A 56,592-nucleotide genomic window follows, 5' to 3' on the forward strand; every position below is an offset into this window, starting at 1 on the left:
GCGGGAATGCCCAGTTTCGTGATTAGCATGCTCAGAAAAATTAACTGACTGTTGCACTTGTTCCTTGAGACCGCCATTTCCAGAGATGTGTAGGCACCTATTTCATGCAAGTTTTTGCGTTTGTCCTGAAACATCCTTTTGCGTGCCATGTCTTTGGCGTCCAGCACGCAACGTTTGGCCGTGCCGTGCATGTGTTCGACCAGATCCCCTGGCAATGAGCCTGCCAGCAGCGCCTCCTGTTGTGCGACAAAAGCCCGGGCGGCGGTATTGGTCAGATGCTCAATGGCCTTGCCACGCAGTATTGCCCATTTGCGTCGTCGCGAGTTGTTGGAGCCAAGCAGGTGATAGGTTTCAGGCAAATCATCGCCCACCAAATTTAGCAGCAGGGATTCGACTTCACTGTATTGCAGCAGATCCATCTCCAGGCAGTCCTCAAGATCGATCAGCGCATTGCAAATATCATCTAAGTGGGTTTTTACGTGCGGTGAACTACATTTATTTCCTGTTGACTGACGATAGGCCGCAAAATACCCGGTTTCTATTGGGTAGTAAAGTTGGGCTGTCAGGAGCGGTGTTTCACCTTTGCTTTTATGAAGTGAGTTGCTATGGCTTATGAGTTTGCTGTCGTCACTGTTTGTGTGCGAATCATTCTTTTGGCTTATATTTTTATTCTTTAAAAGTTAAGAGGTTCTTCGGTTATATTGTCTCGCTCGATGGGAGGTATTTATAAGTCGTGATTTTTCTCTACCTATTATAGCTTGTCGGGTGAGCTGGGGTGTTTGTAATCTGCACTTCAATCAGAAATGATGCTGGCTGTAAGGGGGTGTTAAATGTTCTGTTGCTGATTAACTGTTGAATATAGCAGTGGAGAAGTTATTAAAAGGTTGTGAGTTTATTCATGTGTAGGGGTAGTGGCATTTTACAATCAGTCGTTTTGTGGTAGGATTTGTCCGTTTTAGCGTTGATTGGCTTATGCAATTTATAAAATGGAAAAGGAAAAAATGGATAAAATTATAAGTGTTGTATTTGCGTCGCTAATTGCGGCTTCGTCGTTCGCAGCATCAGCAGAAACCTTTGAGCGAGTGGAGCTTGATAAAGATAGAACCAGTGTTCAGTATGCTGGTCCTATCAAGTCAATCACCAAGAGTCTTGAAGGTTACAGATGGCTTGGTCAAACAAAAGACATGAATGGTGGTGTGGTTTTTGAACCCCATGTAAATAATAGTTTTGGTAAAAATGACACTGAAACGGGTGGGGCTATAATGGTAAAAGCTACTTACTACCTATATGACAAGCCAGTTAAAGAGGCTCTGATGATTGCACGTCAAAGCGAAATTCCGGGTTTTGTCGAATTTTACGGGTATGAATCGAGAGAGCTTCAATTGCACATAAGGATGGTCAGCAATGATACTTTTCAAGCATTTGGAAGTGTCGACCAATATCGTACACCAGAAAAGATAATGACTTACAAAAAAGTTGAGAAATTTAATGAAAGTAATTATAAGGATCAGTTAGAGTCAGTAGAGGAAAGTGGGATGTGGTTTTAGTTTGCGTTGTATGGTAGGGGTAATATAGATAGCATTTTTTGAAATCGTATTGGTTTAGTGTTTTGTTAAGTTTAGTAATGAAATGGAAAAGGGAAAATGGATAAAGTTATTAGTTTTGTATTTGCGTCGTTGATTGCGGTTTCGTCGTTTGCAGCATCAGCGGAAACCTTTGAGCGAGTAGAGCTTGATATAGATAGAACCAGCGTTCAGTATGCTGGTCCTATCAAGTCAATCACCAAGAGTCTTGAAGGTTACAGATGGCTTGGTCAAACAAAAGACATGAATGGTGGTGTGGTTTTTGAACCCCATGTAAATAATAGTTTTGGTAAAAATGACACTGAAACGGGTGGGGCTATAATGGTAAAAGCTACATACTACCTATATGACAAGCCAGTTAAAGAAGCTTTAATGGTTGCCCGTCAAAGCCAAGTTGCGGGGTTTGTTGAGTTTTATAGTTTGGACTCAAGAGAGCTTCAACTTCACATAAGAATGGTGGGCGCTGACACCTTTCAAGCTTTTTCTAGCGATGACCAATATCAAAATCCAGCGAAAAACCTAATGACTTATAAAAAAGTTGAAGAGTTTAATAAAGGCAATTATAAAGACAAGCTTAAATCCGCGAGAGATAGTGGTATGATTTTCTAGTAAAGAGACATAAAAAAACTAATCAAGCAGTCTTCTTTGTTGTTTAAGGCTTTGTTGAGCTGTGTAACCGATTAACTAAAAAGGAGAGGTAAATGAAGATAATTGGATTGTGTTTCGCAGCAGTATTATCTACTTCATCTTTTGTTGCTAGTGCAGAAACATTTGAGCGTGTAGAACTTGATAAAGATAGAACCAGTGTTCAGTATGCTGGTCCTATCAAGTCAATCACTAAGGCTCTTGAAGGTTACAGATGGCTTGGTCAAACAGCCGATATGAATGGTGGGGTGGTTTTTGAACCTTATGAAAATACTCGTTTCGGTAAAAATGACACTGAAACGGGTGGGGCTATAATGGTAAAAGCTACTTACTACCTTTATGATAAGCCGGTTAAAGAAGCTTTGATGATTGCCCGCCAAAGTCAAATACCGGGTTTTGTTGAGTTTTATGGTTACGAATCGAGAGAGCTTCAACTGCATATTCGGATGGTTGATGACAGCACCTTCCAAGCATTTGCAAGCGATGACGAATATCGTAAGCCAGAAAAGTTAATGACTTACAATAAAGTTGAGAAATTCAATGAGAGTCATTACAACGATCAGTTAGAGTCGGCAATGGATGATGGTACATTTTACTAATAAATAAGTATAAAAAAAGACTATTTAGATAGTCTTTTTTTGCATTCGTATTTAAATTGGTAGCATTGTTGGTGTCATAAGTGAATGGCTGTTGTTCGGGTTGAGGTTCGGGCTTTGCGATTATATAAGTTGATAAGGGTTAAAGTGTGTTTTGAAATATTGTTTAAGTAAGCTATGCTGGATGTTGTATAAATGGTTTGAGAGGTAAGCATGGGAAGCATGAGTTGGGATAAGTTGCTGAATAACACCCGTCTTGGCGGTCGTCCTCCTAAATCTGAGCTAGGCCGTTCACCTTTCCACTCAGACCATGACAAGGTTATTTTCTCCGGGGCTTTCAGACGCCTTGCAAGAAAGACTCAGGTTCATCCTCTCGCCACGAATGACCATGTTCATAATCGTCTCACACATAGCTTGGAAGTGGCTTGTGTTGGTCGTACTCTGGGGGTGAGAGTAGGCCAAGAACTTCTGAATGAAAGACTTATCCCTGAGCAACATTCAGCTTCTGATATTGGTGATATTGTCCAGACTGCTTGTCTCGCTCATGATATTGGCAACCCTCCCTTTGGGCATACAGGTGAAGAAGCTATTCGTCACTGGTTCTCCAATGATGTTGGAGCCAAGCTGATTGAGCAATTGCCATTCAATGAAGCTACTGACTTGCGTAGATTTGAAGGTAATGCCCAAGGGTTCAGGGTTTTAACGACCTCGGAATATCATCCCTATGAAGGGGGGATGCGTCTAACCTATGCTTCATTAGGTGCTTTCATCAAATACCCTTGGCTTGCTGGTGATGCTGTTAATGGGCAAAGACCTATTCAGAACAAATATGGTATTTACTGCTCTGAATTGAGTTTGTTCAATGAAGTGGCGGATGCGACGGGTTTGTTAAAACTGGGTGATGGTTGGCGGTGCCGCCATCCATTGGCTAATCTGATGGAAGTGTCTGATGACTTCTGCTACGCCATTCTTGATTTAGAAGATGGTGTAGAGATGGGCATCCTTGAGTGGGATAAGGTCTTTGAAATACTGTGCCTTGTCCTTGATGATCACCAGAAGAATCAGTTAGTCAAAGAAATACAAGGCATGAAGGTTGGTCGCAGGCTTTCTATGGTTCGTGGAAAAGTTATTTCAGCTTTTGTAGATGCTGGAGCGACTGCTTTCATGAATAACCATAATGAAATCATGACTGGCAAGGTTCTAGGTATTTTAGAGCTTTGTGATAAGAACGTCCGTGAATGTGTAGCAGCCGCCAAAGGTCTTGCTCGTGATGAAATCTTCCAGCATCCAAGGAAGGTTGAGTTAGAAATAGGGGCTTATAGCACTCTATCTACGCTGCTTAACGTTAGCTGCTCTGCTGCTTTGGAATATGTCAGAAAGGGCGGTGTAGCTGATTCGAAGACTAGAAGGGTGGTTGAGCTTCTTGGTCTGGACTTGAAGAATTTAGACGCCAGTGGGGGCGTTTCCAAGGAATACGGTGCAATGATGCAGGTTTTGGATTACGTGAGTGGTATGACAGATAACTATGCCATGCACTTGGCTCGACAGTTTAATGGTTTGGGCGGGGAGCGAACCTAGGTGGCTTGGATCACGGGGTCAGTGGTAGAGTAGAGCTATAGCAAAGCCCTTCATATTCTTTTTTTTGAAAGCTAAATCTTCTTGATATTGCCAAATAGTTGTACTTATAAATTTTTGGCTGTTGCTTTTCAAAATATGTCATTTTTGGCTGCAAGGCCTAAGTACAGCTCGCTCTGGTAACAGCCGCGCTTGGCCGCTTGCTCGAACCAGTTGCGAATGGCGTCTTCACCTGAGTGGCCAAAAGGCGGGATCACACCATTGCGGCAAGGCGCTGCGGATCGTCTCGCCTACGCGCATGCCCAGGGAACGGCCGACGCAACTGGCTTCGAGCGAATGGGTGAGCCGGGTGTGGATATGATCATTGCTGTTCACCGGATGGACCTGGGTCTTGCGTCCCAGACGGCGAAATGCCCCTGAAAAGATGATCCGGTCGTGGTCTTTGTGAATTACGCAGCTTCTCGCTTCAGAACGGATGACGCAAGTGTGGGGAGTAATCAGAAGCCCCTCTGTGGGAGCGAACCCGTTCGCGAAGCAAAGATTGCGATTTTTCGGGCAAACCGCGGTGATGCTTTCGCGAGCGGGCTCGCTCCCACAGAGGGAGGGTGGATCCTTCAGTTCAGGGCTTGCGCGTGGCCTGGATCACCATCTTGATCAGCGGTATCAAACCGGTGGTCAGCCCGATCCAGCGGGACGTACCCTCGGTGTTTTTGCTTTTGGCGCCTCTGCCCGTCAGGAACCCGAGCAGGGTGACAATCCCCACGCCCCATAAAGGCGCGTGCTTGATCCCCAGGGTTTCTTGCCAGTTGCTGGTCATCCCGCGCATTTTTTGCAGGGGTTGCAGCAACTGTTGCGATTCATGACGAATCTCCTGGCGGTGCATTTCCATGCGCAAGCGAATCAGGGTTTTGCGCAACTCCTGGCGTGATGCGTTTTGCGGCAGTTCAGGCAGGCTCATGGCAGCAAACGCTCGCGGTCTTTGGCCAGCTCTTCAAGCGTGGCGTGGAAAGGAGAGGACTCATCGAAGATCGCGGCCTTGAGACGCAGCCCGCAGAACACGGCTGCCAGCGTATAAAACACACACAGCCCGATAAGGCCCGGGATGCGGTAGCTGTCCCAGAGCAGGATCATCACCAGCGCCGACAGGCCGATCAGCAGCAACAGGGCGAACACCAGTGCCAGCCCGGCAAACAACAACAGGCTGACGGTGCGTGCCTTCTGCTCTTGCAGTTCGATGCCCAGCAATTCGACATGGCTGTGCAACAGACCCAGGAACGCGGCACCCAGGCGCCGCGGTGAGGAACGGGGGGAGCCGGATTCGTCTGTCATATCAGCGCCGTGTTGCCAGCAGGCCCAGAACAAAGCCGACACCCGCCGCGATGCCCACGGACTGCCAAGGATTTGCCTGCACATAATCTTCGGTAGCGACTACGGCGGCCTGGCTGCGGTCTTTCAGCGATTCCTTGGTTTCTTCCAGGGTTTCGCGGGCTTTAAACAGGCTGTCCTTGATCTGGGCGCGCAGCTCTTCAGCCTGGTCACCGGCTAGGGAGGCGGTGTGTTCCAGCAGTTTTTCGGCGTCGTAGACCAGAGTCTGGAAATCGGCCATCAAAATTTCTTGAGCATTCTTTGCTGTTTTACGGGCCATGATTCACTCCATTAGTGGCTTGATGATCGTTCGAGTGTAGGCCTTCGGCGAAGGTTCACTCGTTTCCTTGGCATTGCTTACGCTTTTGGGTAGGCCGTGCCAGAGATATCTCTTGTGTACAGAAGCAAAACCTTACCTTAAATCAGTCGTTTTCGCGGGGGATTACAGCATCCTGCGATTCTTCGCTTTCAAAACAGCCTTCGAGCAAGTGATAGCGGTCATGGCGTACCTGATCAACGCGGCGTTGCACGGTTTTTTCTGACAGGCCCAGCAATATCAGTGCATGGGAAGCGAGCATAAGGCTCGACTCGAGCAATTCCGGCACCACCTCGGTGGCCCCGGCGGCCTTGAGCTCGGTGAGCTGGCTGTCGTCGCGGGTCCTGACCAGAATGGGCACTTCGAGGGTAATCAGGCGGGCTTCCTTGAGCACGCTCATGGCCACCTCGGTGTTGTCCACGGCGATCACCAATAGTTGTGCACGATCCAGGCCTACAGCGCGCAGCAGATCACCCCGGCGGGCGTCGCCGTAGTGTACGCAGCCGTCTGCTTTTGCGGCTTCCTCAATGCGGTCGGGGTCGTAGTCCAGCGCGACAAAGTCCTTGTGTTCACTGCGCAGGAAGCGGCCGATGGACTGGCCCACGCGGCCATAGCCGCACATCACCACATGCCCCTGGAGTTCAGCGTTTTGTGTTGCGATTTCTTCCAGCTCCGCCTCTTCATAGGATTGGCGGTGCAGGCTGGCTGCGATAAGTGGCGCGGCGCGCAGCAGCAGGGGCGTGAGCAGCATCGAGCAGAACGTGGCGGCCAGCAGGTAGGCAGCCATATCCGCCGGGATCAGCGAGTTGCTCTGCATCTGCGCCATCAGGGCAAAACAGAACTCACCGCCCTGGGCCAGTGCCAGGCCACTGCGCCAGGCGGTTTCGCCGTCGCTGCCACGCAACTTGACCAGAATCGCGACCACGGCACCCTTGATCAGCATCAGGGCCAGGGTCAGGCCCAAAATCAGGAAGCCGTGGTGAATGAAAAGCTGCAGGTCGATCAGCATGCCGATACTGACGAAAAACAGGCCCAGCAGAATGTCCCGGAAAGGTCGGATATCGGCTTCAATCTGATGTCGATAGTGGCTTTCGCCCAGCAGCATACCGGCCAGGAAGGCGCCCAGCGCGGGGGACAGGCCCAGCAGGTGGGTGAGCCAGGCGGTGAGCAGTACGATCACCAGCGCCAGCAACACAAACAGCTCGGCCGAGCGCGACGCGGCCACCTCGTGGAACAGGCGCGGCAGCAGGAAGCGGCTGGCAAACAGCAGCCCCAAAAACAGGATTACAGTCTTGCCCAAGGTAACCGGCAAGGCCCAATACCAGGCCTGGTCACTGCTGCCGGCGAACACTGGCACCAGCGTCAGTAGCAGTACCGCGACCACATCCTGAAACAGCAGTACGCCAATTGCGTTCTGACCGTGACGACTGAAGATTTCCCCCAGACTTGTCAGCTCTTTACTGACGATCGCCGTGGATGACAGGGCAAGTCCGGCACCGAGCAGGAATGCGCCGTTAAGGCTCATGCCAAAGGCATACAGCAGGCCGCCGAGTGCCACGGCTGAACACAGCACTTGCAGGCTGCCCAGGCCAAACACCACCCGACGCAGCTTGAGCATTTTGGGTAGCGAGAATTCCAGGCCCAGGGAAAACAGCAAAAATACCACCCCAAGTTCTGCCAGATCCGGTAGATCGGGGCTGTCGTTGATCCAGTCCAGGGCGGTCGGGCCAACGAACAGGCCGACACACAGATAACCCAGCACTGGCGGCAGTTTCAGACGCCGAAACAGGGCGATGACCACCAGTGACGAAGCTAGGATGATTAACAAATTGGCAAACACAAAGTCTTCCTTGGCAGGTCGCTAAAAAGGTCGCGAGCATCCGGCAATTGCGCAGAGCTGTCGCTGATGTGGGTCAAGCGTAGTCGCAAGGAGCGTATTAGAGCTATTGATTGTCAATTCGCGTAACTGGTTACAGGTGGTTGCTGCGGGTCGACGTCGTCGGGCAAGGCTCCTAAAATGCACGCTTTACTATTCAGGTCATTACTTATGCCTCCCGAATGTCAATTGTTCGGTACCTTGGGCTGTCACCTGTGTGAACTGGCCGAGGCGATTCTGATGCCTCTGGTTGAACACGGGCTGATGGTTGAGCTGGTCGATATTGCTGACAGCGACTCATTGTTTGAAACCTACGGATTGCAGATTCCGGTACTGCGCCGGGTAGATACGGGTCAGGAGCTGGGCTGGCCGTTTGATACTGCGCAGGTGGTCAATTTTCTCGGATAAACCTGCATAATCGCCGGCTGCACTTATCGTTCGAGTTTCTCTATGTCGCCCCAGCCTTTTATCGCCGCCGAGCATCAAGCCAGCACCTTGCACCTGCCGCCGGGCAAATGGCTGACGGTGCTCGACTGTCTGAGTGACCACTTTAGTGCCATCAGCCGCGAACAGTGGCTTGACCGTATCGCCCGTGGCCGGGTGCTGGACGCCGACGGCGCGCCGATCAGCCCGCAACTGGCGTACAGGGAAGGCCTGCGCATTCATTACTTTCGCGAAGTGCCCAACGAAACACCCATCCCGGTGCAGGAAACCATCCTGTATGCCGATGAACATCTGGTGGTGGCTGACAAACCGCATTTTCTGCCGGTGACGCCGGGCGGTGAGTATGTCGAGCAAACACTGCTGCGGCGCTTGATCCGAACCCTGGATAACCCGCATCTGGTACCACTGCACCGCATCGATCGGCATACGGCGGGGCTGGTACTGTTTTCAGCCAACCCGCAAAGTCGCTCGGCTTATCAGTCGCTGTTTCCCACGCGCAAGATCGACAAGCGCTACGAGGCTATTGCCCGGGCACTACCTGAGCTTGAACTGCCGCTGGTGCATAAAACTCGTCTGGTGGAGGGCGAGCCGTTTTTCCGTATGAAAGAAGGGCCGGGCGCCAGCAATACTGAAACCCTGGTCGATGTTTGTGAGAAAAACGGTGAGCTGTGGCGTTATGCGCTGTACCCCGTAACCGGGAAAAAGCATCAGTTGCGGGTACATATGGCGGCATTGGGCGCTGGAATCTGCAACGACCCGTTCTACCCGCACGTGATCAAGGACGCCGTGGATGACTATGCCAAGCCGCTTAAGCTGCTGGCCCAGAGTTTGCGCTTTATTGATCCGGTCACGGGAGAAGCGCGCTTTTTCGAGAGCCGGATTCATCTGGACTGGTAAAAACAAAACCCGCACAAGGCGGGTTTTGTTTTAAGACCAGAGAGCGGTATTACAGCTCTTTAACGGTACGAATCTGGTCTTTGTTGATGCGGGTTTCTTTACCGTCCAGTTGCTTGAACTGGTAGAAGCCTGAGTCGTCATCGTATTTTGGCGCGTCGACAGTCTGGATTTCGCGACCGTCGTTCAGGGTGATCACCGAAGGCGAGGAGCAGCCGGCAAGGGCGGCCATGCCAGCAGCGAGCATCAGGGCGGCGAGAGTCCGGTGAGTCATGGTGTATCTCCAACAAGTGAATGTGCTGTTAATGATTACTGTCCTTGAGACGTATACATCGTCTGCAAGTTCCATTGCTAGCCCCGGGCAGACACTGGCGCGGATTATTTCAGCAAGTCCGGGGTATTGAGATTGGCCAGCCGCGGGTCATTTTCGGCGCATTGCCAGGCCCGTGCATTGAGCTGGAGCATGATTTTGCGCGGGCTGCGTTCGCCTGCCTGCCAGGCGTTCTCGAACGCATCGTTCAGGGCTGAGGGAATCACGCACAACAGCGGTTCCCAGTGCTCGCCATTGCGAACCATCAGCGGCTGATCGGGATGTTGCGCGGCGGCGCCCAGCATGGCTTGGAGCAAGTCACGGTCAATGTTCGGTACATCGCAGGGCAGCACCAGCAAATGCGCGTGTCGGGCAGCGGCCAGCCCCGCGCGGATCCCCGCCAGAGGGCCGTCAAAATCAGTATTGCCATCGCTGACCAGATGGTCGGCGAAGCGCGCGTATTGATCGTGGTTGCGATTGCAGGAAATGATCAGGTCATCGGTCAGCGGGCGGGCTACTCGCTGTGCATACGCTATCAGCGGCTGGCCCTGCCAGGTAACCAGCCCCTTGTCCTGACCGCCCATGCGCTGGCCGCGGCCGCCCGCCAGCAACAAGATGGAGCATTCAAACTGGCTCATGAGGAACTCCGCGCAACCAGGCAAAAGAAGGGCTGTGATATAACACCGGGCTGTTTCTCCTACAACTGGACCTCGTCTATGAAAGCCAAGGTTGATGCACCTTTCGTACCTTTGAATATCGCTGTTCTGACCGTCAGTGACACCCGAACCTTGGAAACCGACACCTCGGGTCAGGTCTTTGTTGATCGCCTGCGTGATGCCGGGCACAACCTGGCGGCACGGGTGTTGCTCAAGGATGACCTGTATAAAATCCGCGCCCAGGTCGCCACCTGGATTGCCGACGATAGGGTGCAAGTGGTGTTGATTACCGGCGGCACCGGTTTTACCGCACGCGACAGCACGCCAGAGGCCGTAAGTTGCTTGCTGGACAAGCAGGTTGATGGCTTTGGAGAACTGTTCCGCCAGATATCCGTGGCGGACATTGGCACTTCGACCGTGCAGTCCCGGGCTCTGGCTGGTTTGGCCAACGGTACGCTGGTGTGCTGCCTGCCGGGTTCGACCAACGCGGTACGCACCGGTTGGGACGGGATATTGGCCGAGCAACTGGATTCCCGTCATCGCCCCTGCAACTTCGTCGCCCACTTGAAGCAGGTAGCGGCCTGTGAAACCCGTGGATAAGCCGGGTCGAACTGGCGAGCTGATGCCCGTCGAGGTGGCGCTTGAGCGTTTGCTGGCCCTGGCTGACGCGGCGCCGATCCTTGACACCGAATCGGTGCTGGTGGGGGCAAGTGATGGCCGTGTACTGGCCCACGATCTGGTTTCCAGCCTTGATCTGCCGCCGTGGCCCAACAGTGCCATGGACGGTTATGCGCTGAATATGGCCGATTGGTCGGGGGAACCGCTAACGGTCAGCCAGCGTATTTTCGCCGGTACTGCTCCCGAGCCTCTGGCGCCTGGTACCTGCGCCCGTATCTTTACCGGCGCCCCGGTACCGGCGGGCGCAGACTGCGTTGAAATGCAGGAAAACGCCCAGTTGCAGGCCGACGGACGTGTGGTCTTCACCCAGGCGTTACATGCAGGTCAGAACATTCGTCCCCAGGGGCAGGAAACTACGGTGGGTGAGGTTGTCCTTACGGCAGGTACGCGCCTGGGGCCGATTGAGCAGGGGCTGGCGGCATCTTTGGGTTGTGCCGCGCTGCTGGTGATCCGAAGGGTCAAGGTTGCAGTGTTGTCCACTGGCGATGAATTGGTCGAGCCGGGCCAGCCGTTGGGGCCGGGGCAAATCTACAACAGCAACCGTGTCGTGTTGTGCAGCTGGCTGACACGCATGGGCTGTGAGGTGGTCGACGCGGGGATCTTGCCTGATGATCTGCCGGCCACCCGTCAACGTCTGGGTGAGTTGGGGGCGGTTGACCTGATTTTGTCCACCGGTGGCGTGTCGGTGGGCGAGGCGGACTTTTTGGGCATAGCGTTGCGCGAAGAGGGCGAGCTGGCGCTATGGAAACTGGCAATCAAGCCGGGCAAGCCGCTGACCTGCGGGCACTTTCGCGGTGTGCCGGTGATCGGTTTGCCGGGTAACCCGGCGTCGACGCTGGTGACGTTCGCGCTGCTTGCGCGGCCTTATCTCCTGCGTTTGCAAGGCGTGCAGGCGGTCGAGCCGCTGAAGTTTCAGGTGCCTGCCGGTTTTGTCTGGCCCAAGCCGGGCAATCGCCGCGAGTACCTGCGCGGGCGTCTGGAGCAGGGGCGTGTGGTGATCTACCGCAACCAGAGCTCGGGAGTGTTGCGCAGCGCAGCATGGGCCGAAGGGCTGGTAGAGGTTCTTGAAGGGCGCACGGTGGCGCAAGGCGACTCCGTGGGTTTTATCCCTTTGAGTGAAGTGCTGGGTTGAGTCAGTCAGCGATCGGCACTCGCCCATAGATATCGGTCAGGCGCACGATATCGTCTTCGCCCACGTACTCACCGCTTTGCACTTCGATCATGATCAGGTCAGCGTCACCGGCGTTGCTCAGCCGGTGCGGGCTGCCGGATTTGATAAAGGTCGATGCATTGGTGTCGAGCTGGAAATCAAGGTCGCCATTGGTCACCTGTGCAACGCCGCTGACCACGATCCAGTGCTCGCTGCGCCGCTGGTGCACTTGCAATGACAGTGCAGCGCGGGGCTTGACCACAATGCGCTTGATCTTGAACCCCGGGCCTTCCTCCAGCACGGTGTAGGTCCCCCAGGGGCGGGTGACGGTGCGGTGCAGGCGGTAAGCATCGTGGCCCTGGAGCTTGAGCGCTTGCGCGATATGCCTGACGTCCTGGCTGCGCCGCGCATCGGCGACCAGCAGTGCATCGGGGGTGTCGACAATGATCAGGTCGTTTAGCCCGATCCCGCCTACCAGCCGTTTCGGCGAGTCGATGTAGCAGTTATGCACATCGTGCAGCACGTTTTCGCCATTGCACTGGTTGCCATTGGCGTCTGCCGGGCTCAGTTCGCGCACCGCCTGCCATGAGCCGATATCGCTCCAGCCCAACTGGCAGGGCACCACTGCGACTTTCTGTGAACGTTCCATCACTGCGTAGTCGATGGAAATATCGGGTACCTGGGCGAAATACTGGCTGTCCAGTTCGAGATGACGCTGCTGTTTGCCCGCAAACACCTGACTGTGCCCAAGGCAATCGATGACGGCACTCAGTACCTGCGGAGCATGGGTTTCAAACTCGTTCAGGACGCTATCGGCGCGCATGCAAAACATCCCGCTGTTCCATAGATGCAAGCCGCCGTCGAGGTAGCCTTGGGCCGTCAGGGCGTCAGGTTTTTCTACAAATTGCGCCACTTTAAAGCTGTCAGCGTTAAGTGCCGGGCCTTTTTCGATATAGCCAAAGCCGGTTTCGGCGCGGGTCGGCAAAATGCCGAAGGTCACCAGCCAGCCCTGGTCTGCCAATTGCCGGGCGCGCTCGACAGCATGGCTGAAGGCGTCAAGATCGGTTATCAGGTGATCGGCAGGCAATACCAGCAATTGCGCATCGCCCCCGTAGTGTTGCGCGACTTGCAGGGCCGCTGCCGCAATCGCTGCGCCCGTGTTACGGCCAAAGGGTTCGAGGATGAAGTCCAGTTCGATGCCGGCGCTGTTCAGTGCGCGGTAATCATCCAGGGCACGGAAAAATACGTCGCGGTTGGTCACGGTCAGCAACTGGCTGACGTCACGCAGGCCGATGGCGCGGGCGAAGGTCTTTTGCAGCAGGCTCTGGCCATCGGGCAGGCACATGAAGGGCTTGGGCAGGGTCTCGCGCGACACCGGCCACAGCCGGGTGCCAGCGCCACCGGCGATGATGCAGGGGACCAGTGTGCTCATTGAAAACGCCTCTAGAATCATGGGACTGCTGTCAGGTGTTGAAGTCTGACGGGTTCTGCGGTTTTGATCGACCCGAGAAGGTTAAATCATCCGTGCATGGGTCTTTCTGATCTGGCTGTTGTCCAAGCAGTCAGACCGATTATGTTGAGGGATGGAACATGAGTGCAGGTAAGGCTTTTTTGATATTGCATGGCAAGCAGGCGCTCAACGAAGACGTACGCGCCGCCGTTGAACAACAGCGTGCGGCAGGCTGGGAGCTGGCGGTACGCCTGACCTGGGAGGCCGGGGACGCGCAGCGTCTGGTGCGCGAAGCGTTGGACGACGGCTACACGCGTCTGATTGCGGGCGGTGGCGATGGCACGTTGCGCGATATTTGCGAGGCGATGGCTCTGGCCGATACCGAGGCCAGCCTGGTGCTGTTGCCGCTGGGCACGGCCAATGACTTTGCGCGCGCCGCCGGTGTTTCCCTGGAACCCGCTCAAGCCCTGGCTTTGCTGGATGCGCCTGCGCGGCCCATCGACCTGGGTGAGGTTGACGGTCAATTGTTCCTGAACATGGCCACCGGCGGCTTTGGTAGCCAGGTCACGGCCAATACCTCCGAGGACTTGAAAAAGGTGCTGGGTGGCGCGGCCTACCTGTTTACCGGGCTGTCTCGCTTCAGCGAGCTGCATGCGGCCTATGCCGAGTTGCAGGGGCCGGATTTTCACTGGCAAGGCGAGCTGCTGGCGCTGGGCATTGGCAACGGTCGTCAGGCCGGGGGCGGGCAAGTCCTGTGCCCTGACGCTCTGGTGGATGATGGCTTGCTGGATGTCAGTATTTTGCCTGCACCACAGGACATAGTCGGCACCCTCAAGAACCTGGTGGCCGAGGGGTGGGGGCTGGATAACCTGTTCGTCCGGGCACGTTTGCCCTGGGTCGAAATCAAGGCTGCGCAGGGGCTTGCAATCAACCTGGATGGCGAGCCGCTGCAGGGCGAGGCCATGCGCTTCACCGTGCGCAAGGGTGCCTTGAACGTGCATTTGCCACAGGGCTCGCCTTTGCTGGGCCAGTAAGCTTGTATGGGCAGTAGATGGCTAACCGATATCAAGCTCCGGGAAAACCGGCCGATAAGGTCAGGCATCAAGCACCCACGCTCAGGAGTTATTCATGGCCGGCATTCTCGACACGGTAGACCAGCGCACGCAACTGGTCGGTGAAAACCGACTGGAACTTCTCATGTTTCGCCTGGCCGGTCGGCAATTGTTCGCGATCAACGTGTTCAAGGTGCAAGAAGTCCTGCAGTTGCCCAAGCTGACCCTAATGCCGCACCGTCATCCCCATGTGTGCGGTGTGGTCAACTTGCGCGGCAAAACCCTGCCGGTGATCGACCTGTCCCAGGCTATCGGCATGCGTGCGCTGGTGCCGGGCCCGGACAGCACCATTATCGTCACCGAGTACAATCGCTCGGTGCAGGCCTTTTTGGTGGGCGGGGTCGATCGCATCGTCAATATGAACTGGGAGGCCATCCTGCCTCCGCCCGCCAGTGCCGGGCGCAGCCATTACCTGACTGCCATCAGCAAGGTCGAAGAACAACTGGTCGAGATCATCGACGTCGAAAAAGTCCTGGCCGAAATTGTGCCGTATAACGCCAAGGTCTCGCGCGAAAAGCTGGCCGATCCGATCTTCGAGCAGGTGCGCGGGCGGGAAGTGCTGCTGGTCGACGATTCCAGCGTGGCCCTGGCACAACTGCGCGAAACCCTTTCGCAGTTGGGGGTCAAAATGCATATCGCCAGTGATGGCCTCAAGGCACTGAACATGCTCAAGGCCTGGGCTGACACTGGCCAGGTCATGACTGACAAGCTGCTGATGATCTTTACCGATGCCGAAATGCCGGAAATGGACGGCTACCGGCTGACCACCGAAATCCGCAACGACCCGCGCTTGCGTGCGTTGTACGTGGTACTGCACACCTCGTTATCGGGCAGCTTCAACGAATCGATGGTGAAGAAGGTGGGTTGCGACAATTTCCTGTCCAAGTTTCAGCCGGACAAACTGGTTGATGTCGTACGTCAGCGATTGATACTTGACCAGGTGCCTGCCTGAAGCCTCACATCTTTGCATCCGTGATGGGCTCGTATACTGTGGCTTTTTTACCTCGCAGGGAGCCTGAGTCATGCTGCGTCTAAGCGCGCTTTATCGTTTTCCACTCAAATCCGGCAAGGGTGAAAGCTTGCCTCAGGCCCGGCTGGACAAGCTGGGGCTGGAAGGTGATCGCCGCTGGATGTTGGTGGATGAGGCCAGCGGGCGATTTCTCACCCAGCGTGCCGATCCCAAGATGAGCCAGCTGTCAGCGCTGTGGAACGTCACGGGTGGCTTGACCTTGAGCGCCCAGGGCTTTGAGGCTCTGGAGGTGGCGGTGCCTGATGCCGACACAGACCTGCGTGGTGTAACGATCTGGCGTGACACCCTGCGTGTGCCGGATGCAGGCGATGCTGCTGCCGACTGGCTGAGCCGCTTTGTCGAAAAACCGGTGCGTCTGGTGCATGTGCCACTGCAAAGGGCGCGCACCACTGAGTCGGGATACGGCCGGGATGATGACCAGGTCGCGTTCGCCGATGGTTACCCGCTTTTGCTGATTGGTCAGGCATCCCTGGATGACATTTCCCGCAAGATCGGTCGGCCGATGGAGATGCTGCGTTTTCGTCCCAACCTGGTAATTGAAGGCAGCGAAGCCTTTGCCGAAGACGGCTGGAAGCGTATCCGCATTGGCGATGTGGAGTTTCGCGTGGTCAAGTCCTGCTCGCGCTGCATCCTGACCACTGTCGATCCGCAAACGGGGGTGCGTGATGAACAGCGAGAACCGCTGGCGACGCTGATGACCTATCGCAAGCAGGAAAACGGCACCATGTTCGGTCAGAACCTGGTCAACGATGGTAACGGCGTACTGGAAGTCGGGATGCCGGTGACGGTGCTGGAATAACGCCGGAGCTTGTAGTCGCTGAGGAGCGGAGCGAGGCTGCGATCGATGGCGCAGCCGTCGCGAAACCTGAGCCCCCAGTCTGTCTGGGCTACGGCGGTGCCTGATTTACTACGGCTGCGCCATCGATCGCAGCCTCGCTTCGCTCCTCAGCGACTACAGAGTTTGCCTGTCACTGATCATCAAAATAGCGCTCATGCCAGTCCACCACCGGCTGCGGCGCATTGAGCTTCTGTCCGTAGATCACCGAATAAGACAGTACGTTCTGCACATATTGGCGGGTTTCGTCGAACGGGATGCTTTCGATCCAGACGTCGAAGCCCAGGTGGTTGGCGCCCTTGAGCCATTGGCGCACGCGCCCCGGGCCTGCGTTGTAAGCCGCCGAAGCCAGCACCCGGTTGCCATTGAACTGACCATGCACCTGGCTCAGATAAGCCGCACCCAACTGAATGTTTTTATCGGGGTTCAACACTTGCTGCGGTGAGGCCAGCGGAATGCTGAATTTTCGTGCGGTCTCTTTGGCCGTGGCTGGCATCAACTGCATCAGGCCACTGGCGCCAACGCCGGAGCGGGCGTCATCCATAAAGGCGCTTTCCTGACGGGTAATGGCAAATACCCAGCTGGAATGCAGGCCGCGCAGTTTGGCTTCACGCACCAGGGTGTCGCGGTGGGCCATCGGGAAGCGAATGTCCAGATCGTCCCAGTACTGGGCCTGACTGATAGTGCGAATAGCCGGGAAATACCACTTTAGGTCGTAGGCCAGTTTGGCCTGGGCGACCATTTCGTCGCGGCTGAACAGGCGGCTGACGTAGTACCACTCACGACGACCATCGACCACCTGGCCGCGATCATGGAATTCCAGTGCGCGTTGTACGCCGGGTGTGTTGCGCACTTTTTTGATCAGTTGCGGGCTGAGCATCAGCGGCCGGTTGTTGAGCTGGTAAGGGGTTTGCGCCCGATCAGCAGCGAGGAAACCGTAGAAATCCCGTTCGTTGGCGACTTTTTTGAACAGTACCAGCGCCTGCGGGTTTTTTGGCTCGGCCAGCTCCAGGCTGCGCGCCTGCCAGTAGCGCCAGCGGCTGGTGGTTGCCAGGTCCTGGGGCAGCTTGCGGGTCAACTGATAAGCGTCTTCCCAGCGGCCCAGGCGCAGCAGCAGGCGCAGGCGCCATTCGGTGACGGTGTTGTCCCGCAGTTCGGGGTCGTACTGGGTCATGATGTCCAGGCCGCGGCTGTCGTAGCGGCGGGCGAACGTCAGGCCGATTTCCCGGGCGATGGCGACTTTTTCATCGCGGGAAAAGTGCATGTTGGTGGCGTAGGTGTCGAGCAGGGATGCGGCTTTTTCCGGGTCCTGGCGCGCCAGGCGGCGCAGGCCCAGACCTACGGCGTCAGACATGGCCTCGCTGGCCGGGGCAAAGCGTGACGGCTGGCTGAGCATGTCGGGCTTTTGCGCCACTTCAATCATCAGCCGGGCTTGTGGGCCCAGGGTATTGAGGCCGTTGGCCAGTTGCGTGGCCAGGGCGTAATTGCGTGCTTCAGCGGCCAGCTTGACCCGCTGCCAGCGTTTTTGCTCGGTCAGTTGGCCTGCAGCGGCCCATTGGCTGAACAGGGCGTCGCAGGCGGCAGGTTGTGCTTTGCCGACCATCCACAGTTTTTCTGCACTGGCATAACCCTCGGCCTTGCGGTTGTGTTGCAGTTCATATTGACCATTGAGGCAGTCCAGCTCGGTGAAGTTGAGCTTGGGGTCGTAGTACTTTTCAAAAGTGGCCCAGTCGCCACGGTCTGCCAGCCAACGCAACCATCGCAGTTTCATCCAGTTGGCCTGGGGCAGGTCGCCGTGCTCGGCCAGGAATTGCTCGATTTCAGTGTTGCTCGCCGACTTCAGTCGGGCGGTCAGCTCGTCATAGGCCAGGTACGGCGTGAGCGGGTAGCTGCGCAGGGCTGCGGAATTTTGAAAATAAGGGCCGGAATCGCCTTTGGCCAGGGCGCGCTTGGCCTGGTCGTACAGTTGGCGTTGTTGAGTCAGGTCTGCGCCATGGGCGGCTTGCACGGCACAACTGGTGAGAAGCAGGCAGGATAAAAAGTTGAAGAGACGACTGCGCATGAGGCTTCCGTACTGATAAAAAATGCGACGAGCGCAGGTCGGGCCTGCACTGATTATCTCGTAGCTTAGCCTTTTGCCAGCAGCGCGTGAAAGCCTTGGCGGTCAAGCGGTGCAACTTGGCACTAAATGAAGGGGAGCGGGCGCCGTACACGAAATACCCGGCCGCCTGAGGGGTTAAATCAGGTAGAATGCGCGCCCAGTTTTTGGAGAAGCTCATGACCCTGCTCAAATTCAGCGATGTGTCCCTTGCTTTCGGCTCTATGCCGTTGTTGGACAAGGTGTCCTGGCAGATCGCCCGTGGAGAGCGGGTGTGCATCATCGGCCGCAACGGTACCGGCAAGTCCAGCATGATGAAGCTGGTTAAAGGTGATCAAAAACCCGATGACGGCTCTGTTTGGCGCGCGCCCGGCCTCAAGATTGGCGAATTGCCGCAAGAGTTGCCGGTAGCCGACGAGCGGACCGTGTTCGACGTTGTGGCCGAAGGCCTGGACGGTGTTGGCGAACTGCTGGCCCAGTACCATCACCTGAGTCAGAACATCGTCACCGATGCTGACCTGGACAAGCTGATGCACGTCCAGCAAGACCTTGAAGCCCGTGATGGCTGGCGCTTGCAGCAACTGGTAGACAGCACCCTGAGCCGTCTGCAGTTGCCGGCAGATAAAACTCTTGCCGAATTGTCCGGCGGCTGGCGTCGACGCGTCCTGCTGGCTCAAGCACTGGTTTCCGAACCGGACTTGCTGCTGCTCGACGAACCGACCAACCACCTGGATATCGGCGCAATCGCGTGGCTGGAAGAGGCCTTGAAGGACTTCCAGGGCGCGGTACTGTTTATTACCCACGACCGTTCATTTCTGCAAAATCTGGCCACCCGGATTCTGGAACTGGACCGTGGCGGCCTGATCGACTGGAACGGCGACTACGCCAGCTTCCTGGTCCACAAGGAAGCCACCCTGGCTGCTGAAGAAACCGCCAACGCGCTGTTCGACAAGCGCCTGGCCCAGGAAGAAGTGTGGATCCGCCAGGGCATCAAGGCCCGCCGTACCCGCAACGAAGGCCGCGTGCGCGCCCTGAAAGAACTGCGCGTAGAGCGCAGCGAACGTCGCGAGCGTACCGGCAAGGCCAACATCCAGCTGGACACCGCAGACAAATCCGGCAAACAAGTAATGGTGCTGGAAAACGTCAGCTTTGCGCACCCGGGTGGTCCGTTCCTGCTCAAGGACTTCTCGATGGTGCTCCAGCGCGGCGACCGTATCGGCCTGCTGGGTGCCAACGGTACCGGTAAAACCACGCTGCTCAAGTTGATGCTGGGCGGCCTGGTGCCAACCGAAGGTACGGTTGAAGAGGGCACGCGCATTGACGTGGCTTACTTCGATCAGCTGCGTCATCAGCTGGATCTGGAAAAAACCGTGATCGACAACGTGGCTGAAGGCCGCGACTTTATCGATATCGACGGCCAGAGCCGCCACGTGCTCAGCTACCTGGGTGACTTCCTGTTCAGCCCTCAGCGTGCCCGCACGCCGGTCAAGGCGCTGTCGGGTGGTGAGCGTGCCCGTCTGTTGCTGGCCAAGCTGTTCAGCAAGCCGGCCAACCTGCTGGTGCTCGATGAGCCAACCAACGACCTGGACGTTGAAACCCTGGAGTTGCTTGAAGAAGTGCTGCTGACCTTCAAGGGCACCGTGCTGATGGTCAGTCACGACCGGGCATTCCTTGATAACGTGGTTACCAGCACCCTGGTTTTCCAGGGCGAAGGCAAGGTTCGCGAATACGTGGGCGGTTATCAGGACTGGCTGCGTCAGGGCGGTTCGCCACGCCTGCTGGGCGTAACCGAGAGCAAGTCCGGCAAGGCCGACCTGAACTCGGCGGTGGTCGAGGCTGCCCCGGCACCTGTGGCTGCGCAACCTGCTCCGGCTGCGAAAAAGAAACTCAGCTACAAGCTGCAGCGTGAGCTGGAAGCCTTGCCTGCTGATATCGACGCCAAAGAACAGGCAATTGCCGCGGTTGAAGCAGAAATGGCTGACGCTGGTTTCTATCAACTGCCTGCGGCCAAAACCGCAGAAGTGATTGCCAAGCTTGAAACATTGCAAGCCGAGCTTGAACAGCTGGTTGAGCGTTGGGCCGAGCTGGATGCCTGATTGATCGCGTGCTGAACTGAAAAGCCCGGCCCTTTAACAAGGTGCCGGGCTTTTTTGTTGTTACATGCAGATAAACTTAGTCAGGTTTTTTCAGGCTGACGGCCAGCACGTCGCACGGTGCACCATGCAGTACGTCGTTGGCGGTCGAGCCCAGCAGCAGGGCGAGGCCGTGGCGACCGTGGCTGCCGACCACGATCAGGTCGCAGTTTTGCGCTTTGGCCAGGGCATGGATTTCCTGGCGCGGCTGACCGTAGTTCAAGTGGCAGAAGTCCTTGTGCAGTTGCGGGTACTTGGCAATCAGCCGCTCAAGGCGCTCTTTGGCCTGATCGAACTGTTGCTGCTGCAATTGCGAAAGATCCATCGGCACGTCGCCGCCGAACGCCATCGCCATCGGTTCAACGATGTGTATCAGCGACAATTTGGCGCCGTTGGCCTTGGCGCTTTCACTGGCGCGGTTGATCACGGGGTCGCATTCGTCGGTCAGGTCTACGGCGACCAGGATATGTTCGTAGGGCATGTGGGGTGCTCCTGTAGATGGCGATTAATTATGAGTATGGCCCTTTTCCAGAGCCTTGGTTCAAGTCTGGGTCACGCGTTTATCAAGTAATGAGAGTACAGATATGACGGTATGGATAGTGGTGTCAATCCTGGCACTGGTTCTGAGCCCTCTGGCGTGGTTGCGTCCATCCCGGGGTCAAAGTGGTCGTATGGACCTGCGCATGGAGGCGCGGCGCATGGGTTTGTCCATGCAGCTGGCGCCCCAGGAGTGGCCGCACTGGCTTGAGCCGCAACCACCCGGTTCCTGCGCGCAGTACCACCGCCCGCGCCGCAGTACTAAGCCTGATGTTTGGTGCTATTGGCAATCGGCACCTGGAAAATGGCTCAACCGCTGGCAGGAAGAATGTGAGGATGAGCGCCTGCTGGCGCAGTTCAGCAAGCTGCCAGCCAACGTGTACAAGGTTGAGGCAGACAAACAAATGATCGTGCTGGTGTGGGGCGAGAAGGGCGAGGCCCAGGTGCTCAAGGCGATCGACGAGGTGCTTAAGGCGCTGGCTTGAATGTGTGCTTCGGTTCTTGTAGTCGCTGACGAGGTACGAGGCTGCGATCGGGCGCGCAGCGGCCGTTAATCCTGAGTCTCCCGTTTTCTGACGCACGCAGGTGCACCAGTACCGACGGCTTCGCCGCCGATCGCAGCCTCGTACCTCGTCAGCGACTACAAGGATCTGTGAGGTGCGGGGTTTTTGAACTGACTGCCGGGTCGTTTTGTCATCATTGTTTTGGACAATTGACAATCGATCGCTTTTCCGTGAAGGTGTCGACACCCAAATCAAACGGGCGTATGAATTGAGTGTTTGTCGTGTAAGACGATGCTTGTTCAATCCCGATTATCGCGTTGGCGGGTGTGCCTGGCGGATTGGCAACAGCATTGACGCAAAAGTCAGTGACAGCCAGACGCTAGCTTCTGACGTGTACTGTTCAGCTTCCATATCCTGGAGATCAGTTGATGATTTACGAAGGTAAAGCCATCACGGTTACGGCTCTTGAAAGTGGCATCGTCGAACTCAAGTTCGACCTCAAGGGTGAGTCCGTCAACAAATTCAACCGTCTAACCCTGAACGAATTGCGTCAGGCGGTAGATGCGATCAAGGCAGACGCTTCGGTCAAGGGTGTCATCGTTTCCAGCGGTAAAGACGTATTTATCGTCGGCGCCGACATCACCGAATTCGTCGAAAACTTCAAGTTGCCGGATGCCGAGCTGATTGCTGGCAACCTCGAAGCCAACAAGATCTTCAGCGATTTTGAAGACCTCAATGTGCCGACCGTCGCAGCCATCAATGGCATCGCGTTGGGTGGCGGCCTGGAAATGTGCCTGGCAGCCGACTTCCGGGTCATGGCTGACAGCGCCAAGATCGGCCTGCCGGAAGTTAAGCTGGGCATCTACCCTGGCTTTGGCGGCACCGTGCGTCTGCCACGCCTGATCGGTGTTGATAACGCGGTTGAATGGATTGCCTCGGGCAAGGAAAACCGCGCAGAAGACGCTCTGAAAGTCAGCGCCGTTGATGCTGTGGTCACTGCTGACAAGCTGGGCGCAGCTGCCCTGGACCTGATCAAGCGCGCCATCAGTGGCGAACTGGATTACAAGGCCAAGCGCCAGCCGAAGCTGGAAAAGCTCAAGCTCAACGCTATCGAACAAATGATGGCTTTCGAAACCGCCAAAGGTTTCGTGGCTGGCCAGGCCGGCCCGAACTACCCGGCCCCGGTTGAAGCGATCAAGACCATCCAGAAAGCCGCGAACTTCGGTCGTGACAAGGCGTTGGAAGTTGAAGCTGCAGGTTTCGCCAAGCTGGCCAAAACCAGCGCTTCGCAATGCCTGATCGGCCTGTTCCTGAACGATCAGGAGCTGAAGAAAAAGGCCAAGGTCTACGACAAGATCGCCAAAGACGTGAAGCAGGCCGCCGTTCTGGGCGCCGGCATCATGGGTGGCGGCATTGCCTATCAGTCGGCGTCCAAAGGCACCCCGATCCTGATGAAGGACATCAACGAGCACGGCATCGAGCAGGGTCTGGCTGAAGCCGCCAAACTGCTGGTGGGCCGCGTTGATAAAGGTCGCATGACCCCGGCGAAAATGGCTGAAGTACTGAACGGCATTCGTCCTACTTTGTCCTACGGCGATTTCGGCAACGTCGACCTGGTGGTCGAAGCGGTTGTCGAGAACCCGAAGGTCAAGCAGGCTGTATTGGCGGAAGTGGAAAACCACGTTCGCGAAGACGCCATCCTCGCTTCCAACACCTCGACCATTTCCATCAGCCTGCTGGCCAAGGCCCTCAAGCGTCCGGAAAACTTCGTTGGCATGCACTTCTTCAACCCGGTGCACATGATGCCGCTGGTTGAAGTGATCCGTGGCGAGAAGTCCAGCGACCTGGCCGTGGCAACCACCGTTGCCTACGCCAAGAAAATGGGCAAGAACCCGATCGTGGTCAACGACTGCCCGGGCTTTTTGGTCAACCGCGTGCTGTTCCCGTACTTCGGCGGTTTCGCCAAGCTGGTCAGCGCCGGTGTCGACTTTGTGCGTATCGACAAAGTGATGGAAAAATTCGGCTGGCCAATGGGCCCGGCGTACCTGATGGACGTGGTCGGCATCGACACCGGCCACCACGGTCGCGACGTTATGGCTGAAGGCTTCCCGGACCGCATGAAAGACGACCGCCGCTCGGCGATCGATGCGCTTTACGAGGCCAAGCGCCTGGGTCAGAAGAACGGTAAGGGCTTCTACGCTTACGAGGCTGACAAAAAGGGCAAGCAGAAGAAAGTGGTTGATTCGAGCGTGCTTGAAGTGCTCAAGCCAATTGTTTACGAGCAGCGCGACGTGACCGACGAAGACATCATCAACTGGATGATGATCCCGCTGTGTCTGGAAACCGTACGTTGCCTGGAAGACGGCATCGTTGAAACCGCAGCCGAGGCCGATATGGGCCTGGTCTACGGCATTGGCTTCCCGCTGTTCCGTGGTGGTGCGCTGCGCTACATCGATTCGATCGGTGTTGCAGAGTTCGTCGCCCTGGCCGATCAGTACGCTGAACTGGGCGCGCTGTACCACCCGACTGCGAAGCTGCGTGAGATGGCCAAAAACGGCCAGAGCTTCTTCGGTTAAGCGCCCCATTAGAGTGAGAGTGAAATTATGAGCTTGAATCCTAGAGACGTGGTGATTGTAGACTTCGGTCGCACCCCGATGGGCCGCTCCAAGGGTGGCATGCACCGCAACACCCGTGCTGAAGACATGTCTGCGCACCTGATCAGCAAAGTGCTGGAGCGCAACAGCAAGGTTGACCCGAGCGAAGTGGAAGACGTGATCTGGGGCTGTGTCAACCAGACCCTGGAGCAGGGCTGGAACATCGCGCGCATGGCGTCGTTGATGACCCAGATCCCGCACAGCTCTGCAGCACAGACCGTGAGCCGCCTGTGCGGTTCATCGATGAGCGCCCTGCACACGGCTGCGCAAGCGATCATGACCGGCAACGGTGACGTTTTCGTAGTTGGCGGCGTCGAGCATATGGGCCACGTGAGCATGATGCACGGTGTCGACCCTAACCCGCACATGTCGCTGTACGCGGCGAAAGCCTCGGGCATGATGGGTTTGACCGCAGAAATGCTGGGCAAGATGCACGGCATCAGCCGTGAGCAGCAGGATGCTTTTGCTGTGCGTTCCCACCAGCTCGCCCACAAGGCGACGGTAGAAGGCAAGTTCAAAGACGAAATCATCCCGATGCAGGGTTACGACGAAAACGGCTTCCTGAAAGTTTTCGACTACGATGAAACTATTCGTCCAGATACCACCCTGGAAAGCCTGGCGGCGTTGAAACCTGCGTTCAACCCTAAAGGCGGTACCGTGACTGCGGGCACTTCGTCGCAAATCACCGACGGTGCGTCGTGCATGATCGTGATGTCGGCCCAGCGTGCAAAAGACCTGGGTCTTGAGCCGCTGGCAGTGATCCGCTCGATGGCAGTTGCCGGTGTGGACCCTGCGATCATGGGCTATGGTCCAGTACCGGCTACGCAAAAAGCGTTGAAGCGTGCAGGCTTGAATATGGCCGATATCGACTTCATCGAGCTCAACGAAGCTTTCGCTGCACAGGCCCTGCCGGTGCTGAAAGATTTGAAAGTGCTCGACAAGATGAATGAGAAGGTTAACCTGCACGGCGGTGCCATCGCACTGGGTCACCCGTTTGGATGCTCGGGCGCTCGTATCTCTGGCACTTTGCTCAATGTAATGAAGCAAAATGGCGGCACCTTCGGGTTGTCCACCATGTGCATTGGTCTTGGCCAGGGCATTGCCACCGTCTTCGAACGCGTCTAAGCGTTGCGATGATGGAAGCCGGGGCCTTGTGCCCCGGTTTTTGTTTTTAAGCGTGTTTATTTTTTTATTTTGCAGAGGGGCCGCAATATGCCGCTACAACCTGGGCTCTATCAGCACTACAAAGGCCCTCAATACCGGGTATTCAGTGTGGCACGCCACTCCGAAACCGAAGAGGATGTGGTGTTCTATCAAGCTCTGTATGGCGATTACGGCTTTTGGGTACGCCCGCTGAGCATGTTCCTGGAGTCAGTCATGGTCGAGGGCGAACAGGTCCCGCGCTTTGCCTTGATTCAGGCAGAACCCAGCGTTTTTTCCAGGCCATAAGGGCAGGTCGCGCAGAACCCTGTGCTTGACCTCACCTTGTAGCCACTATATATAGCGGTGCCGCGTCAGGCGCGAACCGCCTTTCACTTCTAGAATTCAGGAATTTTCTGATCCATGGGCAAATCGCTGGTCATTGTGGAATCCCCGGCTAAGGCCAAGACCATCAACAAGTACTTGGGCAACGAGTACGTGGTGAAGTCGAGTATCGGCCATATCCGAGACCTGCCCACCAGCGGTTCGGCTAGCGCCAGCAAAGAACCGGCTGCCAAGCGTGGCAAGGCAGCGGCGGGCGAAGCGCCGGCCCTGTCGCCAAAAGAGAAGGCTCAAAAGCAGCTGATCTCGCGCATGGGCGTTGATCCCGAACACGGCTGGAAAGCCAAGTACGAGATCCTGCCTGGCAAGGAAAAGGTCATCGAAGAGCTGCGCCGGCTCGCCAAGGATGCTGACACCATCTATCTCGCAACCGACTTGGATCGCGAGGGGGAAGCCATTGCCTGGCACCTGCGCGAAGCCATCGGTGGCGATGACACCCGCTACAAGCGTGTGGTGTTCAACGAAATCACCAAGAAAGCGATTCAGGAAGCCTTCTCCAAGCCGGGCGAGCTGGATATCAACCGCGTTAACGCCCAACAGGCACGCCGCTTTCTCGACCGCGTCGTTGGTTACATGGTTTCGCCGCTGCTGTGGGCCAAGGTTGCCCGTGGTCTGTCGGCAGGTCGTGTGCAATCGGTGGCCGTGAAGCTGGTGGTGGAGCGTGAGCGCGAGATCCGTGCGTTCAACCCTGAAGAATACTGGGAAATCCACGCCGACCTTGGCACCGCCAAGGGTGCGAAGGTGCGTTTCGACGTGGCCCGCGAAAAAGGCGAGGCGTTCAAGCCGCTGAACGAAGCGCAGGCTATGGCTGCGCTGGAGAAGCTCAAGGCTTCGAACTACAGCATCGTCAAGCGTGAAGACAAACCGACCAGCAGCAAGCCGTCGGCGCCTTTCATTACCTCCACCCTGCAACAGGCCGCGAGCAATCGACTGGGCTACGGGGTGAAGAAAACCATGATGATGGCCCAGCGTTTGTATGAAGCGGGCTACATCACGTATATGCGTACCGATTCCACCAACCTCTCGGCCGATGCGGTCGAGATGGCACGCACTTATATTGAAGGCGAGTTCGGCGCGTCGTACCTGCCGCCTGCTCCCAATGTGTACAGCAGCAAGGAAGGCGCACAGGAGGCTCACGAAGCGATTCGTCCTTCTGACGTAAACATGCACCCGAGCAAGCTGACGGGCATGGAGCGCGACGCTGAGCGCCTTTACGAGCTGATCTGGCGCCAATTTGTGGCGTGCCAGATGCTGCCGGCCAAATACCTGTCGACCACCGTCACTGTGGCGGCCGGTGATTTTGAGCTGCGCGCCAAGGGCCGCATCCTCAAATTCGACGGTTACACCCGTGTAATGCCGCAAATTGCCAAGCCGGGCGACGACGATGTGCTGCCGGACATGGCCCAGGGCGATGCCCTGAAACTGATCGAGCTCGACCCGAGCCAGCACTTTACCAAGCCGCCTGCGCGTTATTCCGAAGCCAGCCTGGTAAAAGAGATGGAAAAACGTGGCATCGGTCGTCCTTCGACCTATGCGGCGATTATCTCGACCATTCAGGATCGTGGTTACGTGGCGCTGCACAACCGCCGCTTCTACTCCGAAAAAATGGGCGACATCGTTACCGAACGTTTGTCCGAAAGCTTCTCCGACCTGATGGACTACGGCTTCACCGCCGGCATGGAAGAGAATCTCGATGACGTGGCGCAAGGCGAGCGCGACTGGAAAAACGTGCTGGACGAGTTCTACGGCGACTTCAAGAAGAAGCTCGAAGTAGCGGCTGCGCCGGAAGGTGGCATGCGCGCCAACCAGCCGGTCATGACTGATATTCCGTGCAAGGAATGTGGTCGTCCGATGCAGATCCGTACCGCTTCGACCGGTGTATTCCTGGGTTGCTCTGGGTATAGCCTGCCGCCTAAAGAGCGTTGCAAGGCCACGGTCAACCTGGTGCCGGGTGATGAAATCGCCGCCGACGACGAAGGCGAGTCCGAGTCGCTGGTGTTGTTGGGCAAGCACCGTTGCCCGATCTGCAGCACGGCGATGGATGCCTACCTGCTGGATGAGAAGCACAAGCTGCACATCTGCGGTAACAACCCGGATTGTGTCGGTTACGAGATCGAAGAAGGCAACTACCGCATCAAGGGCTATGAAGGTCCGAGCCTTGAGTGCGACAAGTGCGGCAGCGAAATGCAGCTTAAAACCGGTCGTTTCGGCAAGTTCTTCGGCTGTACCAATGCCGAATGCAAAAACACCCGCAAACTGCTGAAAAGCGGTGAAGCGGCGCCGCCGAAAATGGACCCGGTGAAAATGCCGGAGCTTAAATGCGAGAAGGTCAACGACACGTACATCCTGCGTGATGGTGCTTCGGGGTTGTTCCTGGCGGCAAGCCAGTTCCCGAAAAACCGCGAGACCCGTGCACCGCTGGTGATCGAGATTCTTCCTCACAAGGACGAGATCGATCCCAAGTACCACTTCTTGTGTGAAGCACCGAAGAAAGACCCGGACGGTCGTCCGGCAGTGATCCGCTACAGTCGCAAAACCAAAGAGCAGTACGTGCAGACTGAAGTGGATGGCAAACCGACTGGCTGGCGTGCGTTCTACGACGGCAAGAGCTGGAAGGTTGAAGACAAGCGTAAAGAAAAAGACGCTTGATCTGAGCTGGTCGCTGAATAAAAAACCGCGCAAGGGCTGCATGCCTTGCGCGGTTTTTTGTTTTGGGTAGAAGGTTTGTAGCAGCTGCCTAAGGAACGAGGCTGCGTTCGGCGGCGAAGCCGTCGTAAGTCAGGCGACTCGGTGTGTCAGCAATATTGAGTGCTCTAGTTTTACGACGACTGCGTCGCCGAACGCAACCTTCGTTCCTCGGCTGCTACGAGACCTATGTGCAACGCTTGCACCAGCACGCCCTGATCCCTGAGACTGCACAACCTGCCTTTACCCATTCGCTGTGGAGCGCCCGCATGGCTCACGAACTCTATACCCGCACCAATCAGAAGATCTATTTCGCTGGCTTGGCCCTGGAGGCCATGAACAAGGCGAGTGAAGGGCGGGCCATGAATGCTCAGGCGCTGGTTCAGGCTGAACGTGAATCGGCGATTTTTCACCTGTATGGCGCTTTGCTTGGCTTGTGCCATGAAATTGCGGGCTTTTATCGGCTGCCGCAAGCCAGTGCGCCGCGGGTCGAGCTGCTGCTGACCCGCCAGGTGCTGGACGAGAAGGCGATCCCGGAGCTGGCAGAGCTGGTCGAACTGGCCCACGCGCCGCAAGCCTGGCTGGCACAGCTGGTGGCAACCCATGCAGCGCTCTATCAGCCGCTGCAGGCGCCGAAAAAGGTCAAGGCGGATGTGTTCCAGCCTTTGATTGATACGGTCAACCTGGAGGACGAGGCGCCCCAGGGCTTGAGTCGCGAAACACTGGAAGAGTGGCGTCAGAACCTCAAGGCACTGGCCATCCGGTTCCGTGACGGACTCAATGAGTGTTGACGGTCGAAGCCGAAACGGTACAGTCATTCATCAGTCTGTAATGGAAAGCGCTTCAGATCCTGGGAATTTTCCGCATGATGGCTGATATACTCCCACGCTTTCGTGGAGAACAAATTTATATGCCAACGTCCTTTCTAGAAATTGTCGAGTTGCCAGACGGCCGCATCGAGTTGCGCCGTGCTGAGGACGAAGGGTCTTTGGTCACGCTGAGTTTTTCTGAAGATGCCAAGGCTTTTCTTCAGGGGCAGCACGTTGAGGTGGCTAAAGCCATGCTCAGCGTCGGTGTACAAATGGCGGGTCGGCTGGCCGAAGGCGAGCTTGAAAAAGACGATGGGCCGCGCATTCTTCATTAAGCGCCCCCGGATCCGGTACCACAGTCAGGCAAGTGCATTCTGCACTGGCCCTGTGGTTGCGTCGGATATTTAGCCCAAACGAATATTAAGGCTTTGCCCGTGGCCGGTGCGTGCTGCGCTGATCAACTGTTGGCGTGTAGCACTGTTTAGCGGGTTGATCCAGCTGACAACGGTGTGGCTGCGGCCCAGGCGCAACGCTTCGCAGGTGAGCTGCAAGGCGCTTTTATTGCCGTTGGGTTGTAGCAGCAGAATGCGCTCGCGGTTTAGCCCGGCGTCGCGCAACCAGCTTTGGGTCAGGCTTGCAGGCGGTGCGATAAGTGTCAGCCAGCGGGCATTTTGTTGCTCGCTCAGCTCGCGCAGCATGGGGGCAAGCAGGTTCAGGCAGTTTCCGGCAGCACCGCGTAGCGACAGCTCACTGAAGACTTCAGGTTCGGCGCTCCAGGGTGAATCGAGCACGTCCTTGATCGCAGGGGTCATGGGTTGTGCCATGAACGCCTCGAACAAGGTCAGTTGTGCGGGCAGCGGTGTGTGGGGAAACTGCATGACGCCTCCTATTAGCGGCGAATAACGCCGACGCTCAGGCCTTCAATGACCAGTTCCTGCTCCTTGAGATTGACTTCAATAGGGGCAAAATCCGGATTTTCAGCGATAAGCCAGACTTTGCTGCCTTCACGCTTGAAGCGTTTTACGGTCACTTCGTCGTCGATGCGGGCTACCACGATCTGGCCGTTGCGCGCTTCGCGGCAGGTATGCACAGCCAGCAGGTCGCCATCGAAGATGCCGACGTCCTTCATGCTCATGCCCTGTACGCGCAGCAGGTAATCAGCTCGCGGATGGAAGAACGTCGGATTGATGTTGCAGGACTCTTCGACATGTTCCTGCGCCAGAATCGGCGCACCGGCAGCGACACGACCGATGATGGGCAGGGTGGATTCGTCAGCCTTGGCTTCAAAGCCCGGGATGCGAATGCCGCGCGATGCGCCTGGGGTCATCTCGATGGCGCCCTTGCGGGCCAATGCCTTGAGATGCTCTTCGGCGGCGTTGGGGGACTTGAAACCCAGTTCCTGTGCGATCTCGGCACGGGTGGGCGGGTATCCGTTGTCATCCAGGCATCGCTTGATGAAAGCCAGGATCTCAGCTTGGCGTGGCGTCAGTTTTAACATGATGATCGCTCTGTCTTTTTATACAGTGACTGGGATTATATACAGTGAAGGCGTATTGGCAATCATCCATTTCCGGCAGTCCGCTGGACGGTCATTGCCAGGCCGGGTGGGCCGTACTTTATCAGGTGGGGCCTGGCTGGCCGAGGCTGTGGTTAAATGCGAAACCGCCCGGTCGCAAAACGAATAGGTCATCTTGACTTTTTACAAGCTGAAACGTATGTTTCAAACAAGTGTTTAAATGTTTGTCAGGCGGAGTAGTCATGGCCCAGTCGGAAACCGTTGAACGTATCCTTGATGCTGCCGAGCAGCTGTTCGCGGAAAAAGGGTTTGCTGAAACCTCGTTGCGGCTGATTACCAGCAAGGCCGGGGTTAACCTGGCGGCGGTCAATTACCATTTTGGTTCAAAGAAAGCGCTGATCCAGGCGGTATTCTCGCGTTTCCTGGGGCCTTTTTGCGCCAACCTGGACCGTGAGCTGGAGCGCCGTCAGGGCAAGCCGGAGAATCGTCCGACTCTTGAGGAGTTGCTGGAGATGCTGGTCGAGCAGGCGCTGGTGATCCAGCCGCGCAGCGGCAATGACCTGTCGATCTTCATGCGCCTGCTGGGGTTGGCGTTCAGTCAGAGCCAGGGCCATTTGCGCCGCTACCTTGAGGATATGTACGGTAAGGTTTTCCGTCGCTACATGTTGCTGGTCAACGAAGCGGCCCCGCAGATCCCGCCCATCGAGCTGTTCTGGCGCGTGCATTTCATGCTCGGGGCCGCGGCCTTCAGCATGTCGGGGATCAAGGCGCTGCGTGCCATTGCCGAGACCGACTTTGGCGTCAACACCTCGATCGAACAGGTCATGCGCCTGATGGTGCCGTTCCTCGCCGCCGGCATGCGTGCCGAGAGCGGGGTGAGTGACCCTGCAATGGCCAGTGCCCAGATGCGCCCTCGCAGTAAAACCGCACCGGTCAGTGCCAAGGTTTGACCCGCTGCGGGTGGGCGTGGCAGCTTTGTTCCGCTAAGCTAGCTGCCATGTCCAGCCCTGTCTTGTTCCCGTCTGTCGAATCGCTGCTGCCTCTCTGGAGTGCGGCGCGCGGGCCTGTGCCCGGGCATCCGGAGCGGGCAACAAGCGCTCTCTTTCTTAAGGATTTCCCATGAGTTCTGCCTTGCAAGGCTCCTTGATGGTGGACGTCGCCGGTACCTGGCTGACGGCTGAAGACCGGCAATTGCTGCGCCAGCCTGAAGTGGGTGGTTTGATCATCTTTGCGCGCAATATCGAACACCCGCGCCAGGTGCGAGAGCTGAGCGCGTCGATTCGTGCGGTGCGCCCGGACTTGCTGCTGGCGGTCGACCAGGAAGGCGGCCGGGTGCAGCGTCTGCGTCAGGGCTTTGTGCGCCTGCCGGCTATGCGCGCCATTGCCGACAACCCGAATGCCGAGTATCTGGCCGAGCAGTGTGGCTGGATCATGGCCACTGAAGTGCTGGCGGTGGGGCTGGACTTGAGCTTTGCTCCGGTGCTGGACCTGGACTACCAGCGCAGTGCGGTGGTAGGTAGCCGTTCGTTCGAGGGTGATCCCGAGCGCGCAGCTGTATTGGCCGGAGCATTTATTCGCGGGATGAACGACGCGGGCATGGCTGCTACTGGTAAGCACTTTCCGGGGCACGGGTGGGCTGAAGCTGATTCTCATGTAGCCATCCCTACTGATGAGCGCAGTCTTGAGCAGATCCGCGCCCACGATCTTGTACCCTTTGCCCGACTGAGCAAGCATCTGGCTGCGGTCATGCCGGCCCATGTGATCTATCCGCAAGTGGACAGCCAGCCAGCAGGGTTTTCCCGACGCTGGCTGCAGGACATTTTGCGCGGTGAGCTGCAGTTTGACGGGGTGATTTTCAGTGATGACCTGTCGATGGCTGGTGCCCATGTTGTCGGTGATGCCGCCAGCCGTATCGAGGCTGCCCTGTCGGCCGGTTGCGACATGGGCCTGGTGTGCAACGATCGCGCCGCCGCAGAGCTGGCCCTCAGCGCTGCCCAGCGCATGAAGGTCACGCCGTCTCCTCGGATTGCGCGCATGCGCGCTCAGGCCTGGGCCAGCACCGATTATCGCCAGAGCCCGCGCTGGCTGGTGGCGATCGGCGCACTCAAAGATGCTCAATTAATTGATTAAGGGATCTGCCTCAATGACGGTTTACGCAATTATCGGCGGCACGGGGCTGACTCAGCTGGAAGGGCTGACCATCAGCCGCTCCCTGGCGCTGGACACGCCTTACGGGCCGACCTCGGCAGATATCCAGATCGGTGAGTTTGGCGGGCGCGAAGTGTTGTTCCTGGCGCGTCATGGCCATCCGCACCGGGTGCCGCCGCATCAGGTCAACTACCGCGCCAACCTGTGGGCACTGAAGCAGGCCGGGGCCGAAGCCATTCTGGCGGTGAATGCCGTGGGCGGGATTCATATGGCGATGGGTACCGGGCATTTTTGTGTACCGCATCAGCTGATCGACTACACCAGCGGTCGCGAACACACCTATTTTGCCGGTGATCTGGAGCATGTGACACACATCGACTTCAGCTATCCCTACACCGAGTCTTTACGCGAGCAGTTGATTGGCGCACTGGCAGCAGAGGGTTGCTCCTACAGTAGCCACGGCGTTTATGCCGCCACCCAGGGGCCGCGTCTTGAGACGGTTGCAGAGATCGCTCGTCTTGAGCGTGATGGTTGCGACATTGTGGGCATGACCGGCATGCCGGAAGCGGCTCTGGCCCGTGAGCTGGAACTGGATTACGCGTGCCTTGCGCTGGTGGTCAATCCGGCGGCGGGCAAGTCGACCGCGATTATTACCATGGCCGAAATCGAGCAGGCGTTGCACGACGGCATGGGCAAGGTAAAGGCGACGTTGGCGCGGGTGCTGGCGGGCTGAAGGAAAACACCAATTGTGGGAGCGAGCCTGCTCGCGAACGAATTTCGCGAGCAGGCTCGCTCCCACAGGAGTATCAGAGTATCCAAAGAGGTCTAGCCGGCGCAGGCTGCGTCAGTTTTCAGCGCTTCTCTGTCTTGGGCGGCAGTGGCGCAAACAATGCGTCGATGTCGTCGTCCTGCAGTTTCCAGTCCCCGGCTATTCGCCCGTCCAGTACTCCTGCCGCCAAATCCGATTTTTCCTGCTGCAAGTGCTGGATTTTCTCTTCAACGGTGCCGCGGGCAATCATCTTGTACACAAACACCGGTTTTTCCTGGCCAATGCGGTAGGCACGGTCGGTGGCCTGGTTTTCTGCTGCCGGGTTCCACCACGGGTCGTAGTGAATCACCGTGTCGGCTTTGGTCAGGTTCAAGCCAACGCCACCCGCCTTGAGGCTGATCAGGAAGATCTGCAGCTTGCCGCTCTGGAAATCCTTGACCGGGGTGCGCCGGTCGCGGGTTTGCCCGGTGAGGATGGCGTAGGGCACCTTGCGCTTTTTCAGTTCGGCCTCGATCAGACCCAGCATCGAGGTGAACTGGGAAAACAGCAGGATGCGCCGATCTTCGGCAAACAGTTCTTCGAGCATCAGCATCAGGCTGTCGAGCTTGCCCGAGGTGCTGCCTTTTTTCGGCGCAGTGTCGCTGACCAGACGCAGGTCGCAACACACCTGGCGCAGCTTGAGCAGTGCTTCAAGAATGATGATTTGGCTGCGGCCCACGCCTTTGCGGGTGATTTCGTCGCGGACTTTTTTATCCATCGCCAGACGCATGGTTTCGTATACGTCGCGCTGGGCCTCGTTAAGATCGACCCAATGGATGATTTCGGTCTTGGGCGGCAGTTCGGTGGCAACCTGCTCCTTGGTGCGGCGCAGCAAGAACGGTTTGATCCGCGCATTGAGATGCTGCAGGCGCTCGTCGCTGCCCTGACGTTCGATAGGTACCCGGTAGTCGCGGTTGAAGGTCTTGACGTCACCCAGCCAGCCGGGCAGCAGGAAGTGGAACAGCGACCACAGCTCGCCCAGGTGGTTTTCCAGTGGGGTGCCGCTCAGACACAGGCGCTGGCGTGCAACCAGCTCGCAGGCAGCCTGGGTGGCCTTGCTGCCGGGGTTCTTGATGTACTGCGCTTCGTCCAGCACCAGCAGGTGCAGCGGCAGTTTTGCCAGATGCTCGATGTCCTTGGGCAGCAAGGCGTAGGTGGTCAGGATCACGTCGTAATCGTTAAGGTGCGCGAAGTGTTTTTTGCGCGTGGCGCCATACAGCGCCAGCACCTTGAGCTGCGGCGTGAAGTGCGCAGCTTCGTCGAGCCAGTTGGGGATCAGGCTGGTGGGCATCACCACCATGGCGGGGCGATCCAGGCGGCCGGCATTTTTTTCGCACAAAATGTGCGCCAATGTCTGCAGGGTTTTACCCAGGCCCATGTCATCGGCCAGTACGCCGCCGACCTCCAGCTGGCGCAAGGACTGCATCCAGCTCAGGCCTTCGAGCTGATAGGGGCGCAAATTGGCATTGAGCCCTTCGGGGGCTTCGACGCTGAAATCCTTGATGTCACGCAGGCGCTGGGCGAAGCCGCGAATCTGCTCACCGCCTTCCCAGCGCAGGGGCAGGGCGTCCAGAGCGTTGAGACGCGGTGCATCGGCACTTTTGATCCGCAGCGAAGTGGCGTCCGGTTCACCCAGATAAAATTCGTCCAGCGTGGCCAGTACCGGCTTCAGCCGCCCGTACGGCAAGGCGACCTGCAGCGGGCCAAGGTTGCTGGCCGGGTTGGCCGGAATATTCACCAGGATCAGTTCGTCATCCCGGCGCTTGGCGAGTTTTTCGCGGTTGAGCAGGTCGCTGTGGGAGCGCATCAGGTTGAGCAGGATCGGCAGCAGGCTCAGGTGCTGGCCGTTGACGATGATGCCCAGCTCCAGGTCGAACCAGTCGCGGTCAGGGGCCTCGTCGACATTGGCATACCAGTCTTCGACCGGGGTCAGGTCGAAGCCGAAATCTTCATCGATCTGCAACTCCCAGCCCTGGTCACTCAGGCTCTGCAGCTGGTTGAGGGTGAAATTCAGCCAGGCGCTGTCATTGACCAGCTCAAACAGCTCGCCTGCGCTTTCGGGCAGGGCCTTGCTCTGGCGCGTGGCAATTTTGAAGCCCAGGTTGCGCAGTTGCTCGCGGTAGAGGTTTTCGACCTCGGGCTTACGCTTGATGCGCAGGGTTTGCTGTTCCTGACGCAGCAGGATGTCGGCGTTCTTTTGCCCGCTGACGTACTGGTCCAGGTAGTTGAACGACAGGGCGGCACGGTGCTGGATATAACGTTGCATCCTGCCGTTGCGCGGCTCGAAGGCGCTGAACTCGGCACTGGCCAGCCACAGCCGCGGGATGGGTTGCACGTCGTCGACCAGTTGCTCGGGCAGATTGTTGGGGCGACGTGAGTCGAGTACGGCCTGGAGCTTTTCCAGAAGCTCGGCATCCTGAGCGGCGGCGGGGTAGTTCAAGGTTTCTTCAATCTTCAGTAAGACAGCAGCGGTGTGCTTGCAATTGACCCGCACAGGGCAGGTGCAGTGGGCGCTGACCAGCAGCAAGGTGCCTTTGGCCGATTCGCGCAGTTCAATGGTCTGGCGGTAGGGGTTTTCACCCGAGCCCTGACAGCTGGCGGTAATCAGCCTGTCGCCGATCTGAACGATCCTGACCCGATTTTCCTTGGCGTAGCGTCGGCCACGCTCAAGGCTTTGTTCCTTGAAGCGACTGACCCAAGTCGCGGCAAGCGGCTTGGTCAGTCGGGCAGTGGGGCTCAGGGGCATGGGTTTTTCATTCAGGAAGACTTCGGCGTCAGACGCTCGAACAGCGCCTCAATGGTATTGAAGCGTTCTTCCGGGCGCTCCATCGGCACCATGAACTTGAACAGGGTTGCGCCCTCGAACTTGTAGCGGTTGGGCTGGCCCTGGATCAATTTGATCAGCACCATCGGGTCGACCGGGGTATCGGCGGCAAACTCGATGCGACCGCCTTGCGGGCCGGCGTCGACCTTCTTGATGCCCAGTTGCTCGGCCTGCAGTTTGAGCAAGGTGATGCGCACCAGGTTCTTGGTCGGCTCGGGGAGCAGGCCAAAGCGGTCGATCATCTCGACCTGCAAGTCCTTGAGGCCCTCTTCATCGGTGGCCGATGCAATGCGCTTGTAGAGGATCAGTCGCGCATGCACATCCGGCAGATACGACTCGGGAATCAGTGCGGGTACCCGCAGGTTGATTTCCGGGCCGCCACCCAGCGGCTGGTCGAGGTTGGGCTGCTCGCCCTTGCGGATCGACTTGACCGCACGTTCGAGCATTTCCATGTACAGGGTAAAGCCGACGGCCTGGATCTGGCCGCTTTGACCATCCCCCAGCAATTCGCCAGCACCACGGATTTCCAGATCATTGGTGGCCAGGACAAAGCCGGCACCCAGGTCCTGGGTATTGGCGATGGCCTCCAGACGTTTTTGCGCGTCGCCGGTAATTTGCTGGCGCGGCGGCGTGAGCAGATAAGCATAGGCCTGGTGATGGCTGCGTCCGACGCGGCCGCGCAACTGGTGCAGTTGCGCCAGGCCGAACTTGTCGGCGCGCTCGATGATGATGGTGTTGGCGCTGGGCACGTCGATCCCGGTCTCGATGATGGTCGAGGCGATCAGCACGTTGAAGCGCTTGTGATAGAAGTCGCTCATCACCTGTTCGAGTTCGCGTTCGCGCATTTGCCCGTGGCCGATACCAATGCGTGCTTCTGGCACCAATTCAGCCAGTTCGGCGGCGCATTTCTCGATGGTTTTAACGTCGTTGTGCAGGTAGTAAACCTGCCCGCCGCGCAGCAACTCACGCAGTAAGGCCTCTTTGACGGTACTTTTGTTCTGTTCCATGACGAACGTGCGCACCGACAGCCGGCGTGCCGGTGGCGTGGCGATGATCGACAGGTCGCGCATGCCCGACACGGCCATGTTCAGCGTACGCGGGATGGGCGTGGCGGTGAGGGTCAGGATGTCGACTTCACTGCGCAGGGCCTTGAGCTGTTCTTTCTGGCGAACGCCAAAGCGGTGTTCCTCGTCGATGATCACCAGGCCCAGGTTTTTGATCTTGACGTCGTCTTGCAGCAGCTTGTGGGTGCCGATCACGATGTCAATCTTGCCCTCGGCCAGGTCGGCCACTGCCTGGTTGATCTCTTTGGCCGATTTGAAGCGGCTCATCACCTCGACCGTTACCGGCCAGTCGGCAAAACGGTCGCGAAAGCTATTGTAGTGCTGCTGGGCGAGCAGGGTGGTGGGCACCAGAATCGCCACCTGACGGCCGCCGTGAACGGCAATAAAGGCCGCGCGCATGGCCACTTCGGTTTTGCCGAAGCCGACGTCGCCACACACCAGGCGGTCCATCGGCTTGGGCGACAGCATGTCGGCACGCACGGCTTCGATGGTGGTTTGCTGGTCCGGGGTTTCTTCGAACGGGAAGCCGGCACTGAACGTTGCGTAATCCGCTTTCGGGTCGGCAAATGCATAGCCTTCGCGGGCTGCGCGACGGGCGTAGATGTCGAGCAGCTCGGCAGCCACGTCACGCACTTGCTCGGCGGCCTTGCGCTTGGCCTTTTGCCAGGTTTCCGAGCCCAGGCGGTGCAGTGGCGCCAGTTCATCATCGCTGCCGGTATAGCGGGCGATCAGGTGCAGGTTGGCCACGGGCACATAGAGCTTGGCGCCCTCAGCGTATTCCAGGGTCAGGAACTCGGCCACCTGATTGTCGACTTCCAGCGTCGCCAGGCCTTGATAGCGCCCTACGCCGTGGTCGATATGCACCACGGGTGCACCTTCGCGCAGCTCGGTGAGGTTCTTGATCACCGCATCGTTGTTGGCGTCGGCGCGTTTTTCCCGGCGCCGGCGCTGCATCACGCGCTGGCCGAACAGCGGGCTTTCGGCGATCAGCGCCAGTGCCGGGTCGTCCAGCAGCAGGCCTTCATCCAGCGGGGCGATGGTGATCGCCAGGCGATGTTTGCTGGCGACGAAGTCCGGCCAGCTGTCGACTGTTTTAGGGCGCAGCTTCAAGCGTTCAAGCAGTTCGAGCAGCACTTCGCGGCGACCGGCCGATTCGGCGGTAAACAGCACGCGGCCCTCAAACTGCTCGAGGAAACCGGACAAGGCTGCCAAAGGCTGGTTGGCCTTGGCTTCAATGGCCAGGTTGGGCAGCGGTTGCGCAGGGAAGCGTTCACGGCTGCTGCCGGTGTCCACGTCATCCTGGCTGGCAACCACGCGCGGCCAGCTTTTGAGGCGGGCGAAGCAGTCTTCAACCGGCAGGAACAACTCGGCAGGCGGCAACAGTGGCCGCGACGGATCGATACGGCGCTCTTCGTAGCGGTTGCGTACGTCAGACCAGAAGTTCTCGGCGGCCTGTTCAATACCTGGCAGCGAGAACACCTGGGTGTCCGCCGGCAAATAGTCGAACAGGGTCGAGGTTTCATCGAAAAACAGCGGCAGGTAGTACTCGATGCCTGCGGGAGTAATACCGCTGCTCAAGTCCTGAAAGATCGGGCAGCGTCGGAAGTCGACATCAAAGCGCTCGCGAAAGCGCGCCTTGAAGCGGGTTACCGCGTCTTTTTGCAGCGGGAATTCACGGGCCGGTAGCAGGCGCACCGATTCAACCTTGTCGATCGAGCGCTGGGTCTCGGGGTCGAAGGTACGCAGGGTCTCGATTTCGTCGTCGAACAGGTCGATCCGGTAAGGCAGTTTGCTGCCCATCGGGAACAGGTCGATCAGCGCGCCGCGCACGGCAAATTCGCCATGCTCATACACCGTATCGACACATCGATAGCCACTGGCCTCAAGCCGGGTGCGCATTTGCTCCACGTCCAGCTTCTGGCCGATATCCAGCACCAGGCTGCTGCCGAGCAGGAACTTGGTCGGGGCCAGGCGATGTAGGGCGGTGGTCACCGGCACTACCAAAACGCCATGACTCAGCTCCGGCAGCCGATAAAGGCTGGCGATGCGCTGGGAAATGATGTCCTGGTGCGGCGAAAACAGGTCGTAGGGCAGGGTTTCCCAATCAGGGAAATGCAGTACGGGCAAGTCGGGGGCAAAGAACCTCAGTTCCTGCTCAAGGCGTTCGGCGCTTTGGCTGTCGGCGGTCAGGAGCAGGGTGAAGCGCTTGGCGGCGCTGGCAGCCTCGGCAATCGCGAGGCTCAGGGCGGCACCGGGCAGATTGCTCCAGTGCTGTTTACCTGCCGTGGCAGGGAGTTTCGGTAGACGCAGGACGGGCACGGAAGGTTGAGCTCCAAGCGTTGCGACAAAGTCGACAATTGTAACGGGCCAAGGGGCTGGCTGTCAGTTGCAGTCTTTTGACAGGGGCCTGAATCGCCCTGTGAAACCCAAGATGGGGGCCCCAGAGGGGCTGTGCAAGGGCCTCAGACTGCTGAAATGACAACTGTTATAAAATTTTTCGCCTATATTTATTGGTGCTTAATCGTTTCAGTAAAGGCGTGTGACAGGCGTGCATTGCCCCTGCATTGGCGCAGCGGCATAATGTAGCCCCTTTTTTCAGCCCCTACATGTGGAAGGTTCCCGTGACTCAGAAGCCCGACCAGTGTCTTGGTGAATGGATCGACCGTGAAGCACTCGCAGAAGCGATGATTCCGCTTATCGGTCAGCTTTACCGCAATAACAATGTGGTTAGCTCGATCTATGGCCGCAGCCTGATCAACCGTTCAGTCATTGCGATTCTCAAGGCTCACCGCTTTGCTCGCCATCGTCAGTCCGATGACATCGAATTGTCCGTGCACGAAACTTTCCCGCTGCTCAAGGCAATGAGCGAGCTCAAGCTCGGCGCTGCTTCGGTAGACCTGGGCAAGCTGGCCGTGAAGTTCAAGGCCGAAGGCAATGGCCGCACGGCTGAGCAATTTGTACGCGAAGAACTGGCCGATGTAGTGGGTCAGCAAAACGCTTCTGCACGTAAAGGCACTGACGTTGTACTGTACGGCTTCGGTCGCATCGGTCGTCTGCTGGCGCGCATCCTGATTGAAAAAACCGGTGGTGGCGACGGTCTGCGTCTGCGTGCCATCGTTGTGCGCAAAGGCGCCGACAACGATCTGGTCAAGCGTGCAAGCCTGCTGCGTCGTGACTCGGTACATGGCCCGTTCGATGGCACCATCGTTGTCGATGAAGCCAACAACACCATCACTGCCAACGGCAACCTGATCCAGGTGATCTACGCGAAGAACCCGACTGAGGTGGATTACACCCAGTACGGCATTCAGAACGCCCTGCTTGTGGACAACACCGGTGTCTGGCGTGACGCCGACGGCCTGGGCCAGCACTTGCAGTGCCCTGGTATCGACCGCGTAGTCCTGACCGCTCCGGGCAAGGGCAAGCTGAAGAACATCGTTCACGGCATCAACCACGGCGAAATCACCGCAGACGACAAGATCGTTTCGGCGGCATCCTGCACCACCAACGCCATCGTGCCGGTGCTCAAGGCTGTCAACGACAAGTTCGGCATCGTTAACGGTCACGTTGAAACGGTTCACTCGTACACCAACGACCAGAACCTGATCGACAACTTCCACAAGGGCGATCGTCGTGGCCGTAGTGCCGCGCTGAACATGGTGATCACCGAGACCGGTGCTGCTACCGCTGCTGCCAAGGCACTGCCTGAGCTGGCCGGCAAGCTGACCGGTAACGCGATCCGTGTTCCGACGCCGAACGTGTCGATGGCCATCCTCAACCTGAACCTTGAGAAGCCGGCTACCCGTGAAGAAATGAACGAGTACCTGCGTCACATGGCGCTGCACTCCGATCTGCACAAGCAAATCGACTTCGTCAGCTCCCAGGAAGTGGTTTCCACTGACTTCGTGGGTTCGCGTCACGCCGGTGTGGTGGATGCTGAAGCGACTATCTGCAATGACAACCGCGTTGTTCTGTACGTTTGGTACGACAACGAATTTGGTTACAGCTGCCAGGTAGTACGCGTGATGGAAGACATGGCCGGGGTTAACCCGCCAGCGTTCCCGCGCTAAGCAACCGCCGCAACTGAAAACGCCCCGATTTGTCGGGGCGTTTTTGTGTGTGCAGCAAAAACCATGTAGTCGCTGCCGAAGGCTGCGATGGGATGCGGAGCACCCCGTTTTCCTGGGAGCGCTGCAGTCCCGATCGCAGCCTGCGGCAGCGACTACAGGTCAGGCATTGGCCGCTACCGTCGTACGCAACTGATGCTTGTCGCCACGGAACAACACCACGGTGGCGATCAGACCCATTACCGCCGCGCCGGTCAGCCACAGGCCGGGGGCGGCCTTGTTGTCCAGAGCGTGGATCAGATAAGTACAGGCTGCCGGGGTGAAGCCACCGAACGTTGCGGTCGCCAGGCTATAAGCCAGGGAGAACCCGGTGGTGCGTACCTCAACGGGCATGATTTCGGTCAGGGCAACTACCATCGCACCGTTATACGAGCCATACAGGAACGATAGCCACAGCTCGACAATCAGCAGATGGCTGAAGCTCGGGTTGGCGACCAGCCAGGACAATGCCGGGTAAGCGGTCAGGATCGCCAGGATGGTAGCTCCCAGCAGCAGTGGTTTGCGTCCGATCTTGTCCGACAGCGAGCCCATGACCGGCAGCCAGAAGAAGTTCGACAGGCCGATGCAGACGGTCACCAGCAGCGCATCGAAATCCGACAGGTGCAGCTCTGCCTTGCCGAAGGTTGGGGTATAGGCGGTGATCAGATAGAACGACACGGTGGTCATCACCACCAGCGCCATGCCACCCAGTACCAGGCTAAAGTTCTGGCTGACCGAGCGAAGGATTTCACGCAGGGTAGGGTGATGCTTGCGGGCTTCGAATTCAGGGGTTTCTTCCATCGAGCGGCGGATTACAAAAATCACCGGCACGATCATGCAACCCAGCAGAAATGGAATGCGCCAGCCCCACTCACCCATTTCTTCGGGGCTTAGCCAATGGTTAAGGCCAACCCCCAGCAAACCGGCGAACACCACGGCAGCCTGCTGGCTGGCCGATTGCCAGCTGACGAAAAAGCCTTTGCGCCCCGGCGTGGCGATTTCCGCCAGGTACACCGACACGCCGCCCAGTTCCACGCCCGCCGAGAAGCCTTGTAGCAATCGGCCGAGCAACACCAGCAGGGGCGCGGCAACACCCAGCGTGGCGTAGCCCGGCACGCAGGCGATCAGCACGGTGCCCATGGCCATCAGGGCCAGGGTAATGATCAGACCTTTGCGGCGGCCATGCCGGTCGATATAGGCGCCGAGAAAAATTGCACCCAGCGGGCGCGCAAGAAAACCGGCACCAAAGGTGGCCAGGGCAAGCATCAGTGAGGCAAAAGCGCTATCGCTTGGGAAGAAGGTTTTGGCAATGGCCGTGGCGTAGAAGCCAAAGACCATAAAATCGAACATCTCTAGGAAGTTACCGCTGACAACGCGAAAAATCGCCTTGCCTTTGCCCGTACTGGAGGCCATCAGAAATCACCCGCTATTATCTGTTTTTATGCGTAATCCGTGTTTTTACTCGTCCACACTGCAAGGCCATGGCCTGCGCCATCGTGCAAAACAGTTTTGTAACCATATGTGTAACAAAGTATGTAGGCAACATTTGTTGCCGCTACACGGACGGGCTAAGGCCTTTGCGCAAGCAAGTTCTGGCGCAGTTTGTCGGGCAGGCCTTCAGGGCCGAGCCAGATGCCCAGATAGACCTTGGCCAGTTGGTGATCGGCGCTGGTGAAAATAACCCTGCCATTACGTTCGAGGTTCAGTCCGCGTTGCGGGTTGTAGTTCAGGGCATAGCGATCGCCGCGTTTGATGTCGCCGAAGCTGGCTTGCAGCTGTGTCAGTGGGGCATTCAGGCGGGCCAGGGTGTCTGCGGATTGCTGACGCTTGAGGATGGTGGCAGAGGCCCGGGTGATATCGCTGTGCTCCAGGTCACGCAGGTAGAACAGCTCAAGGCGAAGGTCGCGCTGTTCGTCAAAGGCCTGTTGCGGTTTGATGCCGGGCTGGGTGAAAAGGGCTGCGGCATAGATATCGGCCCAGAGGTAGGTCAGTACGATCTGGCCTTTACGCTCCATGGGGGTTGTGCCGACTTGTGTCAGGGCGGGGAAGTTGGCTTCCTTTAAGCGTGCAGCCTCGTCTGCCAGGCTGGCGGCGCTGTAGAGCAGCAACAATACGATCAACAACTGGCGCATGGTGGGTGGGCTCTGATCGATGGATTTTATCGCCGGACTGTAGTCGCTGCCGAAGGCTGCGAAGGGTTGCGGAGCAACCCGTTTTACTGAAAACACCGCGGCTCCCCCAGTCGCGGCAGCGACTACATCGGAGAGTGAAGCTCAATCGCCGATGTAGTGAACACAAAAATAGCCAACGACCAGACCAAGGGTTAATGTTCGCGGCGTTCAGGCTTCTATAGACTGTGCCCCACGTTTTGATCCTTCATGGCGCTGGCCGCGACATGATTTAGCCGTAGGTGCCCAAAGCGGTGCCACGGCCTGTTCTGAGGAGTACGCATGGCTGTCTACAACTACGACGTAGTGGTACTGGGTTCCGGCCCGGCAGGAGAAGGTGCGGCAATGAACGCCGCAAAAGCAGGGCGCAAGGTCGCGATGGTCGACAGCCGGCGTCAGGTCGGTGGCAACTGCACGCACTTGGGCACCATCCCGTCCAAAGCCCTGCGTCACTCGGTTCGCCAGATCATGCAGTTCAACACCAATCCGATGTTCCGGGCCATTGGTGAGCCACGCTGGTTCTCGTTCCCGGACGTGCTCAAGAGCGCCGAGAAAGTCATCTCCAAGCAGGTTGCCTCGCGTACCGGCTACTATGCCCGCAACCGCGTAGACCTGTTCTTCGGCACCGGCAGCTTCACCGACGAGCAAACCATCGAAGTGGTCTGCGCCAATGGCGTGGTTGAAACCCTGATGGCCAAGCAAATCATCGTGGCCACCGGCTCGCGCCCTTATCGCCCGGCCGATATCGATTTCAGCCACTCGCGTATCTACGATAGCGATACCATCCTCAGCCTGGGCCACACTCCGCGCAAGCTGATCGTGTATGGCGCGGGCGTGATCGGTTGCGAATATGCATCGATCTTCAGCGGCCTGGGGGTATTGGTCGAGCTGGTGGACAACCGCGAGCAACTGCTGAGCTTCCTCGACTCCGAGATCTCGCAGGCGCTGAGTTACCACTTCAGCAACAACAACATCACCGTGCGCCACAACGAAGAGTACGAGCGGGTTGAAGGCGTCGAAAACGGCGTGATCCTGCATCTGAAATCGGGCAAGAAGATCAAGGCCGACGCCTTGCTCTGGTGCAATGGCCGTACCGGCAACACCGATCTGCTGGGTCTGGAAAACATTGGCATCAAGGCCAATGGCCGTGGTCAGATCACGGTTGATGAAAACTATCGCACCACCGTGCCGAACATTTACGCCGCCGGCGATGTGATTGGCTGGCCAAGCCTGGCCAGTGCCGCCCACGACCAGGGTCGTTCGGCTGCTGGCAGCATTGTTGATAACGGCAGCTGGCGCTTCGTCAATGACGTGCCGACCGGCATCTACACCATTCCCGAGATCAGCTCGATCGGCAAGAACGAGCAGGAGCTGACCCAGGCCAAGGTGCCGTATGAAGTAGGCAAGGCCTTCTTCAAGAGCATGGCGCGTGCGCAGATTGCCGGCGAGCCCCAGGGCATGCTGAAAATCCTGTTCCACCGTGAAACCCTCGAAGTGCTGGGCGTTCACTGCTTCGGTTATCAGGCATCAGAGATCGTGCACATCGGTCAGGCGATCATGAACCAGCCGGGTGAACTCAATACCCTGAAGTACTTCGTCAACACCACGTTCAACTACCCGACCATGGCTGAAGCCTATCGGGTAGCTGCTTACGATGGCCTAAACCGGCTTTTTTGAGCGGCTCCGGCCGGTGGCCTGAGCCGGCCGGGGAGACCGATTTCAGCCATTCCCGAGGGTGGCAGTGGCCAAACCGGGAAAGTCTGTAATCAGGCTATCTACGCCGAAATCAGCGAGCCTGCGCATCAGCGCAGGTTCGTTGACTGTCCATACCGACACATGCAAACCCTGACGCTGGGCCTTCTCCAGGCGCTCAGGCGTGCACAGTGTCCAGTTCAATGCCAGCATCTCGCAGCCATAACTCTGGGCGACCTTGATCGGGTCGAGCCAGGCGTATTCGGCCACCAGCCCCCGTGACAGGTCTGGCGTCAACTCCAGCGCAGCCTTGAGCACTTCACGCGAGCTCGACGTGACCGTGACCTTGTCCATCAGCCCATGACGTACCGCCATCTCGCGAATTGCCAGTACGGTGGTTGCTGCGCGGGTGCGTGAGGCACTTTTGACTTCCAGTTGCCAGTGCTCGAAATCACACTTTTCAAACAGCTCTTCAAGGCGCGGGATCGGGCACGGCTGCATCCAGCCCGGGCCGCCCTTGCGTGCGTCGTAGGTCACCAGGTCGGCAGCAGTGTGCTCGATGACCTTGCCGCGCCGGTCGGTGGTGCGCTTGAGAGTCGGGTCGTGGATGACCATCAACTCGCTGTCTTTGGACAGGTGCAGGTCGAGTTCGCAGCGACGTACGCCGTGCTTGAGGCATTGCTCAAAGCTGGCAAGGGTATTTTCCGGTGCTTCGCCTTTGGCGCCGCGATGGCCATAAATCAGGGTCACATTTGCTCCTTGTACAGAGTGATCACGGCCCGGTGCTTACTCGGGCGCGGATGTTTGTTGTTCGCGGGCCAGACGGCGCGCCTGAGCCTGTTTTTGCAAAATGTAGCGCGCCAGCAACTGGCGCTGGGTATCGGTCAGGGATTCAAATTCGGTGTTGATGCGGTAGCCGTCAGCGTGCGCCTGGCAATCGACCACGCGGGCACGCAGCAACAGGCCCAGGGCCTGGGGCATCAATACCAGCTTGACTGAAAGGTGGCTGCCCGCCGGGCAAGGCTGCGGGTGATGAAACTCGATGCCGCCTTCGGACAGCACGACCGGCTGCAGCTCACCGATCTGGCCCAGCACCGTTTGCGCAACGATCTGGCTCAGCAGTTCGACCCGTTTGTTCAGGGTTTTCAGATAGCTGGAAAGGGTGCGGTCGCGTTCGCTGATCTGGCGCAGCAAGTGCTGGGACTCGAATTCGCTCAGGTGCAGTTCACTGAGCAAATTGAACAGCGGCGACGCATCCTGCAACACTTCATTGCTCGCGGCTTCGGCGGCTGCCAGCGGGGTTATTTCCAGTGCGATCATATCCTCGATACGGTAGTATTCGCGGCGATCTGCTTCATCTAATGTCGACATGGCGAACCCATGATGGCGGCTGTGGTCTGAGTGTAAAGCTGCTTATCAGGCCCCGCCACAAGGACGTCTTCTTTTCCCTCGAACAAGCCCCGACATGTTCAGACCTCTCTCGTTATTTATTGGCACGCGTTATACCCGTGCAAAGCGTCGCAATCATTTTGTGTCGTTTATTTCCCTGACTTCGATGATCGGGCTCGCCCTTGGCGTGGTCGTGATGATTGTCGTGCTGTCGGTCATGAACGGTTTCGATCATGAGATGCGCACCCGCGTGCTGGGCATGGTGCCTCACGCGACCATCGTCGGCGATCAACCGATCAGCGACTGGCAAAGTCTGGCCGCGAAGGTCAAGCAAAACCCCAAGGTCGAGGCGGTAGCCCCCTTTACCCAGATGCAGGGCTTGCTGACCAATGACGGCAATGTGCAGAAAGTCCTGCTCAATGCCATCGATCCGGCGCAGGAGCGCAATGTCTCGATCATTGACCAGTTTATGCAGCAGGGCCAGCTCGACGCGCTGACCCCGGGCAGCTTCGGCATCATCATCGGTGACAAGGCCGCGAAAAAACTCGGTGTGGGCGTTGGCGACAAGCTGACCTTCGTTGCGCCGGAAGTCACGGTGACACCAGCCGGCATGTTCCCGCGCATGAAGCGTTTTACCGTGCAGGGCATATTTCATGTCGGTGCCGGTGAGATCGACGGCTATCTGGGCATCACCAACCTGCAGGACCTGGCGCGCTTGCAGCGCTGGAAACCTGATCAGGTACAGGGCCTGCGGCTGAAGTTCGATGACCTGTTCGAGGCGCCGCGCACTGCCTGGGAAATCGCCCAGCAGTTGGGCGAGAGCCAGTATTACGCCCGTGACTGGACTCGCACCCACGGCAACCTGTACCAGGCCATCCGCATGGAAAAAGCCATGATCGGTCTGCTGTTGCTGCTGATTGTTGCCGTAGCCGCGTTCAACATCATTTCCACGCTGGTCATGGTGGTCAATGACAAGAAGGGCGATATCGCTATCCTGCGTACCCTGGGGGCGACGCCGGGCACCATCATGGCCACCTTTATGGTGCAGGGCACCGTCATTGGTGTGGTGGGTACGGCCATCGGCGCGGTGGTCGGGATGATTGCCGCGCTCAATGTCAGCGCTGCGATCTCGGCCCTTGAGGGCCTGATCGGGCACAAGTTTCTCAATGCCGACGTGTATTTCATCGACTACCTGCCCTCGCAATTGCAGGCGCAAGACGTGTTGATGGTATGCGGTGCGGCATTGCTTCTGAGTTTCCTCGCGACCTTGTACCCGGCCTGGCGTGCTGCGCGCACCCAGCCTGCGCAGGCGCTTCGTTATGAGTGAGTTGGGCATGAAAGAACAAGCAGTGTTGAGTTGCCGCGACCTGGGCAAGTCCTACGAGGAAGGCCCGGAATCTGTGGTTGTCCTGTCGGGCCTGCAGCTTGAGCTGCACCCCGGTGAGCGGGTAGCGATCGTCGGGACTTCGGGTTCGGGTAAAAGTACGTTGCTCAATATGCTCGGCGGCCTCGATACCCCGACCACCGGCAGTGTCTGGCTGGCCGGTGAAGAACTGTCGGCGCTGGGTGAAAAGGCCCGCGGCCTGTTGCGCAACCGCTCATTGGGTTTCGTCTACCAGTTTCACCATCTGTTGCCCGAGTTCACCGCACTGGAAAACGTTTGCATGCCGTTGCTGATCGGCAAGACCGCAATCCCTGAAGCCCGTGAGCGGGCCACGGCCCTGCTGACGCGGGTGGGCCTGGGTCATCGCCTGGAGCACAAGCCGGCCGAGCTGTCGGGTGGTGAACGCCAGCGTGTGGCGATTGCCCGGGCGCTGGTCAACAAACCAGGGCTGGTGATGCTCGATGAGCCCACCGGCAACCTCGACTCGCACACGGCCCAGGGCATTCAGGATTTGATGCTGGAGCTCAGCACGTCAATGCGCACGGCGTTCCTGGTGGTGACCCACGACATGAACCTGGCTCGCCAGATGGATCGCGTGTTGCACCTTCAGGAAGGTCGCCTGACCACGATCTGATCGGCCAGCACCTGACGCCTGCAAGCGGGCGTCAGGTCTTCAATTTTTATACGGTGCCCGCGAATGTTCAGACCGTTATCGATTTTTATCGGCACGCGCTATACCCGCGCCAAGCGCCGCAATCGTTTTGTTTCGTTTATCTCCATGACTTCGATGATCGGCCTCGCCCTGGGCGTGCTGGCGATGATCGTGGTGTTGTCGGTGATGAATGGTTTCCAGCGTGAAATGAGTAACCGCATACTCGGCATGGTGCCTCACGCGACCATCGTTGGCGTCAAGCCGATCGATGACTGGCGCCCGGTGGCTGAGGCGGCGATGAAAAACCCCGAAGTCACGGCAGCCGTACCGTTTACCGAGCTGGACGGCATGCTGTCCTATAAAGGTTCGATGCAGCCGATCCAGATCAGCGGTATTGATCCGGAGCAGGAAGGCAAGGTCTCGATCGTGACCCAACATATTGTGCAGGGCAGCCTGCAGGACCTTAAGCCCGACGAGTATGGCGTGGTGTTGGGCGATATTGTCGCGCGGCGTTTCCGGTTGGGTGTGGGTGACAAGATTACCCTGATCGTGCCCGAGGCCAGCACTGCCCCGGGCGGGATTACCCCGCGCCTGCAGCGTTTGAATGTGGTGGGCATCTTCAAGGTCGGGGCCGAGCTGGATGGCACCATGGGCTTGATCCATATGGCCGATGCGGCCGCCATTCAGCACTGGGAGCCGAACCAGGTACAAAGTGTGCGCCTGGCGGTCAAGGATCTGTACGCGGCGCCGCAGGTTTCGCAGCAGGTAGCTGCCGGCCTAGGGGAGGCTTACAAGGCTGACGACTGGACCCACACCCAGGGCAGTCTGTTCAGCGCCATGAAAATGGAAAAAACCATGATTGGCTTGTTGCTGCTGATGATCGTGGCCGTGGCTGCTTTCAATATCATCGCCACGCTGATCATGGTGGTGAACGACAAGGGCGCTGATATCGCGATCTTGCGCACCATTGGTGCCACGCCGCGCCAGATCATGGCCATCTTTATGGTGCAGGGTACGGTGATCGGCATTGTCGGCACTTTGATCGGCGGCGTGCTGGGCGTGATTGCGGCGCTTAACGTCAGCGAGCTGGTGGGCTGGATGGAGCGGGTGACCGGGCAGCACATCTTCAGTTCCGATGTGTACTTTGTCAGCAACCTGCCATCAGAGCTGCAGGGCGGTGATGTGGCATTGATCTGCGGCGCGGGCTTTGTGCTGAGCTTTCTGGCTACGCTGTATCCGGCGTATCGGGCGGCGAAGATTCAGCCGGCCCATGCGTTGCGCTATTCCTGAAATCAAGAGCCCCCTCACCCTAACCCTCTCCCGGAGGGAGAGGGGACTCAATTGGAGGGTTGCGCAGATCTGCTTTTGCCTTTAGCTCCCTCTCCCTCCGGGAGAGAGTTGGGGTGAGGGCAGCTTTGCCGGCAGTTCTACGACAAACCGCGTTATCCCCTCCTGCGACTCACAGCGGATCTGCCCGCCATGGGCACGAATGATCGACTGGGTGATCGCCAGCCCCAGCCCTGCATGTTCGCTGCTGCCTTCACGGCGCGCCGGGTCTGCCCGATAGAACCGGTCAAACAGGCGTGGCAGCAGTTCTGCAGGAATCCCCGGGCCAGTGTTCTCGATGCTGATACGTGCACTGTTCGGCAAAGCCTCAATCAGCACCTTGATCGCACCGCCGGCAGGCGTGTAACGCAGGGCGTTGTCCAGCAGGTTGGAGAGGGCGCGGCGCAGCATGCTGCGGTCGCCTGCAAGATGTGCGCTGCCTTCGCGGGTCAGTTCGATGTGCGAGTCTTCGGCCAGCAGCGCATAAAATTCCAGTAATGCCTCCACTTCCTGACCCAGATCCAGGGCTTCGCGCCGTGGTGTCAGCAGGCCATGGTCGGCCTTGGCCAGATACAGCATGTCGTTGACCAGTTGCGCCATCCATTGCAGTTCTTCGAGGTTGCTGTGCAGTGCCTCGCGGTATTCCTCAATGTCCCGCGGGCGAGTCAATGTGACCTGGGTGTGGGTCAACAGGTTTGACAGTGGGGTGCGTAACTCATGCGCAATATCGGCGGAGAACGCCGACAATCGTTGAAATGAATCGTCCAGTCGCCCCAGCATGGCGTTAAAGGCTGCGGCCAGTTCTGCCAGCTCGGCCGGCATTTGCTCCTGGGGCAGGCGGGCGTTGAGCGAGTCGGCCGAAACACTGGCTGCAATCGCGCTCATGCGGCGCAGGGGGCGCAGGCCGCTACGGGCTGCCCAGGCACCGAGAATCGCCGTGGCCAGTGCCGAGAGGCCGACAGTCATCCAGATCAGCCGCTGCATGCGCTGCAAAAAGTGCTGGTGATGGGTGATGTCGAGTAGCAGTGTCAGTTGCGGTGCGTTCGGGTTGGGGTTTTGTGGCTCCAGCACACGGTAATCGGTGCCGTTGATTTGCAGGCTGCCAAGCCCCGGTTGTGTCTCAAGCTCGAGCGGCAGGCGCGGTGAACTGTCAAACCACAGGTGCCCGTCCGGGCCGCGCACCCGCACTGCCAGGTCAGGCTGATGGGCCAGGTCCTGCAGCAGGGCCGGCAGGCGCCGGGTGAAACTTTCCAGGGTGTCAGCGCCGTTCAGCGTACTGCGCAGGACGGCGAGGCGGCTTTCCAGCAGTTGCTGGTCGAGTTCAACGAAATGCACTTCACTGGCACGCCCGAACAGCACGCCGGCAAACAGCGACACCACGGCGGTGCAGCCGGCAAACAGCAGCGCCAGGCGGCTGCTCAACGACAGGCGGCGCATCAACTGCTGCGCTCCTCAAGCACATAACCCATGCCGCGAACGGTATGGATCAGCTTTTGCTCGTGGTTGTCGTCTATTTTCAGGCGCAGGCGGCGAATGGCGACCTCGATGACGTTGGTGTCGCTGTCAAAGTTCATGTCCCACACTTGCGAGGCAATCAGTGACTTGGGCAAGACTTCGCCCTGGCGGCGCAGCAGCAGTTCGAGCAGGGCGAACTCCTTGGCGGTGAGGTCGATGCGTTGGCCGTTGCGCTCTATACGGCGGCGGATCAGGTCCAGGCGCAAGTCGGCCAGTTGCAGGCTGGTCTCCTGGGGGGTGTTGCTGCCACGGCGCAACAGGCTGCGAACCCGTGCCAGCAGTTCGGAAAAGGCAAACGGCTTGACCAGGTAATCATCGGCGCCCAGTTCCAGGCCGTGGACGCGGTCATCGACTGCATCGCGTGCGGTCAGAAACAGCACCGGCATGCTCAGCCCGGCGCTACGCACGGCCTGCAGGATTTGCCAGCCGTCCCGGCCGGGCAGCATGACGTCGAGAATCAGCAGCGAGTAATCGCCGGTCAATGCCAGGTGTTGCCCGGTAATGCCGTCGGCCGCCAGTTCGGTGGTGAACCCGGCCTCGCTCAAACCCTGGCGCAAGTACTGTCCGGTTTTGACCTGGTCTTCGACTATAAGCAGTTTCATGGTCGACTCATCATAAAAATTAACGTCAGCCTTATACCTTGGTGCAGGTTATGCGGGGTCAAGCTGACAAAGTTGTAATCTTGCAGTCAGTTAAATGCCAGTGCCGAGACTTTAAAGTAGCGCCAGGCCTGACATTTTTGTTTCTGGGAGTAAGTATGACCGCATGTATCCGTTTGTCGCTTGCTGGCTGTTTTTTGGCCTTGAGCCTGCCGGTAATGGCATCGCCTGCCGGGCATTTTGATTTCGGTCAGCCCGCACCTGCCGCCAGCGCCACGCGCACGGTTGAAGTCGACATGACTGATATTGCCTTCACGCCAAAGTCGCTGGATGTGAAAGCCGGTGAAACGGTGCGTTTTGTCCTGGTCAACAAAGGGCAGTTGTTGCACGAGTTCAACCTGGGCAATGCGGCGATGCACGCGGCACACCAGAAAGAAATGCTCGAAATGCAGCAAAGCGGCATGCTCACCCCGACCGGCATGGGGCATGACGGCATGGATCACTCAGCAATGGGCCACGGTTCCATGAATATGCCCGGCATGAAGCACGATGACCCCAACAGCGTGCTGGTCGAACCGGGTAAAACCGCCGAGCTGACCTGGACCTTCACTCGCGCCGACAACCTGGAATTTGCCTGCAATGTGCCCGGCCACTACCAGGCCGGGATGGTCGGCAAGGTCAAGGTTGCGCCTTAAAACGCCCTGATCGTCAGTCAACGCTGAAAGCCTGGCTTAAACCCGATAGAATTGCCGGGTTTTTCTAGCCAGGTTTTTGTCATGCATCCCGCCGCCGAACATTCCCCGCTGGGCAAGTCCAGTGAATACATCAGCACCTACACCCCGTCCTTGCTGTTCCCGATCCCGCGCGCGGCGAAATGGGCCGAGCTGGGGCTGAGCGCCGAAACCCTGCCTTATGTCGGTGTGGATTTCTGGACCTGCTTCGAGCTGTCCTGGCTGCTGCCCTCGGGCAAGCCGGTGGTGGCCATCGCCGAGTTCTGCTTTGCCGCCGATTCGCCGAATATTGTCGAGTCCAAGTCGTTCAAACTTTATCTGAACTCGCTGAACCAGACGGTGTTTGCCGATACGCCAAGCCTTGAAGCCACGTTGCGTGCAGATTTGTCAGCCGCATCCGGCAAGCCTGTCAGCGTGCGCGTACGCAGCCTGGATGACGTTCAGGCTGATGGCGTAGCTGTATTGCCGGGTGTGTGCATTGATGACCTGGATATCACGGTCAGTGATTACGCGCAGCCGCGTCCTGAATTGCTCAAGTGTGATGATTCGCAGGTAGTTGAAGAAAGCGTCTACAGCCACTTGCTCAAATCCAACTGCCCGGTCACCAGCCAGCCGGACTGGGGCACGGTGGTGGTCGAGTACCGTGGTGCGGCACTGGATCACGCCAGTTTGCTGGCGTATCTGGTGAGCTTTCGCCAGCACTCGGACTTTCATGAGCAGTGTGTGGAGCGGATCTTTCTCGACCTGCAACGTTTGCTCAAGCCCGAGAAATTGACCGTGTATGCGCGTTATGTGCGCCGTGGCGGGCTGGATATCAACCCGTACCGCAGCACCGAAGCGGTCGAGTTCCAGAATGTGCGGTTGGTGCGTCAGTAATACGATTCAGCCTTGTGGGAGCGAGCAAGCCCGCTCCCACAGCGTTCAGGGCATTGCTCAGCCGTTATTCAACGCCTTGGCCTGCTCCAGCACCGCCTCGACATGCCCCGGCACTTTCACGCCGCGCCACTCGTGGCGTAGCACGCCGTCCTTGTCGATCAGGAACGTGCTGCGGTCCACGCCCAGGTACTCCTTGCCGTACAGCTTTTTCAGCTTGATCACGTCAAACAGCTGGCACAGGGCCTCGTCCTTGTCGCTCAGCAACTCAAACGGGAAGCCCTGCTTGGCCTTGAAGTTCTCATGGGACTTGAGGCTGTCGCGGGACACACCAAACACTTCGGTATTGGCCGCCTGGAACTCGGCGTAATGGTCGCGAAAGCCCTGGCCCTCAGTGGTGCAGCCCGGTGTGCTGTCCTTGGGGTAGAAGTAGATCACTACTTGTTTGCCCTTGAGTTGCGACAGGCTGACGGTTTTTTCACTCGTTGCCGGGATCTGGAAATCGTCTACGGGTTGGTCAATTGCAACAGCCATTGAGTCGGTTTCCTTACATCGGGTTCTGTGGGCGCCATGGTTCGATCAGTGCATCCAGGTTCAGCGCGTCAGCGAAGTCCAGGAACTGATCACGCAGCCAGCTGATTTGTACGCCGGCGGGCAAGGTCACGGTGAAGGTAGCGTTAAGCATGGTGCCGCCGGTTTGTGGGGCCTGATAGGTGTCGCATGTCAGGTTTTCCAGCTCGACGTTGTGGTCCATGAAGAACTGGCACAGCTCGTTGATGATATCCGAGCGGTAGGCCGAGCTTACATAGGCCACGTACGGCAGTGCCTGCGGGCGGGTTTCGAGGGCGGCACTGCGCACTACGTTGACGCTGAACGCGTGCTTTTTGGCCAGCGCAGGCAAGCCTGCTTCAAGGCGTGCCAGAGCGTCCCAGCTACCGGTAACTTCCAGAACCAGGGCGCTGCATTCGCCGTGGCGAGTCAGGCGCGAGGTCACGACAGCGCAGCGATTTTCATGGCTGGCGCGGCACAGCACGTTAGTCAGCTCCATTGGGTTGGCGCCAAGGGCACTGATGACAAGGAATTGTTCGCGAACTGTGGGGGTGGACATTCAGCCTTCCTAAAACGATGAGCGGTCAGTACGGTCGATGGCAGGCAAGTTGAATATCAGGTAACACTTGAGCGTCAGAAGCCCGTCAATACAGCGTTCCAGCCGGTTTGCAGGCTCTGCAAACCGCGCTCGGCGGTGTTTGGGCGGGGCTTTTGGCGCTTGCTGAAGGCCTGTGAAACAGACTTGCGCGCACATCAGTACCAATCAAAGGCTGAAGGGTAGCGAAAAGCAACGCGAAGGGGAATGCTCATCGGGCGCGCTGTTGCTTGTGCAAGGGTCATGGCGCCAGTACCATTACGGCTCTCTTTTTCCGGCAGGAGCGGTTGCATGATTGCGGGCAGTATGGTGGCACTGGTCACACCTATGGATGCACAAGGTCGTCTTGATTGGGACGCTCTGAGCAAACTGGTGGACTTTCACCTGCAAGAGGGCACCAACGCCATTGTTGCCGTTGGCACCACAGGTGAATCGGCAACTCTGGATGTGAACGAACACATTGAAGTGATTCGTCATGTCGTCAAGCAGGTTGCAGGGCGCATTCCGGTGATTGCCGGTACAGGCGCCAACTCGACGCGTGAAGCGATCGAACTCACCACCAATGCAAAGGCCGCTGGCGCCGATGCATGTCTGCTGGTGACACCGTATTACAACAAGCCGACCCAGGAAGGCCTGTACCAGCACTTCAAGGCGATCGCCGAAGCGGTCGATATCCCGCAGATCCTGTACAACGTTCCGGGCCGTACGGCCTGCGACATGCTGCCGGCCACCGTGATCCGCCTTTCCACCGTGCCGAACATCATCGGCATCAAGGAAGCCACCGGCGACCTGACGCGCGTACCGACCATCCTGGACGGTGTGAGCAGCGATTTCCTGGTGTACTCCGGCGATGACGCCACCGCAGTCGAGCTGATCCTGCTCGGCGGCAAGGGCAATATCTCGGTAACCGCCAACGTTGCCCCGCGTGACATGAGCGACCTGTGCGCCGCTGCGATGCGTGGCGATGCCGACACTGCCCGTGCGCTGCACGAAAAGCTGATGCCGCTCAATAAAACCCTGTTTATCGAATCCAACCCTATCCCCGTGAAATGGGCGCTGCATGAGATGGGCTTGATGTCGGACGGTATCCGTCTGCCACTCACCTGGCTCAGCGAGCCTTGCCACGAACCACTGCGTCAGGCAATGCGCCAGTCCGGTGTCTTGGTTTAATTGAGGAA

Annotated in this window: 51 protein-coding genes and 2 pseudogenes; 30 read left to right on the plus strand and 23 right to left on the minus strand. The window is 57.9% G+C overall.

The features are described from left to right. Positions 1-65: 65 nt before the first annotated feature. Positions 66-464: pseudogene (locus tag CJU81_RS21070) on the minus strand (deoxyguanosinetriphosphate triphosphohydrolase); the annotation flags it as partial. A gap of 522 nt (positions 465-986) precedes the next feature. Here CJU81_RS21070 and CJU81_RS21075 point away from each other — a divergent pair. The 4 genes from CJU81_RS21075 to CJU81_RS21090 all read left to right on the plus strand — a co-directional run bounded on the left by CJU81_RS21075 (position 987) and on the right by CJU81_RS21090 (position 4,402). Next, positions 987-1,547 (plus strand): hypothetical protein, encoded by a 561-nt coding sequence (locus CJU81_RS21075; RefSeq protein WP_141232621.1) that lies wholly within the window; start codon positions 987-989, stop codon positions 1,545-1,547. Between the two features lie 96 nt (positions 1,548-1,643). Beyond that, positions 1,644-2,192 (plus strand): hypothetical protein, encoded by a 549-nt coding sequence (locus tag CJU81_RS21080; RefSeq protein WP_095038114.1) that lies wholly within the window; start codon positions 1,644-1,646, stop codon positions 2,190-2,192. A 92-nt stretch (positions 2,193-2,284) separates the two neighbouring features. After that, positions 2,285-2,827, plus strand: a complete 543-nt coding sequence (locus CJU81_RS21085) for a hypothetical protein (RefSeq protein WP_095038115.1) — start codon at positions 2,285-2,287, stop codon at positions 2,825-2,827. Between the two features lie 219 nt (positions 2,828-3,046). Beyond that, positions 3,047-4,402, plus strand: a complete 1,356-nt coding sequence (locus tag CJU81_RS21090) for a deoxyguanosinetriphosphate triphosphohydrolase (protein ID WP_095038146.1) — start codon at positions 3,047-3,049, stop codon at positions 4,400-4,402. Between the two features lie 182 nt (positions 4,403-4,584). Here the strand turns inward: CJU81_RS21090 and CJU81_RS21095 are convergent. The 5 genes and pseudogenes from CJU81_RS21095 to CJU81_RS21115 form a co-directional block, all read right to left on the minus strand. Next, positions 4,585-4,846 (minus strand): annotated as a pseudogene (locus CJU81_RS21095) (deoxyguanosinetriphosphate triphosphohydrolase); the annotation flags it as partial. Between the two features lie 172 nt (positions 4,847-5,018). Further along, entirely contained in the window at positions 5,019-5,357 is a 339-nt protein-coding gene (locus CJU81_RS21100; protein ID WP_016780028.1) for a hypothetical protein, read from the minus strand. Then, positions 5,354-5,728 carry a phage holin family protein gene (locus tag CJU81_RS21105; RefSeq protein ID WP_095038116.1) on the minus strand — a complete coding sequence of 125 codons (375 nt, stop codon included), beginning with the start codon at positions 5,726-5,728 and terminating at the stop codon, positions 5,354-5,356. Before CJU81_RS21105 ends, CJU81_RS21100 begins: the two co-directional genes overlap by 4 nt. A 1-nt stretch (position 5,729) precedes the next feature. Continuing rightward, positions 5,730-6,044 carry a DUF883 family protein gene (locus CJU81_RS21110; RefSeq protein ID WP_095028518.1) on the minus strand — a complete coding sequence of 105 codons (315 nt, stop codon included), beginning with the start codon at positions 6,042-6,044 and terminating at the stop codon, positions 5,730-5,732. A 142-nt stretch (positions 6,045-6,186) separates the two neighbouring features. After that, positions 6,187-7,920 (minus strand): cation:proton antiporter, encoded by a 1,734-nt coding sequence (locus CJU81_RS21115; RefSeq protein WP_095038117.1) that lies wholly within the window; start codon positions 7,918-7,920, stop codon positions 6,187-6,189. Positions 7,921-8,127: 207 nt separating this feature from the next. Here CJU81_RS21115 and CJU81_RS21120 point away from each other — a divergent pair, with 207 nt between their 5' ends. Together CJU81_RS21120 and CJU81_RS21125 are read left to right on the plus strand one after the other, a co-directional pair. Next, positions 8,128-8,364, plus strand: a complete 237-nt coding sequence (locus tag CJU81_RS21120; RefSeq protein WP_095038118.1) for a glutaredoxin family protein — start codon at positions 8,128-8,130, stop codon at positions 8,362-8,364. Between the two features lie 42 nt (positions 8,365-8,406). Continuing rightward, a complete protein-coding gene (locus CJU81_RS21125; RefSeq protein WP_095038119.1) occupies positions 8,407-9,297 on the plus strand; it encodes a pseudouridine synthase in 891 nt (296 codons plus the stop codon). Positions 9,298-9,346: 49 nt separating this feature from the next. Here CJU81_RS21125 and CJU81_RS21130 read toward each other — a convergent pair whose 3' ends face one another. Together CJU81_RS21130 and mobA are read right to left on the minus strand one after the other, a co-directional pair. After that, positions 9,347-9,568 carry a YgdI/YgdR family lipoprotein gene (locus tag CJU81_RS21130; protein WP_095002224.1) on the minus strand — a complete coding sequence of 74 codons (222 nt, stop codon included), beginning with the start codon at positions 9,566-9,568 and terminating at the stop codon, positions 9,347-9,349. Between the two features lie 104 nt (positions 9,569-9,672). After that, the gene (gene mobA, locus CJU81_RS21135; RefSeq protein ID WP_095038120.1) at positions 9,673-10,242 is read right to left on the minus strand and encodes a molybdenum cofactor guanylyltransferase MobA; all 570 of its coding nucleotides are present in this window, start codon (positions 10,240-10,242) and stop codon (positions 9,673-9,675) included. A gap of 78 nt (positions 10,243-10,320) precedes the next feature. Here mobA and moaB point away from each other — a divergent pair, with 78 nt between their 5' ends. Both moaB and CJU81_RS21145 read left to right on the plus strand, forming a co-directional pair. Beyond that, positions 10,321-10,860, plus strand: a complete 540-nt coding sequence (gene moaB / locus CJU81_RS21140) for a molybdenum cofactor biosynthesis protein B (RefSeq protein WP_095038121.1) — start codon at positions 10,321-10,323, stop codon at positions 10,858-10,860. Next, complete coding sequence (locus tag CJU81_RS21145) at positions 10,844-12,070, plus strand: molybdopterin molybdotransferase MoeA (protein WP_095038122.1); 1,227 nt, start codon at positions 10,844-10,846, stop codon at positions 12,068-12,070. Before moaB ends, CJU81_RS21145 begins: the two co-directional genes overlap by 17 nt. Position 12,071: 1 nt before the next feature. Here the strand turns inward: CJU81_RS21145 and CJU81_RS21150 are convergent, their stop codons facing one another. After that, positions 12,072-13,520 (minus strand): mannose-1-phosphate guanylyltransferase/mannose-6-phosphate isomerase, encoded by a 1,449-nt coding sequence (locus tag CJU81_RS21150; protein ID WP_095038123.1) that lies wholly within the window; start codon positions 13,518-13,520, stop codon positions 12,072-12,074. A gap of 158 nt (positions 13,521-13,678) precedes the next feature. On the opposite strand from CJU81_RS21150, the gene yegS reads away from it, so the two are divergent. The 3 genes from yegS to CJU81_RS21165 all read left to right on the plus strand — a co-directional run bounded on the left by yegS (position 13,679) and on the right by CJU81_RS21165 (position 16,479). Next, entirely contained in the window at positions 13,679-14,572 is an 894-nt protein-coding gene (gene yegS / locus CJU81_RS21155) for a lipid kinase YegS (protein ID WP_095038124.1), read from the plus strand. Between the two features lie 94 nt (positions 14,573-14,666). Further along, positions 14,667-15,602, plus strand: coding sequence for a chemotaxis protein CheV (locus tag CJU81_RS21160; protein WP_095038125.1), 936 nt, complete (start codon positions 14,667-14,669; stop codon positions 15,600-15,602). A 70-nt stretch (positions 15,603-15,672) separates the two neighbouring features. After that, positions 15,673-16,479: an MOSC domain-containing protein gene (locus CJU81_RS21165; RefSeq protein WP_095038126.1), complete on the plus strand. Its 807-nt coding sequence runs from the start codon at positions 15,673-15,675 to the stop codon at positions 16,477-16,479. A 169-nt stretch (positions 16,480-16,648) separates the two neighbouring features. Here the strand turns inward: CJU81_RS21165 and CJU81_RS21170 are convergent, their stop codons facing one another. Then, entirely contained in the window at positions 16,649-18,577 is a 1,929-nt protein-coding gene (locus CJU81_RS21170) for a transglycosylase SLT domain-containing protein (RefSeq protein WP_095038127.1), read from the minus strand. 215 nt (positions 18,578-18,792) lie between these two features. Between CJU81_RS21170 and CJU81_RS21175 the strand changes: the two genes are divergently transcribed. Then, the gene (locus CJU81_RS21175; RefSeq protein ID WP_016780043.1) at positions 18,793-20,709 is read left to right on the plus strand and encodes an ATP-binding cassette domain-containing protein; all 1,917 of its coding nucleotides are present in this window, start codon (positions 18,793-18,795) and stop codon (positions 20,707-20,709) included. Positions 20,710-20,785: 76 nt separating this feature from the next. On the opposite strand, the gene CJU81_RS21180 is transcribed toward CJU81_RS21175, so the two are convergent. Continuing rightward, positions 20,786-21,226, minus strand: a complete 441-nt coding sequence (locus CJU81_RS21180; protein WP_095038128.1) for a universal stress protein — start codon at positions 21,224-21,226, stop codon at positions 20,786-20,788. A 103-nt stretch (positions 21,227-21,329) separates the two neighbouring features. Between CJU81_RS21180 and CJU81_RS21185 the strand changes: the two genes are divergently transcribed. The 7 genes from CJU81_RS21185 (at position 21,330) to CJU81_RS21220 (ending at position 29,810) form a co-directional block, all read left to right on the plus strand. Then, a complete protein-coding gene (locus tag CJU81_RS21185; protein WP_095028506.1) occupies positions 21,330-21,767 on the plus strand; it encodes a hypothetical protein in 438 nt (145 codons plus the stop codon). Between the two features lie 446 nt (positions 21,768-22,213). Next, entirely contained in the window at positions 22,214-24,361 is a 2,148-nt protein-coding gene (gene fadB, locus CJU81_RS21195) for a fatty acid oxidation complex subunit alpha FadB (RefSeq protein ID WP_095038129.1), read from the plus strand. 27 nt (positions 24,362-24,388) lie between these two features. Continuing rightward, complete coding sequence (gene fadA, locus CJU81_RS21200) at positions 24,389-25,564, plus strand: acetyl-CoA C-acyltransferase FadA (protein ID WP_095038130.1); 1,176 nt, start codon at positions 24,389-24,391, stop codon at positions 25,562-25,564. Positions 25,565-25,651: 87 nt separating this feature from the next. Further along, entirely contained in the window at positions 25,652-25,888 is a 237-nt protein-coding gene (locus CJU81_RS21205) for a DUF1653 domain-containing protein (RefSeq protein ID WP_095028503.1), read from the plus strand. 114 nt (positions 25,889-26,002) lie between these two features. Beyond that, positions 26,003-28,630, plus strand: a complete 2,628-nt coding sequence (gene topA, locus CJU81_RS21210; RefSeq protein ID WP_095028502.1) for a type I DNA topoisomerase — start codon at positions 26,003-26,005, stop codon at positions 28,628-28,630. A gap of 305 nt (positions 28,631-28,935) precedes the next feature. Next, complete coding sequence (locus tag CJU81_RS21215) at positions 28,936-29,457, plus strand: DUF6586 family protein (RefSeq protein ID WP_095038147.1); 522 nt, start codon at positions 28,936-28,938, stop codon at positions 29,455-29,457. A 119-nt stretch (positions 29,458-29,576) separates the two neighbouring features. Next, positions 29,577-29,810 carry a hypothetical protein gene (locus CJU81_RS21220; RefSeq protein WP_095038148.1) on the plus strand — a complete coding sequence of 78 codons (234 nt, stop codon included), beginning with the start codon at positions 29,577-29,579 and terminating at the stop codon, positions 29,808-29,810. A 69-nt stretch (positions 29,811-29,879) separates the two neighbouring features. Here CJU81_RS21220 and sulA read toward each other — a convergent pair whose 3' ends face one another. Both sulA and lexA read right to left on the minus strand, forming a co-directional pair. Beyond that, positions 29,880-30,353 carry an SOS-induced cell division inhibitor SulA gene (gene sulA / locus CJU81_RS21225; protein WP_095038131.1) on the minus strand — a complete coding sequence of 158 codons (474 nt, stop codon included), beginning with the start codon at positions 30,351-30,353 and terminating at the stop codon, positions 29,880-29,882. Between the two features lie 11 nt (positions 30,354-30,364). Continuing rightward, positions 30,365-30,973 carry a transcriptional repressor LexA gene (gene lexA / locus CJU81_RS21230; protein ID WP_029611310.1) on the minus strand — a complete coding sequence of 203 codons (609 nt, stop codon included), beginning with the start codon at positions 30,971-30,973 and terminating at the stop codon, positions 30,365-30,367. Between the two features lie 260 nt (positions 30,974-31,233). Here lexA and CJU81_RS21235 point away from each other — a divergent pair, with 260 nt between their 5' ends. The 3 genes from CJU81_RS21235 (at position 31,234) to CJU81_RS21245 (ending at position 33,872) form a co-directional block, all read left to right on the plus strand. After that, positions 31,234-31,941: a TetR/AcrR family transcriptional regulator gene (locus CJU81_RS21235; RefSeq protein WP_095038132.1), complete on the plus strand. Its 708-nt coding sequence runs from the start codon at positions 31,234-31,236 to the stop codon at positions 31,939-31,941. Between the two features lie 169 nt (positions 31,942-32,110). After that, a complete protein-coding gene (nagZ, locus tag CJU81_RS21240; protein ID WP_095038133.1) occupies positions 32,111-33,121 on the plus strand; it encodes a beta-N-acetylhexosaminidase in 1,011 nt (336 codons plus the stop codon). 13 nt (positions 33,122-33,134) lie between these two features. Beyond that, positions 33,135-33,872: an S-methyl-5'-thioinosine phosphorylase gene (locus CJU81_RS21245; protein ID WP_088379317.1), complete on the plus strand. Its 738-nt coding sequence runs from the start codon at positions 33,135-33,137 to the stop codon at positions 33,870-33,872. 118 nt (positions 33,873-33,990) lie between these two features. Here the strand turns inward: CJU81_RS21245 and CJU81_RS21250 are convergent, their stop codons facing one another. Together CJU81_RS21250 and mfd are read right to left on the minus strand one after the other, a co-directional pair. Next, entirely contained in the window at positions 33,991-36,693 is a 2,703-nt protein-coding gene (locus tag CJU81_RS21250) for a DEAD/DEAH box helicase (RefSeq protein WP_095038134.1), read from the minus strand. A gap of 11 nt (positions 36,694-36,704) precedes the next feature. Continuing rightward, complete coding sequence (mfd, locus tag CJU81_RS21255) at positions 36,705-40,154, minus strand: transcription-repair coupling factor (RefSeq protein ID WP_095038135.1); 3,450 nt, start codon at positions 40,152-40,154, stop codon at positions 36,705-36,707. Positions 40,155-40,441: 287 nt separating this feature from the next. On the opposite strand from mfd, the gene CJU81_RS21260 reads away from it, so the two are divergent. Next, positions 40,442-41,905 (plus strand): glyceraldehyde-3-phosphate dehydrogenase, encoded by a 1,464-nt coding sequence (locus tag CJU81_RS21260; RefSeq protein WP_083369829.1) that lies wholly within the window; start codon positions 40,442-40,444, stop codon positions 41,903-41,905. Between the two features lie 159 nt (positions 41,906-42,064). Here the strand turns inward: CJU81_RS21260 and CJU81_RS21265 are convergent, their stop codons facing one another. Together CJU81_RS21265 and CJU81_RS21270 are read right to left on the minus strand one after the other, a co-directional pair. Continuing rightward, complete coding sequence (locus CJU81_RS21265) at positions 42,065-43,354, minus strand: MFS transporter (protein WP_095038136.1); 1,290 nt, start codon at positions 43,352-43,354, stop codon at positions 42,065-42,067. 155 nt (positions 43,355-43,509) lie between these two features. Beyond that, the gene (locus CJU81_RS21270; protein ID WP_095038149.1) at positions 43,510-44,073 is read right to left on the minus strand and encodes a chalcone isomerase family protein; all 564 of its coding nucleotides are present in this window, start codon (positions 44,071-44,073) and stop codon (positions 43,510-43,512) included. A 318-nt stretch (positions 44,074-44,391) separates the two neighbouring features. Between CJU81_RS21270 and sthA the strand changes: the two genes are divergently transcribed. After that, a complete protein-coding gene (gene sthA / locus CJU81_RS21275) occupies positions 44,392-45,786 on the plus strand; it encodes a Si-specific NAD(P)(+) transhydrogenase (RefSeq protein ID WP_095038137.1) in 1,395 nt (464 codons plus the stop codon). 42 nt (positions 45,787-45,828) lie between these two features. Here the strand turns inward: sthA and CJU81_RS21280 are convergent, their stop codons facing one another. Continuing rightward, positions 45,829-46,551, minus strand: a complete 723-nt coding sequence (locus CJU81_RS21280; protein WP_095028491.1) for a glycerophosphodiester phosphodiesterase — start codon at positions 46,549-46,551, stop codon at positions 45,829-45,831. Between the two features lie 36 nt (positions 46,552-46,587). Then, on the minus strand, positions 46,588-47,172 hold the full coding sequence (locus tag CJU81_RS21285) for a PilZ domain-containing protein (RefSeq protein ID WP_095038138.1): 585 nt from the start codon (positions 47,170-47,172) through the stop codon (positions 46,588-46,590). 94 nt (positions 47,173-47,266) lie between these two features. Here CJU81_RS21285 and CJU81_RS21290 point away from each other — a divergent pair, with 94 nt between their 5' ends. The 3 genes from CJU81_RS21290 to CJU81_RS21300 all read left to right on the plus strand — a co-directional run bounded on the left by CJU81_RS21290 (position 47,267) and on the right by CJU81_RS21300 (position 50,516). Further along, on the plus strand, positions 47,267-48,517 hold the full coding sequence (locus CJU81_RS21290) for a lipoprotein-releasing ABC transporter permease subunit (RefSeq protein ID WP_095038139.1): 1,251 nt from the start codon (positions 47,267-47,269) through the stop codon (positions 48,515-48,517). A 7-nt stretch (positions 48,518-48,524) separates the two neighbouring features. After that, positions 48,525-49,208 (plus strand): lipoprotein-releasing ABC transporter ATP-binding protein LolD, encoded by a 684-nt coding sequence (lolD, locus tag CJU81_RS21295; protein WP_176464628.1) that lies wholly within the window; start codon positions 48,525-48,527, stop codon positions 49,206-49,208. A gap of 63 nt (positions 49,209-49,271) precedes the next feature. Beyond that, positions 49,272-50,516: a lipoprotein-releasing ABC transporter permease subunit gene (locus tag CJU81_RS21300; protein WP_095038140.1), complete on the plus strand. Its 1,245-nt coding sequence runs from the start codon at positions 49,272-49,274 to the stop codon at positions 50,514-50,516. A gap of 81 nt (positions 50,517-50,597) precedes the next feature. Here the strand turns inward: CJU81_RS21300 and CJU81_RS21305 are convergent, their stop codons facing one another. Continuing rightward, entirely contained in the window at positions 50,598-51,989 is a 1,392-nt protein-coding gene (locus CJU81_RS21305; protein WP_095038141.1) for a heavy metal sensor histidine kinase, read from the minus strand. Then, on the minus strand, positions 51,989-52,669 hold the full coding sequence (locus tag CJU81_RS21310) for a heavy metal response regulator transcription factor (RefSeq protein WP_095038142.1): 681 nt from the start codon (positions 52,667-52,669) through the stop codon (positions 51,989-51,991). The genes CJU81_RS21305 and CJU81_RS21310 overlap by 1 nt, the downstream gene beginning before the upstream one ends. 155 nt (positions 52,670-52,824) lie before the next feature. Between CJU81_RS21310 and copI the strand changes: the two genes are divergently transcribed. Both copI and queF read left to right on the plus strand, forming a co-directional pair. Beyond that, entirely contained in the window at positions 52,825-53,361 is a 537-nt protein-coding gene (gene copI / locus CJU81_RS21315) for a copper-resistant cuproprotein CopI (protein ID WP_095038143.1), read from the plus strand. An 81-nt stretch (positions 53,362-53,442) separates the two neighbouring features. Next, positions 53,443-54,273, plus strand: coding sequence for an NADPH-dependent 7-cyano-7-deazaguanine reductase QueF (queF, locus tag CJU81_RS21320; protein ID WP_095038144.1), 831 nt, complete (start codon positions 53,443-53,445; stop codon positions 54,271-54,273). A 57-nt stretch (positions 54,274-54,330) separates the two neighbouring features. On the opposite strand, the gene CJU81_RS21325 is transcribed toward queF, so the two are convergent. Further along, entirely contained in the window at positions 54,331-54,804 is a 474-nt protein-coding gene (locus CJU81_RS21325) for a peroxiredoxin (RefSeq protein WP_088379329.1), read from the minus strand. 13 nt (positions 54,805-54,817) lie between these two features. After that, positions 54,818-55,378: a glycine cleavage system protein R gene (locus CJU81_RS21330; RefSeq protein ID WP_016780071.1), complete on the minus strand. Its 561-nt coding sequence runs from the start codon at positions 55,376-55,378 to the stop codon at positions 54,818-54,820. Between the two features lie 327 nt (positions 55,379-55,705). Here CJU81_RS21330 and dapA point away from each other — a divergent pair, with 327 nt between their 5' ends. Beyond that, positions 55,706-56,584, plus strand: a complete 879-nt coding sequence (dapA, locus tag CJU81_RS21335; protein WP_095038145.1) for a 4-hydroxy-tetrahydrodipicolinate synthase — start codon at positions 55,706-55,708, stop codon at positions 56,582-56,584. Positions 56,585-56,592: the final 8 nt, after the last annotated feature.

The sequence above is a fragment of the Pseudomonas fragi genome, assembly GCF_002269505.1.
Taxonomy (GTDB): domain Bacteria; phylum Pseudomonadota; class Gammaproteobacteria; order Pseudomonadales; family Pseudomonadaceae; genus Aquipseudomonas; species Aquipseudomonas fragi_D.

Coding starts and splice junctions, on each gene's coding strand:
- sulA (WP_095038131.1), bottom strand. CDS start 30,353: ATGCAGTTTCCCCACACACCGCTGCCCGCACAACTGACCTTGTTCGAG.
- CJU81_RS21220 (WP_095038148.1), top strand. CDS start 29,577: ATGCCAACGTCCTTTCTAGAAATTGTCGAGTTGCCAGACGGCCGCATC.
- yegS (WP_095038124.1), top strand. CDS start 13,679: ATGAGTGCAGGTAAGGCTTTTTTGATATTGCATGGCAAGCAGGCGCTC.
- CJU81_RS21130 (WP_095002224.1), bottom strand. CDS start 9,568: ATGACTCACCGGACTCTCGCCGCCCTGATGCTCGCTGCTGGCATGGCC.
- CJU81_RS21170 (WP_095038127.1), bottom strand. CDS start 18,577: ATGCGCAGTCGTCTCTTCAACTTTTTATCCTGCCTGCTTCTCACCAGT.
- CJU81_RS21175 (WP_016780043.1), top strand. CDS start 18,793: ATGACCCTGCTCAAATTCAGCGATGTGTCCCTTGCTTTCGGCTCTATG.
- CJU81_RS21250 (WP_095038134.1), bottom strand. CDS start 36,693: ATGCCCCTGAGCCCCACTGCCCGACTGACCAAGCCGCTTGCCGCGACT.
- sthA (WP_095038137.1), top strand. CDS start 44,392: ATGGCTGTCTACAACTACGACGTAGTGGTACTGGGTTCCGGCCCGGCA.
- CJU81_RS21100 (WP_016780028.1), bottom strand. CDS start 5,357: ATGAGCCTGCCTGAACTGCCGCAAAACGCATCACGCCAGGAGTTGCGC.
- CJU81_RS21105 (WP_095038116.1), bottom strand. CDS start 5,728: ATGACAGACGAATCCGGCTCCCCCCGTTCCTCACCGCGGCGCCTGGGT.
- fadB (WP_095038129.1), top strand. CDS start 22,214: ATGATTTACGAAGGTAAAGCCATCACGGTTACGGCTCTTGAAAGTGGC.
- CJU81_RS21265 (WP_095038136.1), bottom strand. CDS start 43,354: ATGGCCTCCAGTACGGGCAAAGGCAAGGCGATTTTTCGCGTTGTCAGC.
- CJU81_RS21330 (WP_016780071.1), bottom strand. CDS start 55,378: ATGTCCACCCCCACAGTTCGCGAACAATTCCTTGTCATCAGTGCCCTT.
- CJU81_RS21180 (WP_095038128.1), bottom strand. CDS start 21,226: ATGCCCTACGAACATATCCTGGTCGCCGTAGACCTGACCGACGAATGC.
- fadA (WP_095038130.1), top strand. CDS start 24,389: ATGAGCTTGAATCCTAGAGACGTGGTGATTGTAGACTTCGGTCGCACC.
- CJU81_RS21090 (WP_095038146.1), top strand. CDS start 3,047: ATGAGTTGGGATAAGTTGCTGAATAACACCCGTCTTGGCGGTCGTCCT.
- CJU81_RS21270 (WP_095038149.1), bottom strand. CDS start 44,073: ATGCGCCAGTTGTTGATCGTATTGTTGCTGCTCTACAGCGCCGCCAGC.
- CJU81_RS21205 (WP_095028503.1), top strand. CDS start 25,652: ATGCCGCTACAACCTGGGCTCTATCAGCACTACAAAGGCCCTCAATAC.
- CJU81_RS21325 (WP_088379329.1), bottom strand. CDS start 54,804: ATGGCTGTTGCAATTGACCAACCCGTAGACGATTTCCAGATCCCGGCA.
- CJU81_RS21075 (WP_141232621.1), top strand. CDS start 987: ATGGAAAAGGAAAAAATGGATAAAATTATAAGTGTTGTATTTGCGTCG.
- CJU81_RS21165 (WP_095038126.1), top strand. CDS start 15,673: ATGCTGCGTCTAAGCGCGCTTTATCGTTTTCCACTCAAATCCGGCAAG.
- CJU81_RS21150 (WP_095038123.1), bottom strand. CDS start 13,520: ATGAGCACACTGGTCCCCTGCATCATCGCCGGTGGCGCTGGCACCCGG.
- topA (WP_095028502.1), top strand. CDS start 26,003: ATGGGCAAATCGCTGGTCATTGTGGAATCCCCGGCTAAGGCCAAGACC.
- CJU81_RS21285 (WP_095038138.1), bottom strand. CDS start 47,172: ATGTCGACATTAGATGAAGCAGATCGCCGCGAATACTACCGTATCGAG.
- CJU81_RS21110 (WP_095028518.1), bottom strand. CDS start 6,044: ATGGCCCGTAAAACAGCAAAGAATGCTCAAGAAATTTTGATGGCCGAT.
- nagZ (WP_095038133.1), top strand. CDS start 32,111: ATGAGTTCTGCCTTGCAAGGCTCCTTGATGGTGGACGTCGCCGGTACC.
- CJU81_RS21260 (WP_083369829.1), top strand. CDS start 40,442: ATGTGGAAGGTTCCCGTGACTCAGAAGCCCGACCAGTGTCTTGGTGAA.
- mobA (WP_095038120.1), bottom strand. CDS start 10,242: ATGAGCCAGTTTGAATGCTCCATCTTGTTGCTGGCGGGCGGCCGCGGC.
- CJU81_RS21125 (WP_095038119.1), top strand. CDS start 8,407: ATGTCGCCCCAGCCTTTTATCGCCGCCGAGCATCAAGCCAGCACCTTG.
- CJU81_RS21160 (WP_095038125.1), top strand. CDS start 14,667: ATGGCCGGCATTCTCGACACGGTAGACCAGCGCACGCAACTGGTCGGT.
- dapA (WP_095038145.1), top strand. CDS start 55,706: ATGATTGCGGGCAGTATGGTGGCACTGGTCACACCTATGGATGCACAA.
- copI (WP_095038143.1), top strand. CDS start 52,825: ATGACCGCATGTATCCGTTTGTCGCTTGCTGGCTGTTTTTTGGCCTTG.
- moaB (WP_095038121.1), top strand. CDS start 10,321: ATGAAAGCCAAGGTTGATGCACCTTTCGTACCTTTGAATATCGCTGTT.
- lexA (WP_029611310.1), bottom strand. CDS start 30,973: ATGTTAAAACTGACGCCACGCCAAGCTGAGATCCTGGCTTTCATCAAG.
- CJU81_RS21080 (WP_095038114.1), top strand. CDS start 1,644: ATGGATAAAGTTATTAGTTTTGTATTTGCGTCGTTGATTGCGGTTTCG.
- CJU81_RS21215 (WP_095038147.1), top strand. CDS start 28,936: ATGGCTCACGAACTCTATACCCGCACCAATCAGAAGATCTATTTCGCT.
- CJU81_RS21310 (WP_095038142.1), bottom strand. CDS start 52,669: ATGAAACTGCTTATAGTCGAAGACCAGGTCAAAACCGGACAGTACTTG.
- CJU81_RS21305 (WP_095038141.1), bottom strand. CDS start 51,989: ATGCGCCGCCTGTCGTTGAGCAGCCGCCTGGCGCTGCTGTTTGCCGGC.
- CJU81_RS21245 (WP_088379317.1), top strand. CDS start 33,135: ATGACGGTTTACGCAATTATCGGCGGCACGGGGCTGACTCAGCTGGAA.
- CJU81_RS21235 (WP_095038132.1), top strand. CDS start 31,234: ATGGCCCAGTCGGAAACCGTTGAACGTATCCTTGATGCTGCCGAGCAG.
- CJU81_RS21290 (WP_095038139.1), top strand. CDS start 47,267: ATGTTCAGACCTCTCTCGTTATTTATTGGCACGCGTTATACCCGTGCA.
- lolD (WP_176464628.1), top strand. CDS start 48,525: ATGAAAGAACAAGCAGTGTTGAGTTGCCGCGACCTGGGCAAGTCCTAC.
- CJU81_RS21085 (WP_095038115.1), top strand. CDS start 2,285: ATGAAGATAATTGGATTGTGTTTCGCAGCAGTATTATCTACTTCATCT.
- CJU81_RS21120 (WP_095038118.1), top strand. CDS start 8,128: ATGCCTCCCGAATGTCAATTGTTCGGTACCTTGGGCTGTCACCTGTGT.
- CJU81_RS21300 (WP_095038140.1), top strand. CDS start 49,272: ATGTTCAGACCGTTATCGATTTTTATCGGCACGCGCTATACCCGCGCC.
- queF (WP_095038144.1), top strand. CDS start 53,443: ATGCATCCCGCCGCCGAACATTCCCCGCTGGGCAAGTCCAGTGAATAC.
- CJU81_RS21185 (WP_095028506.1), top strand. CDS start 21,330: ATGACGGTATGGATAGTGGTGTCAATCCTGGCACTGGTTCTGAGCCCT.